Raw genomic sequence first — 57,671 nt, forward strand, 5'->3', positions numbered from 1 at the left:
TATTGCGATTATAAGAGCTTTAATGGTTCAGGCTCCGCATCGTTACAGGATTATTGTCTGCTCTGGTAAAACAATCGGTTTTATACAACGTTCTTTACTTGGATCAGCTGGCCTTGGGAATATTTACTTTCGGGAATGTGCCTCAGATCTTGGTTATATACTTAAACAAGGTTCTGTTGAGCCAGATCTGGAAATGTTTAAATTTAAATATGTGGACTATATAAAGACAATGCCGTTAGAAATTCAAAGAGAAGCTGATTTTATTTTAAAGGAGAAGGTAGATCTTATTGTCACAGACATTTCTCCGGTTCCTATTGGCGCAGCAAAGTTAGCTAAAATTCAATCGATAGCTATATCTAATTTTACTTGGTATACGGCCTACATGGGGTTTATAGAGCGCGGATATCTCCAACCTTTATTCGACGTATATTCTCATATTGATTATTTTATCCACTTATCTGGATCTGCAGAGCCCCATTGGGGAAGAGGAAGTCTGATGAAATCAGGTTTTTTTTGCCGGGCTCCTGTTAAGGAAGAAACAAATCGTTTAACAAACTTATTGAAACCACACAGTCACTCAAAAATTGTATATGTAGCTCTCGGTATGAGTATCCAAGCCGATCATCTAGATAAATTCAAGATGTGGGAGGAAGATTCATGCTTATTTGTCGTTTCTAGTAACTTGAAAATTGAAGGGAAGAATATACATCATATTCCCTCTAATTATACTGAGTCACAAAATTATGTTGCAGTAGCGGATATTATCATATCGAAGCCGGGGTGGGGGACGGTAGCAGAAGGGGTTATTCTTAATAAGCCCTTAATATTACTGAACAGAGGCTTGATGAACGAAGATCAGAATACGCTTAAGGAGATTAGCTTCAGACATTCATATATGCTAGCGATGTGGGAGGAGTTACAAGAACTAGATTTAGAAACGTTGTTTAAAGCTATGAATCCCAAACCGCAGCAAGAAATAGAAAATAATATCAATATACAAAAAATTATCAGGTATATTGAGAATATTTCGAATGTATGAATGGTCTGTTTTACGAGAGGAGATTATAGGATGAGATTAGCTGTTATTGGGACGGGTTATGTAGGTTTGGTATCCGGTGTATGCTTTTCTGACCTTGGCAATGATGTAGTATGCGTTGATAAACTTGAAGATAAAGTTGAAATGCTTCTGCAGGGTATTTCTCCAATATATGAACCAGGACTAGGAGAACTCATACATAAAAACAAAGAACGGGGACGCCTAAATTTCACAACAAATCTGGCTGAAGCGGTCCAAAAATCAGAAATCATTATTATTGCAGTGGGAACACCTTCTTTACCTAACGGTCAGGCAAATTTATCTTATATTGAGGATGCTGCAAAAGAAATAGGCGAATCATTAAACAATTTTAAAATTATTGTTACTAAAAGTACAGTTCCAGTCGGAACCAACGAGAAAATAAAACAAATCATTTCTAAGTACTCACAATTTCCATTCGAGATCGCCTCAGTACCGGAATTTTTAAGAGAAGGAACCGCTGTTCAAGACACGCTCCATCCGGACAGAATAATTATAGGGGCTACAAGCGATTATACTAAAGAGAAATTAATTAAACTACACTCTCCACTATCTGAAAATATATTGGTGACTGATATTCGGAGTGCTGAGATGATCAAGTATGCTTCCAATGCTTTTCTGGCAACGAAAATATCATTCATTAATGAAATAGCTAATATTTGTGAAAAAGTAGGTGCTGACATCACTCAGGTTGCATCGGGCATGGGCTACGATAAACGTATCGGATCGTCATTTTTAAAGGCAGGGATCGGTTATGGTGGTTCATGTTTTCCTAAAGACACACAGGCATTGATACAAATTGCTGGCCAGATGGACTATGATTTTAAGTTGTTAAAATCAGTTGTAGAGGTAAATCATGAACAACGATTTAACATTATTCGTAAGCTTGAAGCTTTATTAGGAGATTTGTCGGAAAAGACTATCGCTATTTGGGGCCTTTCTTTTAAACCTGAAACTGACGATGTGAGGGACGCACCTGCTTTTGAAATTATTAATGCCCTTTTGCAAAGGGGGGCTAAAGTCAGAGCTTATGACCCAATAGCAGTGGGAAACTTTATAAAATACTATAATTTAAAGGCCGTAGAGTATTGCAGAAATGCACAAGAAACGGCTGAAAACGCAGATGCACTTTGTATTCTCACTGAATGGGATGAATTTCGGAATATAACTCCTGATTTGATTCAGTCATGGTTAAGGTACCCAAATCTTATAGATGGTCGAAACATATACATGGAAGATGAAATTAAAGAAACCCAATTAATTTATTATTCTATAGGCAGACCAAATCTAAATAAAGGCGTTAAGGAAGCAAATCCGATTTTATTGTAAGGTGTTACGATTTTCGGGATATATCTGCCTAAAAAAATTAACAAAAAGGGGAATTATGGTTAATCAATACGTGTTGAATACAAGTTCAAGTTCCTTACCTGAAGAACTACGTTTGTTGCTATTACTGGTTGGAGAAACAAGGGATTCGTCTATATCAACATTCGATATCACAAATTTAAACTGGGACTTATTCCTTGATCTTGTGAACCACCATCGGCTATACCCTCTAGTTTACGTTCAATTGAATAAACTCATAGATAGTAATATTCCAATGGAAGTGGTTAATGCTCTTCAGGTGAAATATCAACAGAATACATTTCATATGCTTCATTTATGTGTAGAAATGGAACGTGTTATAAAAAAATTAGTGGATAATGGGCTTCGTGCACTGGTACTTAAAGGGCCTGTATTATCTGAAAGCCTTTATGGAGATTTATCTCTTCGTACATCTAAAGATATAGATATTCTTATCTCTATTGATGATCTTGAACATGTTAAAAATCAATTAATAAACCTTGGCTATGTTTTTAAAAGTGATTTACCGCCTATTTTAAACGAATGGAAATGGCGGTGGCATCATATTGCATGTATTCATCCCCAAAAAGCTACACAAATTGAAATTCATTGGAGATTGAGCCATGATTCTGGGAACGAGCCAAAATTTGAAGAATTATGGAACAGAAAAAGAGTCAGCTCATTAACAAAGACGCCGGTGTTTTTTCTTGGTACAGAGGATTTATTTTTATATTTGGTGACTCACGGAGCACGCCACGGATGGTTTCGATTAAGATGGCTAGTCGATATAGATAGAATGCTCTTAAAGGGAGTAAATGAAGACAAATTAGTTTCTCTTTTAAATAAATATAAAACTAAGCAACTTGCAGGGCAGGCGTTAATTCTATCATCTGAATTATTGCGAACTCCACTAACAAATAAATTAAATCAATTGACGAATAGTGAACATGCTCGTCAAATAGCAATATCTGCATTCGCGTTTATTAAAGACAAGGTTATTTTGGAATATTCAGAACCTTCTGTAAGATACCAACTTTCTTTAAAGACGAAATCCCAGAAAATTAAGTTTCTTATCAGCAGATTTCATCCAGATTCGTTAGATATGAATTTGTTGAGATTGCCGAAAACACTTCACTTTCTTTATTTTCCTTTAAGGCCAATGCTATGGCTTATCAGGAAAATGAAAAAACAACAAAAAGCGGTAGAGTAGTACCATTTGTTTCCTAGGTATAATAATAGGTTTTAAGACCTCTACTATAATTGTATCGGAGTGATAATGTGGGGTTTTACCTTAAAATTGGATTAATGTTGCTAACTTGTTTTCTAATTAGACCATCAGCATTTGGCCAACAGTTTACAGCGATTGGAATTGCCGTATCTCTATTCACCCTTCTTTTGCATCTTCATCAGCAAAAGGGTAAGGGACTTCCCGTAAAGATTAGTTCTCAAAATTTATCAGTAATCATAATGACAAGCTTATTGTTTACCCTTTTATCTCTACATGTAGTATTGGTTAATTCAAACAATAACCTGGATTTTGTCTTAAAAGCGTTAATTGCACATATTGCAATAGTTATATCTTTTGGAATTATACTTAGTAATGAGGAATCAAATATTACTTTTTTTCGCTGGTTTATAAAAATTTTACTTTTATTTGTTTTTTCTTATTATATAACATTACTATTGTCCATCTTTATACCTCTAAATTCATTGCAACTTTTCAAACTTAATATCAAGGGATATGAAGGTACTGGAAACACATATTTTCCATTTACAATATTGTACAGCTTTATGTCTGTTGGCGAAAATGGATTTAAATTACCAAGACTTTTAGGGCTCTTTAGAGAATCTGGAATCCTGCAAATGTTTATGATATGGTCTTTGTTTAATTTGAAGAGGGTTAACATGAATAAACCGTGGGTTAAAGTAACCTTGTTTTTGGGGATATTGGCATCTTTCTCTACGGCAGGAGTTGCCGTGTTATTTATAAACCTGGTAATTAGTTTTATTCTAAATAAAAAATTAATAAGGGCAGCTATTTTCGTGATTTTTGCGTATTTAGCGATTTTTTATACACCTTTCATTGGAGTAAACGCTAAAATGGATACTCATGGGGCTTCAATTTCTGATAGATATATCGCTGTTGAAAATAGTTTGAACTCGTTAAAAGAAAATCCTCTTGGTATAGGTCTTTATAATGCTACGGGTTTCAATAATTCTGGTATTAACTTAGTTGCTGCGTCTTCGATGATTGGAATCCAAGGATTCTTACTTGCCATACTAACGTATCTAATACCGATGATCTTTGTTCAAAACAAGCGAAGTTACTTCCTTTCTGTGTCTCCATTGTTAATTACCTCCTTAACATCACAACCAATATTAGATGCACCATTAGTATATGTTATGATGATGGCTCTTCATCCAATATATGCTAAACAAGATATACAGAATAATAAAAAGAAGTTAATAAATAATTCAAATTACAACAAACTAGTGCCAAAATTATCGCTTCCTAATCCAGAGATAAGGATAAAGGAAAATTCTTAGAAAATGGAATATTCAAGCAACTGATAGGCTGGATCAATTCCAACTTATTTTCAGAGATAATTACTATGAACTGAGGTGAACAGTGGTTGAAAAAGGGAAGTCCCACTATATTAATTACCGGAGGGGCTGGCTTCGTAGGGAGTAATTTTCTTCAGCTTATGCTTTCCAAATATCCTTCATATATGTTTGTAAACTTGGATAAGCTGACATATTCAGCTAATTTAAAGAATCTACAAAATTTTCTGAATTATAAAAACTATACTTTTATCCAGGGGGATATTTGCGATCGAACTTTGGTTCATTCTATTGTGGAAGACTACAATATCGATATCATTATCAATTTCGCAGCAGAATCTCATGTTGATCGCAGCATTATAGATCCATTAACTTTTGTTTCAACGAATATCAATGGTACACAATCTTTATTAGACGCGGCTGTCAGGAACGATATTAAATTGTTTTTGCAAATCTCAACCGATGAAGTATATGGTTCACTAGATGATACTGGGTATTTTACTGAAAAGTCAGAGATTGCTCCCAATAATCCATATTCCGCTAGTAAGGCGAGTGCAGATATGTTAATTCGTGCTTACAGCAATACATATGGTCTTCCTTTTAATATTGTAAGGTTCGGAAACACCTATGGTCCATCACAGCATCCGGAGAAACTTATACCATTGGTGATAATGAATGCATATCATAACAGAAGCATTCCTATACATGGGGAAGGCCGGAGTATTCGAGACTGGGTCTTCGTTAAAGATAACAATGCGGCTATTGACATGGTCCTACACTATGGCCATCGTGGAGAGGTATATAACATCGGTTCAAGGCAAGAAAAAAGAACAATTGATGTTGTGCGTTTGATATTGGAGATTCTAGGCAGGCCTGAACATCTCATTGAATTTGTTGCAGACAGACCGGGGCAAGATTACCGATATGCTAACAATCCAGCTAAAATTATGAATGAACTGGGGTGGAAACCTCAGTTTATTTTTTTGGAGGGATTGCAGCAAACAATCAACTGGTACTTAGAACATATAGACTGGTGGACTCCTTCTATGAATCAAGCCAAGATCCTTTGAACAACGGTTGAACGATGATAGACCTATCGTATCATTCTTTTCCCCTTAGAGACTTCAAAACTCCTCGAAATTCATTTTAGAACAAAAATGTATACAATTTGACACGATAATTTGATAATATTGATACAAAATGTAACTTAAATCGAGTTAAGGAGGGTCTTTCTATGAACACAGAGCTCATTGCAGCCAACATCATCTCCCAATCCCCCGGCTATCTCGTCAGTGACATGGATGGGGAGAAAGTCATGCTGAGTATCGAGACCGGAAAGTATTACAACCTGGGGCAGATCGGCGGGCGGATCTGGGAGCTGATTGCTGCACCGACCAGCCTGACGGATCTGGTGGGCCAATTGGTCGAAGAGTATGATATCGGGCCGGAAGCCTGCGAGCAGCAGGTGCATCCGTTTCTGAACAAGCTTGCGGCCGAAGGCCTGATCCAGGTGAGAAGCGGGCATGAGCTGGATTAGGCAGCTGCGCGCTTTTGTCCGTTTTCCATGGGCCCAGAAGATGATGTATGCCGAAGCCTACGTGCTCCTGGCATGGGGAAGAGTGCTGAAGGCACTCCCGTTCGCCAAAGTCGCGCCTTCCCTGGGGGGCTATATGAAGGAGACTCCGGAGGAGGAGCTTAGCCGACAGGAACTGATGACCATCCGCCAAGTCTCCAAAGCCGTTCACGGGATTAGCCGGTACACGTGGTGGGAGAGCCAATGTCTGGTCAAGGCGATCGCCGCCATGAAAATGCTGGAGCGCCGCGGCCTGTCGAGCACGCTGTATTTGGGAAGCGGCAGGGACGAGCAGGGGCGGCTGGCGGCTCACGCCTGGCTGCGCTGCGGGTCGTACATCGTGACGGGAAGGGAAGGACACGAGAAGTATACGGTTGTGGGCATTTTCGGAAACGGGGCGGCAGCGGACCGAGAGGCCGGGCTCATGACGCGGCAATCCGGATAAGGAGCTACGTACAATGAAGGATTTATTCTACTATATTCGCAAAATCCAGCGGGTCGCCGGAGGCAAACTGTACCTGAACATGTCCATGACCCTTCTCATCAGCCTATTGGACGGCATCGGCATGTATTTGATCGTCCCGCTGCTGGGCATGATCGGCCTGCTGCAAATGGATTCGGGGAGCTTGCCGTTTTTGGCCCCGCTTACCGGGCTGATCCATTCCTGGTCCCTGCAGCTAAGCCTGCCGCTGGTCCTGGCGGCCTATGTCCTCATCTTGGGTGGACAAGCGCTACTGCAGCGAAGCCAGACCCTCCTGAACGCAAGGATTATTCAATCCTTTATCCGGACGCTGCGGACCGAGACGTATGAAGGGCTGCTGCGGGCCAAGTGGGAGTTTTACCTGCGCAAACGCCGATCGGATTTCAACCACGTGATGTCCAACGAGCTGGGGCGGGTCAATTACGGCACGACATTATTTTTGCAGATGGTGACGTCGCTGATCTTTACCGTGCTTCAGATTGCCCTGGCCCTGTGGCTGTCGCCGGCATTGACTGTGATGGTGCTGGTCAGCGGGGGTGTGCTTGCTCTGTTCGCACGGAGGTTCGTGCGCAGGTCCAAGAGGATCGGCGAGGAGACCACCGAGCTGTCCAAGCATTATTTTGCAGGAATCAGCGACCATTTCGGCGGCATTAAGGATATCAAAAGCAACCGGCTGGAGGCGTCCCACATCCATTGGTTCCGTAAGCTGACCGATCAAATGGAGCATAACTTCCTCGAGTTCGGCCGGGTGAACTCCATGTCGCAGGTTATTTACCGCCTGTCCTCCGTCGTGCTGATCGCGGCATTTATGTACGTGGCGATATCGGTACTGCATACTCCCCCGGAGCAGCTGATTATGGTTGTGCTCATTTTTACCCGGCTGTGGCCGAGGTTTATCGGCATTCAGTCGAATATGGAGCAGCTCAGCTCGAATCTGCCGGCGTTTCATGACATGCGAAAGCTGCAGCAGGAATACGAAGCCGAGCAGGAGCTGATCAGCCCGGAAGAAGTAGGGGCTTCGAAGCTTGCCTTGGTAGACGGAATCAGCTGCACCCATGTCAGCTACCGGTACAACCCCAAGGAGCCGCAATACGCGCTGCGCGATATCAATGTCCATATTCCGGCTAACCGCATGACCGCTATCGTCGGGAAATCCGGCGCAGGGAAAAGCACCCTGGTCGACCTGCTGATGGGGCTGATCCATCCCGAAGAGGGAGAAGTGCGGGCGGACGGAGTTTCGCTCCAGCGTGAACGCCAGCTGCTGGCGCTGCGCGGCTCGATCGGATACGTAGCGCAGGATCCTTTCCTGTTCAACGAGAGCATCCGCTACAATTTGCAGCTGGTGGACCCCAATGCGCAGGATGACGATCTATGGCAGGCGCTGGAGTTCTCGGCCTCGGCCGAGTTCGTCCGCAAGCTGCCGCAAGGATTGGACACGGTCATCGGGGACCGGGGCGTTCGCTTGTCGGGCGGAGAGCGCCAGCGGCTGGTGCTGGCCCGCGCGATTTTGAAGCGGCCGAGCATCCTTGTCCTGGACGAAGCGACCAGCGCGCTCGACAGTGAAAATGAGCTTCTGATCCAGCAGGCGCTGGAACGCCTCAAAGGAAGCATGACGATGATCGTGATCGCCCACCGGCTGTCCACCATCCGGAACGCGGACCATGTGATCGTGATGGAGCAGGGCGAGGTGATTCAGCAGGGCGGTTATTTGCAGCTCTCTCAGGAGAGCAAAGGTTCCTTCAGCAAACTGCTGAGCTACCAGAGCGGGGCTCAAATGCAGGTATGATTCGGATGAAAAGCAGCCCCCGGGAGGCGTTCGCGCTTCTGCGGGGGCTGCTGTTTTATTTCATGTGAGATGGTTTCGAACGGAACCGCATGCATACTCCTTTTTCTCATGAACCGTATATGGGTACGATTTTATCGATATTATCCTTGTTTATGCTCGCTGCTTAACAGGTCATACAACAGATTCGATAAAGGTGCGGGGGCCCCGGCCCGCTGTGACGCTTGTTTAAAAATGCCCACGTCCTTTAACGGAATATGGCTTTGGGTAAAGAGATGATCCATGTTCTCGGCAGCCATCTGGCCGTAACGCTTATAAATCGGGGCGTTAAACAGCGTTTGGGTCAGCATATCCATCACGGGCTTGGGATCGCCACCGCTCTTTTCGACCATCGAGAGAGCTTCCCGAATGGTGTACACGGCGGAAGTAATCATGAAGTTTCCAACCAGTTTCACTTGATTCGCTGCCCCGGCTTTTTCACCAAAATCGAAAATATTCAGCCCTCCCATAGCCTCCAAAACCGGGCGGACGCGGTCTTTAGCCTGCTGAGGTCCAGCCATGGGGATGGAGAGCTGACGTGCTGCTGCAGCCTCCGGGACTCCAAAAATAGGGGCTTCGACCAGGGTGCTGCCATGCTCTGCGTGAACAGCTGCAAGCTTTTTGGATGTATCCGGCGATATCGTGCTCATCGAGATATGAATTCCCCCTTTACCAAGCTTCTCTAAAAAGCTATCGCTCATGACGATGCTCTCCACGGACGCATCATCCCACAAAATGGTGACGACGATTCCCCCAGCGGCAACGGCCTCGTCGGGTCTGGATGCCAGCCGGGCGCCTTGGGCAATCAAAGGTTCGGCTTTGCTGGCCGTCCTGTTATGCACCACCAAAGGATACCCTGCATCGAGGAGATTGTTAGCCAGCGGCAGACCTAGGCTGCCAAGTCCGATAAATCCGATCGTCTCGTTCATCATGTTTATCCTCCTTGAAATGCGAATGTTATAAACATTACGTTAACGTCATGTTTGTGGTAAAAAAAATTAATGCTGCTCTGCGTCCTTGAGCCATTGCTCAAAGCGGTCGATATGGGTCAGCAAATCGGTCCGGAACTGTTGTAACCCCTCGATCTTCTGATCCGTCTCTGCGAGGTGCTGCTTCAAAATGCCGAGCACTTTCTGTTTAGGTTGTACACCACTGGGGTCCATGAAATACAGATCGATCACGTCCCGTATTTCCTCCAAGCTGAGCCCAAGCTTCTTTAATTGGTCGATTTTGCGCAGCCGGGCAACGGTCTCATCTGTATAGTAATGCTGCCCATTGCCTTCACGCTCGCCTGGAGGGATCAGCCCCATTTTTTCGTAATATCGAACCGTTCGCTGAGTAACCCCCGCACGTTCCGATAAATCCCCTATGCGCATGCGATCCTTCATATCTTGCCCTCCAAACATGACGTTAACGTCGTGTTTATAAAATATCATCTTAATCCGGCTTTGTAAAGCGCGTACGCATATTTTGCCGGCTGCATTCTGTGCGGTGTTGAGCAAAATGATTGCAAAACAAACGCAAAATAGGTCACAGGTTGCCTTTAACCGGCCCATGAGGCATCAAAGCTTATTCGTTCAACCTTTTATTAAAAGGAACAGGTTCCGCTTTGGACAACACAGCCCCCGCATTATACAATGAAGAAAACATCTTTCGAAATAACCTGACAGAAGACAGACCGCGTTTGGCGGGTTGGTTTTCTTGGGAAGTCAGTATACAGGCGTCCATTTTGATGCTTACTGATTTCGTTAGGAGAAAAGATACAGGCGAGGGGAGAGTGCAGGATGAATTCCATGCAAACGGATCCGTTTATACGAAATAATCGGGAGGCCGAGATCGCGTCCAGGTCCGAGCGGCTTGCGGCGGTATTTGCGGAGAGGGCTGCGGAACATGATCGGGAAGGATCGTTCCCGTTTGAAAATTTTGCTGACCTGAAGGAGTCGGGTTATTTAAAGCTGACGGTGCCGGCGGAGTTTGGCGGTGAGGAAGCGTCGTTGTACGAAATGATCCTTGCCCAGGAACGGTTGGGAAAAGGGGACGGCTCGACGACGCTCGCGGTCGGCTGGCATGTGAGCCAGGTACTGCAGATGCGCATCGGCCAGTCGTGGCCGCGCGAGCTGTATGCCGACTTCTGCAGGCAAATCGTCCATGATGGGGCGATGATCAACCAGTTTGCCAGCGAACCGTCGACCGGCAGTCCGAGCCGGGGCGGCCGTCCGGGAACGAAAGCGGAGCGTACGGAAGGGGGCTGGCTGCTGACTGGTCGCAAAACGTTCAGCTCGCTCATTCCGGTGCTGGATCAGTTTACGGTCACTGCATTTGTGGAGGAAGAAGACAAGACCGGAACGTTTTTGGTGCGGAAGGGTCCAGGTGTCAGCATTGACGAAACGTGGAATACGATGGGCATGCGGGCGACCGGCAGCCACGACCTGGTGATGGAAGAGGTGTTCGTGCCGGACGGGGAACGGATCGATAGTGAGGATCCTTTAGGAGGACAGCCGGCAGGTAAGATGTCCGATCACGGAGGGGCGCTGCTGCATATCCCGGCATGTTATATCGGCATCGCCTGGGCTGCCCGGGATTTTGCGGTGCGTTACGCCGCCAATTACCGGCCAAACAGCCTGCCGGGGCCCATTGCCGACCTGCCGCATATTCAGCAGAAGATCGGGGAGATGGAGTCCGAGCTGATCACCGCCCGCACGCTCATGTACAGTGTGGCGGACCGCTGGGACCGCCACCCGGAGCTGCGGCCGGGCATGAGGCCCGATCTCGGGCTCGTGAAGACGACGGCGACCCATGCGGCCCTGCGCATCGTCGATCTGGCGATGCGGATTGTGGGCGGGGCCAGCCTGTCGCGCCAGCTTCCGCTGGAGCGGATGTACCGCGACGTGCGGGCGGGTCTGCACAACCCGCCGATGGACGATACGGTCACATCGATGCTCGCCCGCCGGGCGATCGCGGACGTATCCGGGGCCGGAGAAGGGAGTACCGGAACCAACCGGTAAGATCGACTCGTAGGCTCATGCTCGTAGAATCGGCTCGTAGGCTCGTGCTCGTAGAATCGCAGGACTTCGAAACAGCAGAAAAGGCAGTCGGAATGATTCCGGCTGCCTTTTTCTTTTTTTGCGAGATTGAACTTCTACCCTCTAATGAACGGCAACGGCAATGGGTGCTCTCCTCGATTTGAGGGGGCACCGGGTGATACGGAGCCGTTTCCGCAATATACGTCTATGTCTCAAGCAAGATCTCTCCGGTACGGGACAGATCATACCCTGCGATGCTCTGCAGCTCGCGGCGAAACTCCTCCGAACGCAAAATGCCCATCAGCGACTCGATCCAAGGCATATTTTCCGCCGATTTGAGCACAACCAGGTCGTAGCGTTCCTCGATCAGCGGGATAAAATCAACGCCGCCTACGATTGCTGCCGCCTTTTCGATGCCAACCCCGACATCAGCCTCCCCGGCGGCTACCGTGCCGGCGACCGCAATATGATTGGTCTGCTCCTCGCCGTAGCCCTGCAGCTGATCCCGCCGGATCCCGTGCAGCCGCAGCTGTTCATCCAGCAGAACGCGGGCACCCGACCCTTTTTCGCGGTTGACGAGCCTAAGCCCCGTGCGGGACAGATCGGCCCAGTCTTTTAGCCCAAGGGGATTCCCTTTTTGGACATAGAGTCCCGCCTTTCGGGATAGCAGGTTGACGACCAGATATGGAAAGCCGACCAAAATCCGCTTAATGTACGGCAAATTGTATTCGCCGGTATCGCCGTCGAGCAGATGGGTGCTCACGATGTCGGACTCTCCACGGTACATCGCAATCAGGCTGTCCAGACTCCCGACATATGCGCGGAGCGGACGGATGCCGGGCGTATGCTTTTCCATATGCTTAACGAGAATGTCAAGGCTGATATCCTGCCCCGTAATGACTACCGAACGGGTTCCGCCGGTACCGACAGCTGCGGGTTGAAAGGAAACCGGTTCCGCCGGAGCCGGGCGGTGTTCGGCCGCCTGCAGTCCTTTGGCCCTTTGCTTGTAGGCTTCCAAATCCGCGGCATCGACGCGCATTTGCTTGCCCACCCGATACGAAGGCAGCTCGCCTTTTTTGATCAGGTCGTAGACGGTGAGCTTGGATATTTTCAGGAGCTTGGCAATTTCCTCGGTCGTATACGAAATGTCGCTGGACATGAGCTTCCTCCTTGTACGTTGTATGTTTCGCTGAACGTTTCGTTATATGTTATCTTTTCTTGTAATGGCTTAGGTCTGAACCCTGTGAACACAGTGTCTTCTATTGTATCACACCCGGATGTGAAATTTGTGCAAACCGTATTTACAACCTCGCGGCCCACTGGATATAATCAATTATATCTAATTATAACTAAATATAACGATTACGGATTGGAGATTACGGATGATCAAAAGGGGTATGAAACCAGGTGTTTGGCTGATCCTCGCCGCATTCGTTCTGATGCTGGCAGGCTGCGGATCGAATTCCGGTTCGGCTGCAAACCCGAAATCGGCTGACTCAGGAGCCGCTGCGGAAACTTCTAATAGAGAGGCTGCGCAGCAGGTAGAACTGACGATCTCTGCTGCGGCCAGCATGACGGATGCGCTGCAGGAGATTCAACAAGCGTACGAGGCGGAGCATGCGAACGTCAAACTGAACTTTAACTTTGGCGCTTCGGGGGCGCTGCAGCAGCAGATCGAGCAGGGCGCACCGGCGGATCTGTTCCTCTCGGCTGCCGTGAAGAACATGAAGGCGCTGGAGGACAAGCAGCTCATCGATTCTTCGCATGAGAAAGACCTTCTCGCCAATGAGCTTGTGGCCGTGGTGAACGCCAAAGAACCGGCTCAAGTCTCGGGCATGGAGGACCTGAAAGGAACCGGCTTGAAAAAAATCGCCATCGGCATTCCGGAAAGCGTTCCGGCAGGGAACTACGCCAAGGAAGCATTGACGAACGCTAAGCTGTGGGACACGCTCCAGTCGAAGCTGGTGCAGGCCAAGGACGTGCGACAGGTGCTGCAGTACGTGGAAACTGGCAATGCGGATGCGGGTTTTGTGTATAAAACGGATGCATTGACTTCGGATCAGGTCAAAGTGGCGTTTACTGTCGACCCGTCTGCCTATACGCCGATCGTTTACCCGGTCGGAATCGTTAAGGCGACGAAGCACAGCCAGGAGGCGGTGGATTTTTACGAGTACCTCCAGACGGATACGGCATTGGAAACTTTTAAAAAATACGGATTTTCCGTGCCGCAGCAGGGTTAACAGATGATGGACTGGCAGGCGTTTTGGGATCCGGTCAGACTGTCCTTACAGGTTGCCCTGCTCTCGAGTCTGATCGTGATCATCCTGGGTACGGGAGCTGCCTGGTGGATGGCAAGGCATCATTTCCCGGGAAAAATCGTTCTGGAGACGCTGTTCATGCTGCCGCTGGTCCTGCCGCCGACCGTGGTGGGGTTTCTGCTGCTGATGCTGCTTGGCCGCCGCAGTTGGGTGGGGCAGCTGATCGAATGGCTGTGGGATGCGCCGATTATTTTTTCCTGGTGGGCCGCTGTTGTGGCGACCATCGTCGTCGCATTCCCGCTCGTCTATCAGACGATGAAGAACGGCCTTGCCGCCGTTGATCCGGATCTGGAAAAGGCAGCCCGCTCCGACGGGGCAGGCGAGTGGAGGGTGTTCCGTTCCATTACGCTGCCGCTCACTTACTCCTCGCTGCTGACCGCGCTCGTGCTCGGGTTTGCCAGGGCGCTCGGCGAGTTCGGAGCGACGCTTATGGTTGCCGGGAACATTCCCGGCAAGACGCAGACGGTCCCGACGGCCATTTACGTGGCGGTCGACGCCGGCAACATGCCGATGGCCTGGGCGTGGACGCTGGCGATCGTCGCGATGTCTTTTGTCATGCTGCTGCTGACCGGAAGGAAAGCACCGGGAGAAGAGCGGCCGCGAGGGGGCACAGAGGTATCGAGGGAAAGCCGGGGATAACGGAGGCGAAGATAGGGCTTATTCAGCTTGATCGATTTTGTCATACAAAAAAAGGGCTGTCCCACTCCAAAATGGCGGGGACAGCCCTTTGTGATATATACGGCGATCCAACCTAACGGTTAAATGTTATACCTGGCCAGTAACTTACACCTGCTCAATAATGAGCGGTACGACTTTGCCGGCGTTGACGTCGATCAGCCCATGATCGGTGATTTTGAGGTATGGGCTCACCGGCAGGGAATGCGTGGCGATCGACATGATCGGGTTGTAGTGCTTGTACCCGAGCTCTTCCATCGCCTCGCGCACCTGCTGGACGGACTCGGCGGCCAAATCGAGCGGATCCTCGGTAAGGATGCCGCCGACCGGCAGGTGCATGTTGGCTTTGATCTCACCGTCCAGGGTGACGCAGAAGCCGCCCTGCTGGCGGATGACGGTGTTTGCGGCGAGGACCATGTCCTCGACGTTGTGGCCGATCACCAGCAGGTTGTGGTTGTCGTGGGAGTAGGTCGTCGCCACGGCGCCGCGCTGGATCGTATCGCCTGCGATGAAGCCGAACGCTTTTTGGCGTCCTTTGCCGTACCGTTCAAATGTGGCGATCATGCCGCAGCCGCTGTCCTCCCACAGCAGCCGGCCATTCGCGGCCGGCACGTCCACCTGGCTCTCCTTGGTGAAGGTCGAGCCGTCCTGGATCGTCATCACCCGGCACCGGTAGATGCCGTCCTCTACGCCGGCCGCCGCTTCAAAATCGGCGGTGCTCAGCTCGTCCAGCTGGACGCTGTGGTAGAAGTGCTCCGGGAATCGGTAGCCGCTCGACTGCGGCTCAAAGGCTTTGGCCGCGGAGTACATTTCCGCGCCGTTTTTGTACACCGACTCCAGCTTCAGCTCGGACAAATCCGAGATCAGCTGGAAGTCGGCGATTTTGCCCGGTGCGATGGAGCCCCGATCGTACATCCGCATGCGGCGGGACGGGGAGAAGGTCGCGGCGTAGATCGCCCGCTCCGGAGACATCCCCATGCTGATGGCCTTGCGGACGATCTGGTTCAGATGGCCGCGGGCGCGGAACGAATCCGCCATGACGTCATCGGTCACGAAGCAGAAATGCTCGGAAACGTCGTGGCGGATCAGGTAGTCCATCACTTCCGGCGTCATCGACTTCTCCTGGATTTCAATGAACATGCCGGCCGCAATCCGCTCCTCTAGACCCTGCAGTGTCTGATGCGTATGGTCCGAGTTGACGCCCGCGTAAATGACGCGCTGCAGGTCCAGATCCAGCAGCTTCGGCACGTGGCCTTCGATGACGAGCTCTGGATAATGCGAGCGGATATGCTCCAGGATGCGGTTCGTTTTGCAGTCCGGGTCGGTAATGATGTCGACGTAGTTCATGATCTCGCCGAGGCAGATGACGTCCCCTGTGGACAGGAGGGCATCCATGTCCTCGATTTCGATCGATCCGCCCGTCGTTTCCATCGAGGTGGACGGGACCGAGCTCGGAATGGCATAGAACATGTCCACCGGACAGTTTCGGCTCGCCTTGATCATCTCGAGAACGCCGTCGAGGCCGAACACGTTAGCCATCTCATGCGGCTCGGGTACGATCGTGGTGACGCCGTTTCGCAGGAGACCCGCCGAGAAGGATTCAGGCGTCACCATGGTGCTTTCGATGTGCAGATGGATATCGATGAAGCCAGGGACCATATAGAGTCCCTCCGCGTTAATGACCTGCTTGGCCTGGAACGTATCTTCGCCCCTCAGGCCGATATAGAAAAACTTGCCGTCCTTGACGGCGACGTTGTTTATAGACCACTGCTTAAAGTAACTGTTGTACACCTTGGCTTGAAGAAATAGCAAATCTGCTTGCATACGTTGTTCCCCCTATGGTTATTCGACAAGAACGAGCTTATCCGATGGAAACAACAGACGGATTTCCTGCCCGTTCGCATAGGGCTGCTGCATTTCCTGGTTGACTGTAAATTCGCCCAGCGGCGTATCGACGACGTATTGGTAGCTGCGTCCAAGATACGTGCTGACTTTGACCTTGCCGGTCAGTACGTTGTCGCCGGGATTGATCTCCTGCAGCGTACCGGCAATGAGGTCGTCGGGACGGATGGCGCCCTTCATGGTGACAGGCATACCGTCGGCCTTGGCGGCATGGAAGTGGTAGTCTCCCTTGCGCAGGGTGAAGAAGGAGCCTTCGCTGTCCCGCTCGTCAAAATGGATGAAGTTGTTGAAGCCGATGAAGCGGGCGACGAATTCGGATTTCGGATACTGGAAAATGACCGACGGCTGATCCAGCTGCTCGATGATCCCTTTGTTCATGACGGCGACCCGGTCCGAAATGGAGAAGCACTCCTCCTGGTCGTGGGATACGTAGACGGTCGTGATGCCGAGCTCCTGCTGGATGCGGCGGATTTCCACGCGCATGTTCACCCTGAGGTTAGCGTCCAGATTGGAGAGCGGCTCATCGAACAGGAGCAAATCCGGCTCAATGACGAGGGCCCGTGCGATGGCGACGCGCTGCTTCTGGCCGCCGGAGAGCGCCTGCGGGAATCTTTTTTCAAATCCGCCGAGGTTGACGATCTCCAGCATGTTCATGACCCGCTTCTTGATCTCGTCCTCCTTGACTTTGCGCTGGCGCAGTCCGAAGGCGACGTTGTCAAACACAGACAGGTGCGGGAACAAGGCGTAGCTCTGGAAAACGAAGCCGAAATTCCGCTTGTTGATCGGCACGCGCGTATAGTCCTTGCCGCTGAATTTGAAGGCTCCGTCCGTCGCTTCGAGGAAGCCGGCGATGAGCCGAAGGGTGGTCGTTTTGCCGCATCCGCTGGGACCCAGCAGGGAGATCAGGTGGCCTTTCTCAATGGAAAGGTTGAAGTCTTTCAGAATATACTGCTGGTCATAGGCGACCGATACGTTTTCAAGTTGTAGTAGTGCCATCGTCTCACGCCTTTCGTTATTGTTTGGTGAAATAGGTTAGTCCGAGCAGCCTTTCGATGACGAACATGAACACGGCCGTGATCAGCATGAGCAGGACCGAGATGGCTGCGATGGTCGGGTCAAAATAGTTTTCGACGTAGGTCAGCATTTGGATCGGCAGCGTGCTGACGCCCGGACCGGTCATAAACAGCGAAATATCCACGTTGTTGAACGATTCGAGGAACGCGAGCAGCACCGAAGCGATGATGCCGGATTTAATGTTCGGCAGGACGACTTTGAAAAAGGTCGCAAGCCGGCTGGATCCAAGGCTGAGCGCCGCTTCCTCGACCGCGAAATCGAAGTTGGCGAGGCTGGAGCCGATGACCCGGATAATAAACGGCAGCATAATGATCGTATGGCCGATCAGGAGCGACGTATAAATCGGGAAGTGGAATGTGATGACGACGTACTTGAGCAGCGTAAAGCCCAGCACGATCCCCGGAATGAGCAGAGGGGACAGGAACACCGCATTCAGCGTGTCTTTGCCCCGGAACGTCACCCGGTTCAAGGCGTAAGCGGCCGGAACGCCGAGCAGAATCGCGATCACGTTGCCGAGCAGCGAGACGATGATCGACGTTTTGAAGGTCGACATGAACATCTCCACGTCAAAAATATTCTGGTACCATTTCAGCGAAAAACCGGTCGGCGGAAATTTCAGCACCGTTCCCGGCTCGAAGGACGTCACCGCGATGATCAGGAGCGGCCCGAGCAGGAACAAGTAAACGATAAAGGAAAAGAGGGCGAGCCCCGGATTTTTGGTCTTCATAGTTCTACCCCTTCGGATTGAATTTGGCCGCTGCTTTATTCATCAGCCCGATGACGATGAACGTAATGATCATCATGATGGTGGCAATGGCCGAAGCCGCCTGCCAGTCATTCAGCGTAATGGCGTTCTGGTACAGGAAGGTCGCGACGACGCGCTTTTTCCCGCCCAGCAGGGCAGGCGTGGTGTAAGCGGTCAGGCTGCCCACAAACACGAGAATGCTGCCGACGATCAATCCCGGTATACTGAGCGGGATGACGATTTTACGGAAAGCCGTCAGCTTGGACGCACCCAAGCTCTGCGCCGCCCGGACCAAATCGTGGTCGATGGACTCGAGCACCCCGACCAGCGTAATGAGAATCAAGGGAAGGAACAGATGGAGCAGACCGATAATCATTGCCGTCGGTGTATAGAGAATGCTGAGCGAATCGTGAATAATGCCCAGCTTGATCAGCACATTGTTGACCAGACCGTTTTTGCCGAGAATGATCATCCAGCTGAAGGAGCGGACGACCGAGCTCGTGAGCAGCGGGAAAATCGCCAGCGCCAGCAAAATGCCCTTTTTGCGCGGAGGCATCATGGACAAATAGTAGGCGACCGGGAATCCGATCAGGATGCACAGCAGGGTGGTCGCGACGCTGACGAGCAGCGTCGTTCCCAAAATATCAAGGAAATACGAGTCCTTGAAAAATTGCAAGTAGATGCCGAACGTGAAGCTCCCGTCCTTGAACAGCGTCGAGCCGACCGTGAGGATCAGCGGAACGATCATGAACAAGGTCAGAAACAGCAGCCCGGGTGCGAGCAGCAGGTACAAGTATCGCTTTTTCATGAATGTAATCTCCTGTTATTGGTAGGATCCACCGCGCAGCACGGCGATAAAGCGGTTCAAAAAGGCGTCTGAATCGGCATCAAGGCATACGTCCAGGTTCGGCTGGCGCTGCAAACGGTTTTGGAAATCGCACACCGTCTGCCCGTCGCACAGCTCGCTCCGGGTCTCCACATCGACGTATAGACGCTCCGTCCGAACCAGTTCGGGCCAAATGGCGGCGCCGACCGCCAAAGGGTCGTGCATGGCGCAGGCCCGGACCCCGTTGCGCTCATAGTAGCGCTCCATGTAATCCGATGTGCTCTGGCGCACGTAACCCGCGATCTCCGAGGAGCCGAGCGCGTCGATGTGCGCGCTGGTCAGCAGTGCCTTGCGCGTCACGTCGAGTCCGACCAGCGTCAGGGACGGGAATCCGGCCTGAAAGACCAGGCGCGCCGCTTCCGGATCGACATGGATGTTGTATTCCGCTGTCGGCGTAATGTTGCCGTGCGTACGGACCGCACCGCCCATGACGACCAGCTCCTTGATATCGTGGACCAGGCCCGGATGCTTGGCGAGTGCAAGAGCCACATTCGTGAGCGGCCCGGTAGCGATCAGCGTTATTTCGCCGGGATAGCGCTTGGCCTGCTCCACGATGAAATCGGGCCCGAACGTATCCGGGTCGGTCCGGTCGGCAGGCTGCATGTCCAAGAGGGCGCCGCCCAATCCGTCCTCGCCGTGCACGCGGTGCTCAAAGAGACGGTCCCGCAGGAGCGGCCGGGAAGCCCCGGGATAGACCGAGATGGACGCCGGCGCCTTGATGAAGTCCAATATTTTGCAAGTGTTCAGGGTTGCAGTCGTAAGTGACACGTTGCCGTTGACTGTCGAGATCCCGAGCACGTCCAGCTCGCCGCTGCGGACAGCCAGCATAATTCCGAGCGCGTCGTCAATGCCGGTATCGACATCCAGGATGGCTTTCTTCACATGTATTCCCCTTTCAAAATGAAGGATGTGCCGCCTTGTATCCAGGCAGCGGTGAATAAAAAGCAGGGGCGGGCAGCCCCTGCTGAATCATAACCCCGTAAGGCTGCTTATATTTACAAAAAAGGCTTGGCGTTACTTCGTCACTTCACGGTTGAACCGGTCCGTCCAGCTCTTCAGGTTTTTGTTGACGAACGCCATGTCCAGCTTTTGCAGCTTCTCAACGACGCTGGAGCCGTACGTTACGGCAGCGGCTTCCTCTGCGCTGAGGCTGACATTGCGGTTGGCAGGAGAGTCGACCTTGGCTTTAGCCGCTTTTTCCTGAACTTCCTGGCTAAGCTGCCAGTTGATGAAGTCTTCGGCAAGTTCTTTGTTTTTGCTTCCTTTGACGACGTTCAGCGTATTGACGATGGCGTACGCACCTTCCGACGGCGTTACGAATTCGACGTTCGGGTCGGCCTTCTTCAGGTCGCCGAGATACATTTGCATGATCGGTCCTGCAGCAGCTTCGCCCTGCGTGAACATATTGATGAACTCGGACGTCTGGCTGTAGTATTTCACGACGCTCGGATTGAGCTCGGCCAGTTTGCCAAATGCCTTGTCTTCATTGAATTCCGTGCTTCCAGCTACCTTGGAAGCGGCGTCGACCATCATCGGACCGCTGGTGGACGTAATGCTCGGCATCGTCACTTTGCCTTTCAGCTCCGGCTTCCACAAGTCAGCCCAGGAGGATATCGTCGTTCCGGCTGCCTTCTGGTCATAAGCGATACCCAATTGGCCAATCGTGTAGGCCGGACCGTAATCTTCGCCGTTTGGCGCTTTGGCGATATCATAGAGCGAGTCAAGATTGCTCAGCCGGCTGCGGTCGATCTTTTCGAAGGCTCCCGCTTCAATGCCCTGCTGTGCGTAGTAATCCGACAGATAGACGACATCGACGTCGGAGCTGCCCTGCAAAATTTTGCTCAGGCGGTCGGCGTTGTTGCCGGTCTCCAGGACGATTTTCACATTGTGCTCTTTTTCGAATGGGGCATACACTTCTTTATTGTAGAAGTCCTCGGCAAATCCCCAGGTCGAAACGACCAGCTTTTTCTGGCCGCCGGACGATCCGCCGGAGCTGCTGTCTTCGCTGCCTCCGTTTCCGCATCCCGCAAGTACCAGCGCTGCCAGCGTACAAGTCATGAGTCCCTTAATCCATGGTTTCTTCACAATCGATTCACTCCTGTAATGGTTTATTTTTTATTTGTTTTTCTGCTGCAGGCCGTATGCCGGGCTTCCGCCGCCGGGAAATTTTTTTCTCTGCTGTATATGATTGTTTTTCCCTGCAGGACGGTTGTTGTATCCCCCTTTTGAATAGACATTTTGGCATGTCACAAGAAAAATCAAACAAATTCTATAACTAAATCTATAAACTAAAAAAGAAAAGCACTCTAGGTAGAAGAAAATCTCTAACTAGAGCGCTTTTCAATGTAAACAAAGAATAGCGGCATCCGTTCTTGTTACGGTTCGGCCAGTCCTTAAGATAAATCAAAAGAAAAGGGCCGTGTCATTCAGGTTGTGACAATATGATGTTCGTGACTGCCCACTGCGTGGCGGGATCATAATCCCGAAGAAGAACCTCGATGTTTAGTCCCAGTTCCTCTTCCAGCCGAGATTTCAGCTTCTTCTTGTAAATCATTGACATGTAAAAATCGACCTCGTATTTCAAAGCCGGAACCTCGCCCTCGAGCACAGTGGAGCGGGGAGACCGACGGTGTCTGGCATACAAGGTAATCGCATCGGACTGAATGCTTGTCTTCAATAAAGAAGTACCAAAGCCGAACAGCTCCTTGGAAACTTCATTATATACCTGACTCAGCTTCTGCTTGAATTCGTTGGAATCTAAATGAACCATTGGTCACCTACAAACGGTTGATTATTTTGGTGATGAGGAGTTCAGATAGGTCTATATTACATAAAAAAAGAGTTTTTTGCAAGACTATCGTTCGGGTTTTGTCGATTTTTGATGATAAATTAATGTCATAAATGATTTGAATTGAATCCATTCACGAACTTTTCAACCCATGTCAGGTTTGAATGACTGCTCTGAAACGAAAAATACGGTTAGAAAAGCATCAATTATAATACGGCCAGCCGCTGGAATCCCAATACAGATCGCTGATCAGCAGCTTGGGAGCGCCGTTCTCGGCTGTGCTGTAAGCGTGGCGTGCGATGATGCTGATGCCTTCGATGTCCTGTCCGCCAGGACCGGCCCAAGCGCTGTTTCCGCTGTCGATGACCGACGCGCCCACCGTTTTTCATGTCGGTTCCGTTTTTGTCGATGTAAGGCCCGCGAATGCTCTTCGAGCGATGAAATCGGGCTGTATGCCGTGCTTGCTCAGCAAATTTTGAATCGATGGAAAAGAATGTTATTCTACCTGTACGCCAAAATTTCCATGTTTTGAAGGAGGTCATCCGATGAAAGTCATCAACAGCTCTGTGTCCGCCATTCTGCTCTGTGCTGCTGTTTCCGGCTGCTCCGCTGCGTCGGATGAACAACAAGGGGAAGGAAGCTCTGCTCATAACGGTGCAGTAACGGAAGGCTCTGCTGCTGACGTTCAAGCCCTGTTCACGAGCGAAGGCGAACGTCCGGAGAAAGCGATCGTACAGCTCATCAAGGAGGCCAAATCCTCGCTGGATATTGCCGTATACAGCATCAGCTACGAGCCGGTTGTGACGGCCATCATCGATGCGGCGGACCGCGGGGTTCGGGTACGGCTGATTACGGACCGGGCGCATGCGGAAGAAAAAGGGAAACAGAAGAAAGCGCTGAAGCGGATCCGGGAAGCCGGCGTTCCGGTCAAGGTGAATGCGCATGAAGGGAAGATGCATCTGAAAATGCTGATTGCGGATCAAAGCCGGGTGGAGGTCGGATCGATGAATTATTTGGAGTCCTCTGCCCGGGAAAATGACGACGTCGTGCTGATTATCAAGGATGCGGCCGTTGCCGCCAAGTTTGAGCAGGCGTTCAGACATCTGTGGGACGATGCCGATCGTTTCACGGACTGGAGCGGGTGATTTGTCAGAGGTCAGAACATTTTTTAAATTGTAACTTACTTTTTCACAGTTAGTATGATATGATAACTTCATAGTAAGTTGGAAATTTATACATACGGAGGCGAACAGCATGACGTCCTTTACAGACCTTGTCAAAGCAAGAAGATCCGCCAATAAATTCGACCCGAGCGTAACCATCAGCCCGCAGGAGCTGGACGACATGTTCAACCTCGTCAAATTTGCACCCTCGGCCTTCAACCTGCAGCACGCTCACTACGTTCCCGTCATCGATCAAACGAAGAAGGAACAGGTACATGAAGCAGCATTCAAGCAGTACAAAGTGTTAACGAGCTCGGCCGTCATCGCCGTATTGGGTGATCTTGAAGCCTACCATAATGTGGGACCGATCAACGAAGGGCTGCTCAGCCTGGGCGTTATCGACCAGCGCGAATTTGAGGAAACGGTCAGCAGCGTGACAGACATGTATGAAAGCAGAGGGGACGCGTTCAAGCGGGATGAGGCCATCCGGAACGCCAGCTTGTCCGCGATGCTGTTTATGCTGATCGCCAAGGACCGGGGCTGGGATACCTGCCCGATGATCGGATTTGATCCGGAAGCGCTGCGGAAGGTGCTGAACATTCCGGACCGGTATGTGCCGGCCATGCTGATTACGATCGGCAAGGAGGATACGGGCAGACAGAGACCGCGCGGCTACCGGAAGCCGGTGGCGGAGTTTGTGACATACGACGGGTTTAACTGATTAAAAAAAGAAGCGGCGGCCGTTCCAACGTTTTCTACGGTAAGTCCATGCAATTATTCATAAAGTAGTGTCAAGCCAAAGCCCTCTCCGATATGCGGGAGGGCTTTTTCGTTTGCAATCCTTTGCTTATACGTTGTCATTCCCTTGATGCAGGCGGGGAGATCATATCGATAAAATGCCGCGCCGCCTGGGACAGGTGGTGCTCCTTCAGCCAGATCAAAGCATACGGCGATGACAAGTCGGGGTCCGCGATTCTCGCAACCTGGACATCATGGCTGGCATGAAGCTTTACGATCGTCTCAGGGACGACCGCCGCCCCGAAGCCGCTCGACACCAAAGATAGCAGCAGGGGAATGTCTGAGCATTCGGCGATGATCCTGGGCTCAAAACGGTGCTTCGCGCAGGCCATCAGGACGGTGTAGTGGACGCCGAGTCCTTCCGTGCTCGGAAGGATCAGGGGGTAGTTTCGAATCTGCTCAAGCGGGATCTCCGGAGCAAGAGGCCCAGGGATAAGCTGCCTGGATGCCATCAGATAAAAGGGCTCTGTATTCAAATGAAGCACCGAGAACTCGTCCAGCGCAAGCGGAAGGCGGATGATCGCAAGCTCAAGCACCCTGCTCTTGACCATGCTGCACAGCTGGGCGGATTCGTTCTGCTGGATTTTGTAGGTGACCTGCGGATAGTTCTCCTTGAACCGCTTCAGCGTATCGGGGAGGTCCACCGACGACAGTGTGTTGATTCCGATGCGGAGTACCCCTTTAAAGCCGCTGCCGATCTCCTGAACCTCGGTTTTGGCTTCGTCCATCAGCTGCAGCAGCTTCAGGGCGTAGCTGTACAGTGCCTTGCCCGCTTCGGTAAGCTCCAGATGCTTGCCGCTCCGCTCCACAAGAGCCGATCCAAGCTCGTCCTCCAGTGCTTTTAACTGCTGGCTCAGCGGAGGCTGCGACATGTGCAGCCTTCGGGCTGCGGCAGAAATCTGCTTTTCCTCTACGATGATCGTAAAATACCTCAGCTGTCTGACATCCATGGGTCATCCCTCCAGTCAATTCTGCTCAATGTATATATAAAACCTTAGTATTTCAAATATTATAAATATTTTTCATATATCAAATCCCATGTTAGCATACGGGATATGAGGCAGGGAAGTCTGCGCTTCTATCGCAGGACCACCAAAGGAGGAAGGGCTTGATGGAACATTCATCATTATGGCTGACCCATGTCCGGCTGGAGACCGGCTGGCGTTACGAAGGAGAGGCCGTCAGCGGTACGGAAACCGCATTGTACCATATCCGCATTTCGGAGGGGAGCACCGCGGAAATCCGGCCGGCGGATGCGCTGCCGGAGGACGGCTTCCCCCACACGGACATGGGCGGGGCGCTGATGCTTCCGGCGATGCGGGACATGCATATTCATTTGGACAAAACGTATTACAGCGGCCCATGGAAAGCACCGGGACCTGCGCCCAAAGGCATCTTTTCTCGGATCGAGGAGGAGGAGAAGCTGCTGCCCAAGCTGCTGCCGACGGCGCAGCATCGGGCGGAGCAGCTTATCGAGCTGCTGCTTGCGTCGGGGACGACGCATTTTCGCACCCACTGCAACATCGATCCGGTTGTGGGGCTGAACAATCTGGAAGCGACGCTGCGGGCGGCCGAGACCTATAAGGACCGCGCCACCTTCGAGATCGTGGCGTTTCCGCAGCACGGGCTGCTGCGCAGCCAAGCGGCCGGCCTGGTGCGGGAGGCGCTGCGCAGCGGGGCTTCCCTGGCAGGCGGCGTCGATCCGGCCACGGTGGACGGCGACATCGAGAAGTCGCTGAACACGATGATGGAGCTTGCAGTGGAGGCCGACGCCGGGGTCGACCTGCACCTGCACGATCCGGGCCACCTGGGCGTGTTTACGATCCAGCGCCTCGCGGATCTGACCGAGCAGGCCGGATGGCAGGGCAGAGTCACGGTCAGCCACGCCCTGGCGCTGGCGGACATTCCGCCGGAGGAGGCGGCTGCGGTAGCCGCCCGGATGGCGGACCTTGGCATCTCGGTCACGTCGTCCGTACCCCTCGGGCGGACGATTCCGATCCCGATGCTGGCGAAGCAGGGGGTTCGGGTGGAGCTGGGGCATGACAGCATCACCGATCATTGGTCCCCGTTCGGCAAAGGGGACAGCCTGGAGAAGGCCGGAACGCTTGCCGAGCGTTTCGGCTGGGGCAGTGAGGCGGCGCTTGGCGCCAGCCTCGGCTTTGTGACCGGCGGACGGACCCCGCTGGACGGGGAAGGCCGCCGGGTGTGGCCGATGCCGGGGGACGAGGCCAGCGCCGTCTTTGTGGACGCCAGCTGCTCGGCGGAAGCCGTGGCGAGGCGGGCAGCGCGGAAAGCTCTGCTGCATCAGGGCAAGCCCGTTTTCGGAATGAAATAGACATGAGGGTGTAACTTCTTTTGAATTTCTTTTACCCCATAGAATGAACTAAATACAATGTGAAACTTTTAGTTCAATCTATAGAATAGAAAGGATGTTGATATCGATGCAATCAACTCTTTGGCTTACCAACGTCCGCCTGGAGAGCGGACTTCAAACCGACAACGGCGTGGTGACCGGCACGGAAACAGAGCTGTGCCATCTCCTGATCCGGGACGGCAGGATCGCGGATAAAATTCCGGCGAACCAGGCGATTACAGACGATCTGCCGCGGCTGGACGCCAAGTCGTATCTGGCGCTTCCTTCTTTTATCGAGAAGCACTGCCACCTGGACAAGACGCTGCTTGGTTCCAAGTGGCGGCCGGTTACGCCGGCAAAGCATATTTTTGACCGGCTGGATGAGGAAAAGCGCCTGCATGCGGAGCATGTCATTTCCATCGCCGAGCGGGCTTCCCTGTATCTGGAGACGGCGCTGCGATCCGGAGTCACTCACGTCCGGACCCATGTGGACATTTACCCGGAGGCTGGCCTCAAGCAGATGGAAGAGGTCCAGAAGGCGCTTCAGGCGTTCGATGGCAAGCTGACGTATGAAATCGTCGCTTTTCCGCAGCAGGGGCTCCTGCGCTCGCAGTCTCCCGAGCTGGTGCGGGAAGCGCTGCGCAGCGGGGCGTCGCTCGTCGGCGGGGTCGATCCGGCCACGGTAGACGGAGATGTGGAACAATCCCTGCGGACGATGGTGGAGCTTGCGGCCTCCAAAGGCGCGGGGATCGACCTGCATCTGCACGACCCGGATCATCTCGGGTTGTTTACGCTGAAGCGTCTGGCCAGCCTCACCCGGGAAGCCGGTCTGGCAGGCAAGGTCGCTGTCAGCCATGCGTTCTGCCTCGGCGACATTTCCGCCGGGCAGGCCGAAGCGGCTGCAGACATGCTGGCGGAAGCCGGGATTGGCATCATCACGAGCGTGCCGATGAACCGCAAGTTTCCGCCCGTTCGCCTGCTGCAAGGCAGGGGCGTATCCGTGTCGGTCGGCTGCGACAACGTCTTTGACGTATGGTCGCCGTTTGGCACCGGCGACATTCTCGAGCGCGCCGGCCGTCTGGCCGAAATCTCCGGCTGGGTGAACGAGCAGTCGCTCGCCCAGGGCCTGCAGTACATCACGGGCGGAGTAACGCCGCTTGATGCCGAAGGCCGCCAGGCTTGGCCGCGGATCGGCGACGAGGCGAGCCTGGTGCTGGTCAACGCGTCATGCTCGGCCGAAGCGGTCGCCCGCAAATCACCCCGGGTGGCTACATTGTTCCGGGGGAGCGTCGTAGCCGGAGCGCTGGACTGAAGCAGTAGGTCGGACCGGTCCTTGCCGTGTCGCTGGACTAACTGAAGCCAACTAGACAGCCGGGCTCTCCGGGCCGGGGGACAAACAAGAAAGCCGTCAGCCTCTGCGATGCAGGGTTGACGGCTTTTTTATGCTTGTGGTTGGCGCTTGAAGGGATCTGCCAACAGGTGAGATGACTTCGCTTATCTAAATTAGGTCTTGCAACAAAACGCAGGGTTTTCTATAATCAAGACAGCATTAAATGGAACTGTGTTTCATTGTATGAAACATATCATCGAGAAGGTTCAACAGGATGCAGGTTCGTGGTTCGATGCGAGGCATGATCTAACGATGCTAAAGGAGCGTGAAGCATGATGAGCAGTGACAGCAAGGCAAGATTTTCAAACCGGGTGGAGAACTACGTCAAATACCGCCCAAGCTACCCTGCGGAGGCGCTGGATTACCTCTATTCCGTAGTCGGCATGACGGCCGATTCGGTGATTGCCGATATCGGTGCGGGTACCGGCATTTTCTCCAAGCTACTTCTCGAGCGGGGCAGCAACGTTATTGCCGTGGAGCCCAACGCAGCCATGCGGGAAGCGGCGGAGCAAGAGCTCGGCGGGTCGCCGAATTACCGCTCGCACGCCAGCGCTGCGGAAGATACCGGGTTGCCTGCGCACTCGGTCGATTTCATCGTTTGCGCCCAATCGTTTCATTGGTTTGACCGTCCGGCCGCGCAGGCGGAGTTTCACCGGATCCTGAAGCCCGGCGGCAAAGCCGTCCTGATCTGGAACTCCCGGCTCACGAGCGGTACGCCTTTTCTGGAGGGATACGAGCAGCTGCTGAAGCAGTACAGTAAGGATTACGGACAGATGACCCACAAAAACATATCCGGAGCTCAGCTGCAGCCATTTTTCCGGGATGGGAATATGCATACCGCCGTATTTGCCAACCGCCAGCTGTTTAATGTGGAGGAACTGATCGGCAGGGCCATGTCGTCTTCCTATGTGCCGGGCGAGGGCGAGCCGAACCACGTGCAGATGAAGCAGGGACTGCAGGAGCTGTTTGAGCGGACCCAGGTGGACGGGAAGGCCAGCTTCGATTACGAAACGGAATTGTTCTGGGGTGAAGTGTAACACACGATCGAACCGGTCCGGAAATGCGAAATGCCGCGGGTACCTGGCTAACTGGCGCAGGGCTCCGCGGCTTTTTGCGATATTTGAGGTTGTTCAAGATCATGAGAAATTAATAAATATCTTAGTCAGGCTGAACCATTTCTGCTTGCAGGTAAGTCTCCCGCTGAACGCGAACGCGGGCCCGCCTCATGTAAACCCAGCTCGATGGCATATGGCTCCAAGTTTCAAGGATGCTTGCGGATAATCGAATCATCCTCTTCCATAAAGGGCCACGCCGGATATTCAATCGGCAGCCGGCTTACCTCATCCAGACGGGCCAGTTCGTCATCTGTCAGCACGATGCCGCTGGCTTCGAGATTGTCCTGCAGCTGATCCGGCCGCTTGGCGCCGACGATTACGCTGGTTACCGCCGGTTGGTTCAGCACCCAGGCGAGGGCGATGCGGGCCACGGTAGACTCGCGGGTTTTCGCGATGTCCTCCAGCACGTCGATGATGGAATACGCTTTGTCTAAATCTACCGGCGGAAAAGCAAACTTGGTGTGCCGGTCCTCGCTGTTTCCGGTACGCGTGCGGGTGTATTTACCGGACAAGAAGCCGCCGGCAAGCGGGCTCCATACGAGCAGGCCCATGTTCTGATCCTTCAGGACGGGAATGATCTCCCTTTCGATGTCGCGTCCGGCCAGCGAATAGTAGGACTGGCTGCTTTTGAAAGCGTGCAGGCCGAGTTCCCTGGAAATGCTCCGGGCTTTCATCAGCTCCCAGCCGGTCATATTGGAAGAGCCAATGTAGCGGACCTTGCCGCTGCGGACCAGGTCGTCCAGCGCCCGCAGCGTTTCTTCCCAATCGGTCAGCTGGTCCGGGTTATGGATTGGATACAGGTCGATGTAGTCCGTGCCAAGCCGTTTCAGGCTTTCCTCGACCTGGCGCATAATATGCAGTCTGGACAAGCCGAGGTCGTTCGGGCCGCTGCCCGTACGCCCCCTCACCTTGGTGGCGATAATGACGTCCTGCCGCTTCGCCCCAAGCGCTTTGCCGAGAATTTCCTCTGAGCGTCCGCCGGCGTAAATGTTGGAGGTATCAAAAAAGTTGACCCCCGCGTCGAGCGCCTGCCACACAAGCTGTGCAGCGTCCTGCTCTCCCAGCCCGCCGAAAACGCCCCATTGTCCGCCGCCGCCAAACGTCATGGCCCCCAGCCCGATCTCCGATACCAGCACGCCTGTATTTCCCAACAGATTGTATTTCATTTTTATCCCTCCAGTTTTTGTTTTAAGAGATCAGAATGTAAGCTTTTCAGTGGTCAAACATCCTGATCTCGCAAGAAAAATTTCCGCTATACGCGGTCTGTCTTCTGAGAATGTACGTCGATGAATGTTTTTGTTAAGAGATCAGAAATGATAAACCTCTGAGGCCAAACATCCTGATCTCGCAAGAAAAATTTCCGCTATACGCGGTCTGTCTTCTGAGAATGTACGTCTTTAGATGTTTTTGTTATATTGATGGAGACGGGGAAACCCAATCAAAGACGCAAAAGTGCGGGAATTTTTTTGAAAAATTTATATTCAACGCAGGATAAATATAAAAAAGCCGTGTACTACGGGGAAGGAGATGTCATAATGCAGGATAGACCAGCACAGGAAAAGGGATATGAACCGAAGCAGGTACACACAGCCGTGAACCATTCCGTGATGACGGAAGGTGGAGCCGAATACACGGATGCTGCAGGATGGAAGGCCAATGGCTGCCGGCCGGCGATCACGCCGGAAATGCTGTGGGATCAATATCACGAGCCGATTTCCGCTTTCGTCGCGCGCCGGACGAATCGCCACCCCGATACCGAAGATATCGTGCAGACGGTCTTTATGAAGGCTTATCTGCACCTGCCGGAACTGCAGGACCCGGATCGGCTTCGGGCCTGGCTGTATCAGATTGCCCGGAATGCGGTGACAGATCACTTCCGCAAGGTGAGACGGTTGGATGAGCTGCCGGAGCAGTTGCCAAGCTTGGTAGAAGAGGAAGACGAAGATTTCTCGCAGGAGGCGATCTGCGGGATGAAAGGCGTTATTCCTTACCTACCGGATAAGTACCGGGTGGCCGTCGAGCTCTCCGAATTAAAGGGCATGTCGCAAAAGGAACTGAGCGAGAAGCTTGGCATTTCCTATTCGGGCGCCAAATCCAGGGTCCAGCGGGGCCGGGAAATGGTGCGGGAGCTGATGAACAGCTGCTGCACGATCCGGACCGACAAGTACGGCAGCATCATCGATTACCGTGTGAATTTGCCCAAACCGGTCGTCTACGGAAGGGTTGCCAAGAAGCCGGCACGGCGAAAAGCATCGACCCGGGCGGAGCGTTAACGTATTTGAGTGGGTCAGCGAATGTTGTTATTCCCTTCGTTGTAAGGAACACGTCACAATAATGAGTGGCGTGTTTTTTTGATTTGAAGGGATATTTTACCATGGTGTCGAATCATACAAGGATTTGCCTAAATATGACATGACAAAGAGGGGTTATGAACTTGAACGTAACATGGAAAAGAAGGCTGTCCACGATTGCGTTGGGCGCCTTGATGATGGGTGCCGTCCCGACTTTCGGCCATCAGGCGGCTTTTGCCGACGGGGCTCAGCAGTTGCAGATTAAAGACATCGCCGGCAAAAATACGTATCTGATGAGTGACGGCTCGATGTGGTCCATGGTCGACGGAAACCGGACCATCTATACGAAAGGCTCGGTCGAAGAGATTTCGGGGAACGTGTACGAAGGCTTGGGCCTTACGCGTGACGGCCGGTTGGTTGAATGGGATATCGGCATGAAGCCGCATGTGGTTGAGGGGAAAAGCGGAATCAAGCAGGTGTCCGGGCCGTACCGGCTTCAGGCCGATGGTACCGTCTGGGCCGGTGACAGCAAGCTGAAGAATCTTAGCGGCATAACGCTGATTGGCTACGGGGAGAAGGATTTTGCCGCGTTGACCCAGAGCGGAGAGCTGTTGTTCAAGGATCCGTACAAGACCGATCAATACAAAAAAGTCGGAACCGTAAACAATGCCGCATCGGTCAAGTCGATGGCCGTGCATGATGACCGCGTCGCTCTGCTGTACACAGGTGGAGAAGTCGTGGTCTATCAAATGTCGAACTTTGACGACAATGGCCGGGTTATTCCGGTAACCATTGCTACTGATGCGATACATATTTCTTATGTTTCCGCAGAACCAACCGACGTGCTGATCGTGACTCGCAAGGATGGAACCGTATGGCAGACGGGAGAATACTCCAACCGCTGGAAGCTGACCACGCAGGTTCAGGGGCTGAGCAACGTGATCAAGACGGCGGTAGATGCGTATAAGGATGACTTGGCCGAAGGCATTTACGCGCAGCATGCCGACGGGACATGGGTCATCAGCAAGGACGGCGAGGTCCAGCCGGTGGAGGTGCCTGCCGTTAAGGCGGTGTCCGTGTCCGTCTCCGATAAGAAGCCGTATGTTGGCGATACGGTACAGGTCGATATTCAAGAGACGTATACCAACGGGGCCAAGCTGAAGGTGCCTCTGAAGGAAGCGCAGCTCGACATGGACAAGCCTTACCTGCTGAAAGTGCAGCCTGACGGCAAGCTGAAAGCGGCCGGCGTAGGCGAGACGAAGCTGACGGTGACTTCTGGCAGCGTCTCCTCAAGCGTGACGGTGACGGTCAGCCTCCGCGATCCGTTGAAATATGCCAAACAGGTCAAGGGAACCGTATATCTTCCAGCCAAGACGGTATTCAAGGCGCTGGGAGGTACGGCTGAGGTATCGGGCGGAAATTGGAACGCTGCTCTCGGGGATGCGAAGCTGTCATTTAAGGCCGGCAGCCAGGCAGCCCAATTTAACGGCAGTAATCTGACATTAAAAGCATCGCCAATCATCGATAAAGGCGAAACGTACATCCCTGCCTCCCTGCTTGCCGATACGCTGGGGGCCAAGGTAACCTGGGATGCCAAATGGCGGCAGGCCGAAGTTGCAATCGGTCAGGGCAAGATGACGATCGTCTCTCAAGACACTGCAGGCTTGATCAAGAAAGCAATGCAGGGCAGTCTGGTCAAATTCATCGGGAAAACGTATTGGGTAAACGACTTTGATGGCTGGGAACGCTTCTCCAAAGTCACGGTGACGGATGTTCTTCCAACGGACACCGGAAGCTTTGTCGTCGTTTTCAAATCGGCTGCTGGAAAAACGCTGAAGAGTTACGCCATGAATACGTCGGAAGCGACGCAGTTGTTTGCCGACTCGACGTACTTTTTGAAATATGATCCCTATACAAAGTATAAATGGTCATCTTCGGTCTGGAGCCAGATTAAGGCGGGCAATGTAACGCTCGGCATGACCAAGGAGCAGGTGCTGCTGTCCTGGGGAAATCCCGCCGCTAAAGATATCCAGTCCGTGAACGGAACGAAGATCGAGACCTGGGGCTGGTCCAATTACGATGTTGTCTCTTTCATTGATGGCAAGGTTTCATTAATAATCATGTAACGGCTGGAACAGCAAACATTTGAGCCGCCAGTCCATTTACGCAAACCGGCACCGGGTATACCCCGGTGACCGGTTTTTTTAGATCGTGTCACAGGAAAAATAATCTGCGGCTTGCCATGAAAAAAATGCCGTGCTACAATACTGACTGAACGTTCGGTATATATATGTATTGGAGTGAGCGTCATGAACCAGAAGCAGCTGCAAAGCGAACAGACCAAGAGGAAGATTGCAGATGCCGCCCGCGCGCTGTTTATTCAAAAGGGTTATAAGGCGACTTCGATCGAAGATATCGTGGCCGCGACCGGGAGCAGCAAAGGCAACATCTACTATCACTTCAAGAGCAAAGAAGGATTATTCCTTCACCTGCTCGAAGAATGGGACCGCGAATGGGAACTGAACTGGGAGCAAAACGAGCACTTGTATAAGACCACTACCGATAAGCTGTATGCCGTGGCGGAACAGTTGGCGGCTGACGACTTGAACCATCCGCTCACGAAGGCAGCCGATGAATTTTTTCATAACGAAGAGAAGACATCCGAAGTGGAATCCCGTATGGCCGAGATGAAGGTCAAGCATTTGGCGTTTAATCAGAACCTGCTGCAGGAAGGAATCGACCGCGGCGAATTCATGCCGGGCGATGCCGAGCGGCTCGCAGCCGTGCTGGAGGCGATCTTTTTCGGCGCCAATCAGCTGTCGCGCAGATTAAACCCTGAGAAGACGACCCTGCTGTACCGGGATGCCGTCACTGTTTTTTTGAACGGAGTGGCGACGGATAAGCAAGCAAAAGAACGATAGCGGAGAATGGTCTTCGTTATCTCACGCCATAATACATAACGAACGTTCAGTATACATGCTGAATTTGCTTACGGAGGCTTTTTTATGTCGCTGCTAGTTAGAAACCGGGGAGCCATTCTGCTCCTCATGCTCAACAACTTCATTATTTTTACGGGCATTGGACTTATCATTCCAATTATGCCGAGTTATATGAATCTGCTGCACATTAACGGAAGCGTGCTGGGCCTGCTGGTTGCGGCCTTTTCCATTACGCAGCTCGTCTTTTCGCCGATCGCCGGCAGGCTGTCGGACTCCATCGGCCGCAAAAAGGTCATCCTGGCCGGACTGTTGCTGTTCGCCGTGTCGGAATGGCTGTTCGGCGCTTCCAGCACGCTGCCATTTCTGTTCCTGGCGAGAATGCTGGGCGGGGTGAGTGCGGCTCTGGTTATGCCAGCCGTCATGGCCTATACCGCTGACGTCACAAGCGAGGAAGAGCGCGGGAAAGGGATGGGCTTCATCAACGCTGCCATTACGACAGGTTTTATCATCGGACCCGGCATCGGCGGCTATCTTGCCGAATATGGCATTCGGGTTCCTTTCTACGCTGCCGCGGTCGGCGGGCTGCTGGCCATGGCGGTTACCGCCTTCTTCCTGCGGGAGGTGCCGAAGGCGGCACAGACCAGCGACGGATCAGATACCAAGATGGCACCGGCCGGATTGCTGCGCCAGCTGGCAGGTGCCTACCGGGCCCCTTATTTTATCAGTCTGATCGTCGTGTTTGTCGCTTCGTTCGGACTCGCCAATTTCGAGACGGTGTTTGGGCTGTTTGTCGATCATAAATTCGGCTTTACGCCTAAGGATATCGCCTTTATCATTACGTTTGGCTCGGTCTGCGGGGCGGTGGTGCAGATAACCATCTTCGGCTGGATCCTGAACCGCTTCGGAGAGAAAAGAGTCATCACGCTCAGCATTTTCGTATCGATCCTCTTTATTATTTTCACGCTGCTTGTGCATACGTTTTGGCTTATGGTCGCCGTGACCTTCGTTTTGTTTCTGGCGATGGATATTTTGCGCCCGGCCATCGGGACGCAGATGTCCAAGTTTGCCAATGAGGAGCAGGGTTATGTGGCGGGGCTGAACTCCGCGTTTACGAGCCTTGGCAACATTATCGGCCCGATCATTGCGGGGGCGCTGTTTGACATGAATGTGAATTATCCGTACATTCTCGCGAGCATCGTCTTGGTGTTTGGATTCCTGCTGTCCTTCAAGTCACGGGAAACGCAGTATGAGATGGAGTCCAGATCGGTGCGTTAATTCAGAAACAGGTTAGAATGATGTATAAATTAACACCGGAATATTATGATGAAAAATCCTCCGAGCCCTATGGGCCCGGAGGATTTTTTTTGCGTCTATTAGCGGAATAAAGCCGCAAGTCATTGCCAGGGTCCTTGTAAATCCGCGCCGGCTCTAAGCTTGCGGGCAGACAACGGCCATCCATGAGCAGGCAGCTACTCGCTGCATCAGCTTGTTGGGGCAAGGTTGCGCAGCAGCGGGTGCAGGCCGGGCAGCGCTTCGCACTGCTGGATCGCTTCCGCCGCGAGCCCGGCGATTTCCCGGGCACCCTGGTCCGAGAAGTGCGTGTCGTCGGCAATCCCGTCGGGATAATTGGGATGGGATCCGGCGGGGAGATGCATAAACAGATGCTTAGACTCCTCCTGGCCCATCCGGAGATACAGCTGCTGCGAAGCTGCGAACAGGTCGAGCAGCGGCGCGCCGGCCTCCCGCGCGGTTTCGCGCATCGCCTCGGGGTAGGGGCCGACAGCGTCGGGATCCGGCAGTCCCTCCGCCGTAAAACGGCGGCGGCTGACGGAAGTCAGCAGCACGGGGATGCCGCCGCGCGAGCGGGTCGATTCGATAAACCGCTTCAGGTTGGCGCGGTATTCCCCGCCGGGAGCAGGATCCGCGAAGCGCGAAGGATCTTCCTGCTTTTGATCGTTGTGGCCGAACTGGATGAACACGTAGTCGCCGGGCTGAAGCTCGTTCTCCACGGCGGCCCAGCGGCCCTCGGCGATAAAAGAGCGGGTGCTGCGCCCGTTGATCGCCCGGTTGTCTACCCGGATCTCCGGATCCAGGTGCTGCTGGAGGTATTCACCCCAGCCGGTCATGGGCTTCTCGATGGCGCCCTTCAGGGCGGCCGTGGAATCGCCGACGATATACAGCGTCATGGTCATAGAACGGAATCCTCCCTTTTCTTTTACCGGAGACCAAAAAGTGGTCTGGCGGCATGGCTTGGGGTGGTTATCGTTCAGCATTGCCTCACGCTCGTGCTTAGGAACGAAGCGCTTCGGGAATGCCGAGCTCCTTGAAGCCGAAATACCGCTCCGCGTTGCCGTAGGCGATATCTTCCACGATTTGTCCGAGCAGTGCCTCATCGTCAGGCGCTTCCCCGCGCTCGGCCCACTCGCCGATCAGCTCGCACAACACGCGGCGGAAGTATTCGTGCCGGGTATAGGAAAGGAAGCTGCGGGAGTCGGTCAGCATGCCGACGAAGTTGGCCAGCAGGCTGTTGTCGGCAAGCAGGGTGAGCTGATGACGCATGCCGCTGCGCGTGTCGTTGTACCACCATCCGGAACCGAGCTGGAATTTGCCGGCCGTATCCTTTTGATAACAGCCCATCAGGGTCAGCAGGACGGGATAGTCGTTCGGGTTGAGCGAATACAGAATCGTCTTCGGCAGTCCCTGACCGCATTCGGCACGGTCGAGCAGCCGGGACAGCGGGCCGGCCAGCGGCAGGTCGTTCAGGGCGTCATACCCGGTGTCAGGCCCCAGACGCTTGAACATCGGCGTATTGTTGTTGCGGAAGGCATGGATATGCAGCTGCATCGTCCAGTTTTTGCTGTGATACAGTCCGATCAGCGCGCTCAGCAGCTCCGTGCGGTAAACGGTGATTTCCTCCAGGGAGAGCGTCTCGCCGGCCACCCTTTTCGCAAAAATGCGCTCCAGCTCTTCCGCGCTGCCCTCCTGATAGCGCAGCACGTCGATCGCATGGTCCGAGAGGCGGCAGTCCTGCTCATGGAAAAAGTCGATCCGCTGCTTCAGAGCGTCCAGCAGTTCGGCATACGTCGTGACCTGCCGGCCTGCGGCTTGCGCAAGGCGCTCCAGCCAATCGGTAAAACCGGGAGCGTCGATGTTCAGCGCCTTATCGGGGCGGAAGGCCGGGAACACGCGGAAGCCGGTGTCTTCTTTTTTCAGCAGCTGGTGGTATTCCAGCGAATCGGCCGGATCATCGGTCGTGCAGACGACCTTGACACCCGAATTCTTGATGATGTTCCGCCGCCGGAAATCGTCCGTCGCCAGTTTGGCGTTCACCTGTTCCCAAATCCGCGGGGCGGATTCTTCGTTCAGCAGCTCGGTAATGCCGAAGAAGCGGCGCAGCTCCAGATGCGTCCAGCTGTACAGCGGATTGCCAACCGTTTTCGGAACGGTCCGGGCCCATGCCAGGAACTTGTCGTAATCGGAAGCGTCGCCGGTAATATGGGATTCCGGGATGCCGTTCGCCCGCATTAACCGCCATTTGTAATGGTCCCCGGCGAGCCAGGCTTCGGTCAGGTTGCGGAAGTTCTGGTTGTCATAGATCTCCTTGGGGTCGAGGTGGCAGTGATAGTCGATGATCGGCATGTCTTTGGCATGCTGATGAAACAGCTTGCGGGCGGTATCGGTCGTCAGCAGAAAATCGTCGTTCAAGAACATGGTCCACAGCTCCTTTGGATAAAATCGAAATGGATTTAAGAGTCCAGTGACATCACAGGGTAACCCCGGTTTTGAAAATAGCCAGCTCCCGTACGTCGTTTTGCTCGTTCCGCGTTTGTTGGCCGCTCGCCACCTGGATCAGGTAGGCGATGAATTCCTCCAGCACTTCCTGCATCGGGCGGTCCAGCAGCGAGCCGGCGTTAAAATCCATCCAGTGCTTTTTCTTGTTGTAAAGGTCGTGGTTGGTGGCGATTTTGACGGTCGGGACGAAGCTGCCAAACGGTGTGCCCCGTCCGGTCGTGAACAGCACGAGCTGACAGTCCGCGGCGGCGAGTGCGGAAGACGCGACCAGATCGTTGCCCGGCGCCTGCAGCAGGCTGAGGCCCTTCTTGCGCAGCTTCTCGCCGTACTGCAGCACGTCGACGACCGGGGCGGTACCGGCCTTCTGCGTACAGCCGAGCGATTTGTCCTCCAGCGTGCTGATGCCGCCAGCCTTGTTGCCTGGGGACGGATTCTCGTACACCGGCTCTCCATAGGACATGAAATACTGTTTGAAGTCGTTGATCAGCGAGGTGATGCTCTCGAAGACCTCGCGGCTCTCGGCACGGGCCATCAGCATGCGTTCGGCGCCGAACATTTCCGGGACCTCGGTCAGGATCGTGGATCCGCCCTGCGAGATAAGAAAATCGGAGAAGGCGCCGAGCAGCGGGTTGGCCGTAATGCCGGAGAAGCCGTCGGAGCCGCCGCATTTGAGGCCGACGTTCAGCTCGCTGAGCGGGATCGGCTCGCGCTTGTCGAGGCTTGCGGCTTCATACAGCTCTTCGAGCAGGGCCATGCCGGCTTCGACCTCATCGCCAACCTCCTGCGCCACGAGGAATTTGACGCGGGACTCGTCATAGTCTCCGAGCAGTTCACGGAACTCGGTGACGATGTTGTTCTCGCACCCGAGACCGAATACGAGCACGCCGCCGGCATTGGGATGATGGACCGCGTCCAGCAGGATGCTGCGGGTCTGGCGATGGTCGTCGCCCAGCTGCGAGCAGCCGTACGGGTGCTTCAGGATCGTGACGTTGTCAAAGGGACCGAGGTCCGGGTGGACGGCCTTGAATTCCTGCAGGATCAGCTCGGCCACGCCGTTCACGCAGCCGACGGTCGGGACGATGTACAGGTCGTTACGGATCCCTGCCTTGCCATTGGCCCGCCGGTATCCTTCAAAAGTAAGGCCCCGGTTCGGGTAGGAAATCGGGTGAAGGTCAGGCTGGTATTCGTATTCTTCCTCACCGTCCAGGTTGGTCCGGAGATTATGCGTATGCACCCAATCGCCAGGAGCGATCGCGGACACCGCATGGCCGATCGGATACCCGTATTTGATCACCATATCGCCCGGGGGAATCGCCGTCAGGGCGATTTTATGGCCCTGCGGAATTTCCTGGGCGGACTCGAGCTTCACGCCGTCCACTTCCAGCGGTTCCCCGGCTTGAATCGGCCGGAGGGCAACGGCGACGCTGTCCCGCGGGTTCAGTTTCATCAATGATTTCATGTCAATCCTCCTCAGGTCAGTTGATGGAGCGAGGCCCGGACGCCTTCGCGTTCCAGCAGGCCGATATGCTCCTCGAGCAGTGCTTCAAGACCCGGAACTGCCGTTAAATCCATGCCCCACAGCCGTTCTTCCTTCAGAATCCCGGTAACGAACGATTCAGGGTCCATCCAGTTCCGATCAAATGCCTCCAGCACTTCCGGCACATCGCGGCGGGCGACATGGTCGCCGCGGTAGGTCAGGAGGAGCGCAGCGAAGGAGAGGACGAGCAGGCGGGGAAGCTTCCCCTGGGCCTGCTGGTAACGGATCAGCACTGGCAGCAGGCGCGCCGTGAATTTCGAAATGCTGTTCAGCGAAATCGATGCCAGCTCATGCCGGATCAGCGGGTTGTTGAACCGCTCGCGGATAGCCGCCGCATATTCGAGCAGCTCGGCCCGCGGCAGCTTCAGCACCGGAAGGATTTCTTCTTCCATCAGCTCCTGGACGAAGCGGCCCAAATCGCTATCCTTCATCACGTCCTCGACCGTTTCAAGTCCGGCAAGGAGGCCCAGGGGCACCATGGCCGTATGCGGGCCGTTGAGAAGGTGAACCTTGCGCTCGCGGTAAGGCGACAGGTCATCCGTGACGATGACGTTCAGCCCGGCTTCGGCAAGGGGAAGCTTCTCCCGCAGCCACGCCGGCCCTTCGATCACCCACAGATGATAAGGTTCGGCACTGACCATGAAGGGGTCTTCATAGCCGAGCTTCTGCTCCAGGTCGTCAGCTTGATCCCGCGGGTACCCCGGAACGATGCGGTCTACCAGGCAGGAGCAGAACGTGTTGGCTTCCGTGACCCAGGCGGCAAACGCACCGCCAAGCTGCCAGTCGGAGGCATGCTGCAGCACGAAGCGGCACAGCTTCTCGCCGCTGTCCTCGATCAGCTCGCAGGGGAGGATGATAAAGCCGGCTTTGCCGAGCTGGAACCGCCTGTAGAGCAGCTCCGTCAATTTGGCGGGAAAGCTGGAATGCGGAGCGTCCTCCCGGCGCAGGCCGGCCTCATACACAATGCCGGCTTCGGTCGTGTTGGAGGTGATGAACTCGAGTTCGTCCTGTTCGGCCAGTTTCAAGAAGGCCTCATAATCCGTATAGGGATTGATGACCCGGCTGACGGTGGCGATAACTTCGCTTGAGTTAACCAGCTGTCCTTGAAGCCGCCCTTTGAGCAGTACGGTGTACAAGCCGTCCTGCTCCATGAGCGAAGTGCTCTTGCCGTGTGCGGTCGGCTGCACGACGACGGTGCTTCCGTTAAATAATCCCTTCAGACTCATCTGCTGCATCTGCCAGTTCACGAAAGCCCGCATAAAGTTGCCGCCGCCAAACTGGATCATGCGCTCGGGCAGGGCGGGGAGATCGGGAAACAGGCTGCGGGAAAGACGTGGTGTCATACGTATTTCAAGCCTCCTTTAGAGATGATGGACATTATGCACACGTTAACATTATGATGTAAAAAAATCATGTTTGAAATACCGGCCTCGAAAAAATCAAGGGCATTACAGCTGCCCCTCCTATGTGACAGCCGTAACGCTTTGCCGCACGATCAGCTCCGTCTGGACAAACAGCTGTTCCGGCGCCGAGTCCGGCTGCTCGAGCCGCTCGATCAGCTTGGTGGTGCCGAGCTTGCTGATATCGGCAATCGGCTTGCGGATCGTTGTCAGCGGCGGGTACGTATACTGCGAGAACAAAATATCGTCGAACCCGATCAGCGACAGCTGTCCGGGAAGTGCGACGCCCCGCGCGTAGCAGGCGTTCAGCGCGCCGATGGCCATATCGTCGTTCGAGCAGAAGACCAGGGTCGGCGGATCGGACAGCGAGAGCAGCGACATCATGGCGTTATAGCCGCTTTCGACCCCGTAGTCCCCGGCGGTGAAATAGTCCGGAACCAGCGGGAGGCGGTGGGCGATCAGACTGTCCATGAATCCCTGCTTCCGCTCCGTTGTCGACTTGAAGCCGGCCTTGCCTTCAATGATGGCGATCTTCCGGTGACCGAGGCCGATGCCGTAATTCAGCGCCTTCCGGACGCCTTCGCGGTCATTGGCGACCACGTTCAGAATGCCGGGGTCATCCAGCTGGCGGTTCAGGACGACGAAGGGGATGCCGGTCTGCTTCAGGTGATAAATGAAAGCATTGTCCGCTTCGCTCTGGCTCATGACGAGCACGCCGTCGAAACGCCTTGGCGTTATAGCATCATAGTGCCGGATGCTGTCGATCCCGTGGACGGTAAGGCTGTAGTTCTCGTCGAGCACCTGATGAATGCCCTTGATGGCGTCCACGAGAAAGCTGGCCGAAGTTCCCTGGTCGATGCTGGAGAAGAACAGGCCGATCGTGTAAGACTTCTTCATGACCAGGCTCTTGGCGCTGTAATTGGGAATGTAGTTGAGTTCGGCAGCGATGCGTTCAATGCGGTCGCGGGTTTCCTTCTTGATGAGCGGGTTGCCGTTCAGCGCCCTGGAAACGGTCGTATGCGATACCCCCGCAACTCGCGCGATGTCTTTAATCGTAATCATATGACCTCGTGACATGAAATATTTGTTAACGGTTTCAGTTTAAGTTCAGACAGGGTTCAAGTCAATATGATTCCTGAAAAATGCACACGTGAATCATATCGTCAACCCAATCATGAAAACGCTATAATTGGAAACAAGAACGGGCTAAAGGAGCATCACAATGAAAAAAGGCCGCATGTTTTATAAAACGTTTATTCCCATTCTGGTCCTTGGGATCGGACTCGTCGTCAGTTTTGGCAGCTACATTTATATCAATACGACCCACTCGGTGATCGACCGGGTGGCGGGCAGCAAGCAGAGCTTTATTACCCAGACCAAAAATTCGCTTGAGCAGAAAATCCAGACGATCGAATACGCCTTTAATACATACAGCACGACGAGCTCGTTTGATGCCGTCGTAAAAAGGCCGATCACGGAACAGGATTTCGAAGAATACCGGAACGTCAATACACAGCTGAACTATATCGCCACGATGGGCCTGGAAGGGACCGAGTATTCGCTCATCAGCCTCGTGCAGAATTGGCAGATTACGAGCGGAAAGCTGTCCTATTTGACGGAGGCCGACCGGCGCAAGCTGTACGAGGCCTACATCGATAACAAAGACAAAGGGCTGTTCTGGATCAAAACGGATGACGGCATCCGTTTCGTGAACACGCTGCCGGTCTTTTCCAAGCAAAAGCAGGCGATCGCCCTTTCGGATATTTCCCGGTCCACGCTCGACCGGATCTTGAAGACCGAGGACAATGCGCCGGTCATCATTTTAAATAAACAGGGCGAGCTGATGTACGAGACCGATCCCGACAAGCAGCTGCTGTCCGCTGACCAGCTTGGACGCATCGTCCAGTCGGCCGGGGAAGATCACCGGGCCGGCAGGCTAAAGGTGACGGCATCCGGACGCCAGTCGGCCGAAGCGATCTATGCCAAATCCAGCTACAACAATTGGATCTATGTGACGCTGCTGGATCAGAAGGAAATTTCCGGCGCGCTCAAGACGACCAAATACGGAATCATGCTGATGGTGGCCGTCATTACGCTGCTGATCATCGTGGTGGCTTACGGCATCTCCGTTTATTTCACAAAGCCGATCCGCCAAATCCAGCGCAGCCTGCCGCGCAGCTCCCATTTGCCGTATAAGAACGAAATCGAAGGCATCCTTCATTCCATCGACACGATCGTCACCGAGAAGGAGAACCTGGAGAGCATGATGGAGGCCGAGCTGCCCCAGCTGGAAACGCAGCTGATCCTGAACCTGTTCCGGAACCGGGTGTCCCCGGAGGAACTGGAGCGGATGCTGCCGCGGTTCGGGTATCCGGAACTGACGCAGCCGTCGTTCGTTGCGATGCTAATCCAGATGGACAGTTACGGCGGCCGGGAAGCGTCGGACCGGGATATGCTCCTGCTCGCCATCAACAAAATGGTCGAGGAAGTCGTGCCGAAGGAAGGGCGCATGCTGCCGATTATTTTAAACGACAACACGCAGGCGACCATCCTGACGTTTACGGACCAGGAGGAGCAGGAGATTCGCAGGCAGGTGCTCTCCTATTCGAAAACGATTATGATAACGGCGCGCGACTATTTGAACTGCTCCGTCAGCTTTGGCATCAGCAAGACGTACCGGCATCTGTGGGAGAGCAAGGAGGCTTGCGAAATGAGCAAGCAGGCGCTCCGGCACCGGCTCAATCTGGGCAAAGAATCGATCATCTTCTATGAAGATATCGAGACGGTCGTCTCGGGACCGGTGCTTCTCCATTATCCGACGGAGCTGGAAACCCAGCTGTTCGATGCGATCCGGCTGGGCGACGAAGAGCAGGTTCCCCGGGCGCTGTATCCGCTGCTGGCCGAGATGATGAAGAAGAACAAAAACTCGATGAATTTTGAAGTGGCCTTGGTGCGTTTTGTCAACAACCTGATCCAGCTGGAGCAGCTGCTCGGCGTGGAGGTGCTGCTGACGCAGGACAATCACGCGCTGTACCACCGCCTGCTCGATATCCGCAACCCGGAAGAGATCGAGCGGATCCTCGTGGAGGAGGTCATCTCGCCGATGGTGCGCAGCATGAAGGAGAAGACCAACCGCCAGTTCCGTTCCCTCGCCGAGAAGATCGCCACGATCGTCCGCACGGAGTACGACCAGGAATTGTCCCTGGAATGGATCAGCGACCGGCTTCATTATAATCCGAACTATTTAAGCAGCATTTTTAAAAAGGAGTTTGGCATGACGTTCAGCGAATACCTGATGAATTACCGGCTGGAGATGGCCAAGAAATGGCTGATTGAGACGGACATGACAATCAAGGAAATCGCCGAGCGGCTCCAGTACCACAATCCGCAAAACTTCATCCGGTCCTTCCGCAAAAAGGAACTCGTGACGCCGGGAAATTACCGCAAAGTCAAACAGGCTCAGTAAAAAAACAAAGTCTTGTAATTCCGTCCGGGCTGCTTTCTTGAGCGGAATGCAAGACTTTGCTGTTCGTTACCCTTTGACCGAGCCGAGCAGCGCCCCTTTGACAAAATGCTTCTGCACGAATGGATACGCGATCAGCATCGGTACGGTCGCGATGACGATGACCGCCATTTTGATGGTCTGCGCCGGCGGAACGACATCCACAGACGTCCCTTCGGCCTGCATGCCGCTGGAGACGATGACGATCTGGCGGAGCAGCACCTGGATCGGCCACTTGGTCGAATCCGTCATGTACAGGATCGCATTCATATAGGTGTTCCAGTAAGCTACCGCATAGAACAGCGAAATGGTAGCAATGGATGGCAGAGCGAGCGGAAGCATAATTTTGAAGAAAACGCCAAAATCGTTGCACCCGTCAATTTTAGCCGATTCCTCGAGCGCGTCCGGAAGCGCCTGGAAAAAGTTTCTCATTATAATCAGGTTAAACGCGTTAATGGCGACCGGAAGGATGAGCGACCAGTAGGAGTCGATCAGTCCGAGGCTTTTGACGACGAGGAACGTCGGGATCATGCCGCCGCTGAACAGCATGGAGAAGACGACGATGAAGTTGACGAAGCCCCGGCCGTAGAGATATCTCCTGGACAGGCCATAGGCCATGAGCGCCGTCAGGATCATGCTGACGATCGTGCCTACTACGGTGATCCCGATCGATACCCCCAGCCCTTTAAAAATCGTAGGCGTCGATAAAATGTACTTATAAGCATCGAGAGAGAACGTCGTCGGAAACAGAATGAATTTTTTGGCCACGACTTCCTGGGTGGAAGCGAAGGAGCTCGCAATCACGTTTACAAAAGGCAGCAGGCAAATGAGGGAAATCAGAATGAGCAGGAGGCTGTTTACGACGGTAAACAGGCGGCTGCCGAAAGACTCTTTTCTACGCAAAGCTGTGGATGGTGTCATACGCGGGTATCCTCCTTGTAATCGTTTACAGTTAGACTGTACCAAGCACACCAGGTTACGTATATAATCAGCTCCTGAGGTGTTGTCCGGTAGGGGGGAGAGCGGGGAATCGGCGGCTGTCACCCGGATAATCATCAGCTTCAATCCGTAATCATTAGCTGAGATGAAGAAGGCGAAAATGGCGCCGTTATGCGGTTTTATGGCCGGTGTCAATGAAATGATTATGTACGGAATTCCCAAAACGGCCTAAGCTGGAGTCGTAACAGGAAACGCTTACAAGGAGGTCGACCTGGTGAAGGACTCGAACACGGCCGTCATGAACATGAATGTCAAACCGGCCAGGAAGGTACGGACGGACACCGCTCTGGACCGTATCAAACGTCACAAGCTGCTGTACCTGATGATTTTGCCCGGCGTGTTGTATTTCATCATCTTTAAGTATCTGCCGATGGGCGGTCTCGTCATTGCCTTTCAGGATTACCAGCCTTTCAAGGGGATCACGGGCAGCCCTTGGGTCGGAATGAAGCACTTTGTCCGTTTGTTTACAGAACCGACATTCTTCATGCTTCTGCGCAACACGCTGATTCTGTTTGCACTCAACATCGTGATCTTTTTTCCGCTTCCCATTATATTGGCGCTGATGCTGAATGAGGTCAGGCACCGGCTGTTCAAAAACTGGGTACAGACCATCATCTACATCCCGCACTTCATGTCCTGGGTCATCATCGTCTCCATTACTTACGTATTCCTCACCGTGGACGGAGGCGTGCTGAACGAGCTGATCGCCAAGCTGGGCGGGCACAAAATCAGCTTCCTGACCGAACCCGAATGGCTGCGTACCGTGTACATCGGGCAGATCATCTGGAAGGAGCTCGGCTGGTCCACCATTATTTATCTGTCGGCGATCACGGTGGTGGACACTCAGCTGTACGAAGCAGCCGAAATGGACGGAGCCGGACGGTTCCGCAAAACGTGGCATGTGACGCTGCCGGCGATCCGGCCGGTCATCATTACCCTGCTCATTCTCAAGATCGGCAGCACGCTTGATCTGGGATTCGAGCATATGTACCTGCTGCTCAATTCGCTGAACCGCGAGGTGGCCGAAATTTTCGACACCTACATCTATACGGCGGGTCTGAAGAACGGGCAGCTGAGCTTCAGTACAACGGTAGGCTTGTTCAAAGGCTTGGTGGGACTTGTGCTGGTCATGGCTTCCAACCGGCTGGCGAAGAAGTTCGGCGAGGACGGCGTGTACTAATCAAGGCACGGCGGGTGTGGGATCCATCCACGGATGTGGGATCAATCCAAAGGATAATAGAAAAGGGGAAATGGCACATGAAACCAATGGTAAGCAAGATGGCTGCGTTTACGCTGGTCTGCGGGCTGCTGCTCTCGGCCTGCGGCGGGGGAGGCGGCAAGGGGGAAACGGCCCAGGGCTCGGGAGGCAGCGCTGTGGCAGGTGACGAAAAGACGACGATTACGTGGCTGAACATTTTGCACACGGCGTCGCCGCCGACCGATACGGTGCTGAACAAGATTGAGGAGAAGACCGGGGCGGATATCAAATTCTCGTGGATTCCGGATGCTTCCAAGGAAGAACGCATCAATACGTCGCTGGCGTCCGATTCCCTGGCGGATATCGTTACGCTCACCATTCTCGACAATTCCTCCGTGCGCAACGCCCTGAAGTCCGGCATGTTCTGGGAGGTTGAACCGTTCCTGGACGAGTTCCCGAACCTGGCGAAAATTTCGCAGGATACGCGGAGATCGGCTTCAATCGACGGCAAGCTGTACGGCGTGCCTTTCCAGAAGGATCTCGCCCGCAACGGCGTCGTCATCCGCAAGGACTGGCTGGATAAGCTTGGACTGTCCGTGCCGAAGACGACCGATGAGCTGATGAACGTCGCCAAAGCGTTCACCGAGCAGGACCCGGACGGCAACGGACAGAAGGATACGACGGGCTTCATGGACCGGAGCGATCTGATCTACGGTGCCTTCAAGACGCTGGGGTCATACTTCGGCACGCCGAATAACTGGCAGGTGACGGATGACGGGAAAATGATCCCCGAATTCGAAACCGAGGGGTACGTCAAAACGATGGATTACATGAAGACACTGTACGAAAAAGGATATATCAATCAAGACTTTGCGGTGACCGCCAAGACCGATCAGCAGCAAAAATTCGCCCAGGGCAAAGCTGGAATTTACGTTGGCGCCCTGTTTGACGGGAAGAACCTCTTGAATATGGCCAAGGGCGTTCAGGATAACATGCAGCTCGCCTTGGTCAACAACATTACATCGACAGGCAACGAAAGCGACCGCGCGATTTGGGCGGCGAACAACGGAATCGGCGGACTGCTGGCTTTCCCGAAATCCGAAGTGAAGGATGAAGCCGAGCTGAAGCGCGTTCTGAAATTCGTCAACGACCTGATGGACGACGATGTGTACGCCCTCATGACATACGGAATCGAAGGCGTCCATTATACCGTGGATGCGAATGACGCTGTTACGATTACCAATACCGATTTGTGGCAGCAGGAAGTGCAGCCGTTTGCCTCTTCCCGTCCGAGCGAAACGGGCTACAAAATCCATGACGCCGATCCGCTGAAGGCCGAGGCCGACAAGCTGATCAAGGAAAACGCAAAATACGGGGTGCTGAACCCGGCATATTCCCTGGAATCCGAAACATACACAACGCAGGGCTCTGAGCTGCAAAAGATCATTACCGATGCGACTTACAAATACATTCTCGGCAAAATCAACCTGGACGAATTCAAAGCTGCGGTGGAGAACTGGAAGAAATCCGGCGGCAGCAAAATTATCGAGGAATACGAGGCGGCTTACAAAGCCACTCAGCAAAAATAACTTCTGAGCCATACGCTAGGAGACGGCAACAGGTCCTATCCCGCCTGCATGGGGGTTAGGACTGTGTTTTTTCCAAGACGGCAGGGTGTAAAAAAGCAATCCCCGGCGAAGATGGAAATTTTATCAGAGAAAGCCGGAAATTTTATCCGAGGAGGATCAGCATGCAGACATTCAACGCGGCGCAGCGCATGGCCGAGTCCATCATGGCACGGACGCCGAAGCTGTACGAGGGTAAGGGATATGAAGGCAAGTGGTCGTATGATTACGGCGTGGTGCTCAAGGGCTTCGAGCTGCTCTGGAAGCAGACCGGAGACCGCCGGTATTGGGAGTATATCCAAGGCAACATGGACCATTTTATTCAGGAAGACGGGAGCATCCGCGGGTACCGCCCCGAAGAATACAACATCGACCATATCAACAACGGCAAGCTGCTGTTCACCCTGTACCGGGAGACAGGGGAGGAAAAATACAAGCAAGCCGCCGGGCTGCTGCGATCCCAGCTGGCATCCCATCCCCGGACGTCGGAAGGGGCGTTCTGGCATAAGGAAATTTATCCTTACCAGATTTGGCTGGACGGCCTGTATATGGGCTCGCCTTTCTACTTGGAATATTTGCTGACGTTTGAAGACGGGGCGGGACTGGACGACGTGACGAAGCAGTTCAAGCTGTGCGAGCTGCATACGAAGGATGAGACCACCGGGCTCTTGTATCACGCCTGGGACGAGAAAAAAGCCCAGCCGTGGTGCGACCCGGCCACCGGCTTATCTCCAAATTTCTGGGGAAGATCCCTTGGCTGGTTTGTCATGGCGCTGGCGGACAGCCTGGAGCTGCTGCCGGGAAGCCATCCCGATTATCCTGAGCTGAAGCGCATCCTGAACGATACGCTGCGTGCGCTGAGATCCTATCAGGATCCGGGCAGCGGCGTCTGGTACCAGGTGGTCAATGAGGGCGGCCGCAAGGGGAATTACTTGGAGGCCTCTGCTTCCAGCATGATCACCTATGCCATCGCGAAAGGGCTTCGCCTAGGCGTGCTTGCGCCGCAGGAATGGCAGGACAGCTTGGACAGAGCGTATCGGGGGCTGCTGGAGGAGTTTGTGCTGGAGACGAAGGAAGGCTGGCTGAACCTGAACAAAAACTGCCAGGTGGCCGGGCTGGGCGGAGCCGACCGGCGCGACGGCACCTATGCCTATTACATCAGCGAGCCGATCATCACCAACGACCAGAAGGGGCTGGGGGCGTTTCTGCAGGCCTGCGGCGAATACGAGGCCAGGGTACCAGCCGCTGCGGCGAAAGGAGAATAGCCATGAGCGTGTACAGCATCACCGAGTTCGGGGCAGTGCCCGGCGGCGTCGAGCCGGCGACCCGAGCCATCGCTGCGGCGATCGAGGCGGCGGATGCCGCGGGGGGAGGGACCGTGTTCGTCCCTGCGGGCACGTTCCTGACCGGGGCCATCCTCCTGCGCAGCAATATCGAGCTGAGGCTGGACCCGGGAGCGGTCCTGTCCTTCAGCACCGATCCGGCGGATTATCCGGTCGTGACCTCCCGCTGGGAAGGGGTGCTGCGTGAGGTGCACGCCTCCTGTGTGTACGGGCACGGGCTGAAGAACGTGTCCATTACCGGCAGCGGAACGCTGGATGGCAACGGGCAGCCCTGGTGGGACAAGATGCGCAGCCGCCCGGAGGAGCTGATCCACCCCCGGCCGAAGCTGATCAGCCTCGACCGCTGCACCCGGGTGACGATCCGCGACGTCACGCTGATTAACTCCCCGAGCTGGACGGTCAATCCGATTCTCTGCGACAACGTGACGATCGACAACGTCTCGATATACAATCCCGCAGATTCACCGAATACCGACGGCATCGACCCGGAGTCGTGCCAGAACGTGCGGATCAGCGGCTGCCACATCGACGTCGGCGATGACTGCATCGCCATTAAGGCCGGCACGGAGGACACGGCGCAGCGGGTTCCGTGCGAGAACATCACGATCACGAACTGCACGATGATCCACGGCCACGGCGGCGTCGTGCTCGGCAGCGAAATGAGCGGGGACATCCGGAACGTCGTGATCAGCAACTGCATCTTTAAGCACACCGATCGCGGCATCCGGCTGAAATCGCGGCGGGGGCGCGGAGGAACGGTGGAGGATATCCGGGTCAGCGGCATCGTCATGGAGGAAGTCATCTGCCCGTTCATTTTGAACCTGTATTATTTTTGCGGACCGCGGGGCAAGGACAAGTACGTCTGGGATAAGCGGCCTTATCCGGTCAACCTGGAAACACCGACATTCCGGCGAATTCACTTTTCGAATATTACCGCAAGGAACGTACATGCGGCGGCAGGGTTTGTTTATGGTCTTGCGGAAAGGTATATTTCGGAATTAACGTTTGCCGACATCGATATTTCCATGGCGGAGAACCCCGTTCCGGGGCGTCCGGCCATGATGTCCGGCATCCAGGATATGAAAGCGCGCGGCTTTTATTTAGGCAATGTGAGGGACATTCGGTTTGACCGGGTCACGGTTGGCGGCCACGAAGGGCCGGCTTTCTATGTCGAGAACGGCGAAGACGTGGAATGGCAGCAGTGCCGGTCAAAGGATACGAAGGTGCCGGAGCAGCTTGTAAAACAGGTAAGCGTAGTTCCGCAGGAGGAGGATCTCAGCGAAGAGGAGGTTTAACCAATGATGAGGGAACGGTTGAAGAAGCTGCTGGGCGATGTGCCGGAGGACCGGCCCATCCAGGTGGAGCTGCTCAAGCGGGAAGAGACGGACGGGTACCGGCTGGAGACGCTGCTGCTGGATTTAAACGGCCTGGAGCAGGTGCCAGCTTATGTCGCACTGCCTGTCGACGGAGAGGGTCCCTATCCGCTCGTCGTTTTCAATCACTCGCATGGCGGTAATTACACGAACGGACGCAGGGAGCTGATCAGCGGCAGCTCGTATTTGCAGCAGCCGTCTTTTGCCAGCACACTGACCGGCATGGGTTATGCCGTCTGCTGTATCGACATGTGGGGCTTCCATGAGCGGTCGGGTAAGACGGAGAGCGAAATCGTCAAGGAAATGTTATGGCAGGGGCGCGTCATGTGGGGCATGATGCTGTATGACAACCGGCGGATGCTGGATTACATGTGCTCCAGGGAAGATATCGACGCCTCGCGGGTCGCGACCCTCGGCATGTCCATGGGCGGGATGATGGCCTGGTGGCTGGCGGCACTGGACGAGCGGATCAAGGTGACCGTGGACATCTGCGGACAGGTGGATGCGCATACCTTGATGAAGAAGCGCGGGCTGGATCACCACGGCTTCTACTACTACGTTCCGGGCTTGCTGAAGCACTTCACGACGCTGGAAATCCAAGCCATGATCGCCCCGCGGCCAAGGATGAGCCTGACCGGGCGCAGCGACCGGCTGACCCCGGAGGAAGGCGTCGTGCTGCTGGCCGAAGGCCTGCGGGAGGTATACCGGGCCGCCGGACAGGAGGAGCATTGGCAGACGGTCATGACCGGCGGCGGCCATATGGAGACGGCTGAAATGCGGGCCCGCTGGCAGGAATTTTTGGCGGAACACTTGTAAGCGATGGCCGCAGCCCGAAACGAAAGGGGGAAGGTCATGATTGTAGGAAAGCTGGACCACTGCGATTATCCGACGATTCAGGAAGCGGTGGATGCGTTGGAGAAGCAAGATCCGCAGCGGCCCGAAACCCTGTACATCCTGTCGGGTGTCTATGAGGAAGCGGTACGGATATACCGGTCCGATCTGGCCGTGATCGGCATCGGATATGTGGAAATCACGAAGGGCCGGTATGCCAAGGAACTGGACGAGAACGGGAATGAGATTGGCACGTTTGCAACGCCGACGCTGTTCCTTGGCGGCCGGCGGCTGCTGATCGAGAATTTGGTCGTGACCAATTCGGCCGGGCAGGGCGAGGACATCGGCCAGGCCGTGGCGGTCTACGCGCACTGCGACGAAACGGTTTTTCGCTACTGCACCTTTAAAGGGCACCAAGACACGTTGTTTACCGGACCGCTTCCGCCTGCGCCCAAGCATGGCGGCGTGTTTGGAGGAATCCCGCTCCGGGAGCATCACCGAGAGTACCGCCAGGTGTACGAATACTGCCGTATCGAAGGGACGGTGGATTTTATATTCGGCGGCGCGGCTGCCTTCTTTGACCGCTGCGAGATCCGCAGCCTGCGTCATTCGAGCGGGCATGCCGGTTATATCGCCGCGGCTTCTACTCCCGCGGGGCAGCAATACGGGTACGTCTTTTACCTCTGTTCTTTGACGGCAGAGCCAGGCGTATCGGGCGTGTATCTGGGAAGGCCGTGGCGCGAATATGCACGCACTGACTACGTCGACTGCCGGATGGGCGGACATATCGAACCGCTGGGCTGGGACGATTGGAACGATCCGGGGCGGCGGCTGACGGTCAAATACCGTGAATTCGGCACCCGCTTTGATCCGGCAGCGCCGGCTCCGGGTGGACAGCGGGCGAGGTGGGCGGTCTATCAGGAGACGCTGGAAGGGGCTCCGCGGAAGGAGCAAGTTTTTGCCGGAACGGACTTTTGGAAGCGAAAAGGAGAGGGAAGAGCATGACCATATCCACCCAAACGGGAACCATTCGAAACCCGGTGCTGCCGGGCTTTAATCCGGATCCCTGCATCGTGCGTGCAAAGGACACTTATTATATCGCGGTGTCTTCCTTCGAATGGCTCCCTGGCGTAAGGGTATATGCCTCCAAGGATTTGGCGGTATGGGAGCACTGCACCGACGTGCTGACCGATCAGGTCGACCTGCGGGGAAACCCGAAGAACTGCAGCATCTGGGCGCCTCAGCTCAGCTACCATGACGGGTTGTTTTACCTCATTTATACCGATGTGAAAAGCACCAAGCGCCCATTTAAAGACGTTCACAATTATTTGATTACGGCGCCTTCGATTCACGGGCCTTGGTCCGAGCCGGTCTATCTAAACAGCAGCGGCTTCGATCCGAGCCTGTATCATGACGAAGACGGGCGGAAATGGCTGCTGAACGAAATCTGGGATTACCGCATTCCGGAAGGGAATAAATCTAGCGGCATCGTTATTCAGCAGTATGATCCGCAGCAGCAGAAGCTTGTTGGTAAACCGTTCAAGCTGTTTGACGGGACGGATCTGAAGAAGACGGAAGCGCCGCATATCTATAAGCATCAAGGTTATTATTACCTGATTACGGCCGAAGGCGGCACCGGGAGCGGCCATGCCGTGACGGTAGCCCGTTCCCGCAGCTTGATGGGCCCTTACGAAGTGGACCCCCGCAATCCGATGCTGACCTCCCGGGACAACCCGGGGCTCCCGCTGCAGTGTGCCGGCCACGGCAGCCTGATCCAGACGCCGCAAGGGGAATGGTACATGGCCCATTTGTGCACGCGTCCGGTTGAAGGCCAGTACGCGCTCCTTGGCCGGGAAACGGCACTGCAGCAGGTGTATTGGGACGAGGAAGGATGGCTTCGCCTGACTGCCGGGGGGAATTCTCCGCAGATGGAGGTCCCGCGTCCGAAAGGGATCACGCCGGCAGAGGCCAAGACGGCCGCTGAACGGAGCTTGTTTGAGGATACCTTTGACGGACCGGAGCTCGCCAAAGCCTGGAATACGCTCCGCATACCTGCGGATCCATCCTGGTGCTCGCTGTCAGAGCGTCCGGGCCACCTCCGCCTCCATTCCGGGGAATCGCCGCAAAGCCTGTTTCATCACCACATTGTGGCCGTCCGGCAGGCGGATATCCATTTCCGGGCGGAGACGTCGCTGGAGTTCGAGCCAGCAAGCTATTTGCAGATGGCCGGGCTGATGCTTTATTTGAACGATGAAAATTATTTGTATGCTTATGTGACGCAGGACGAAGAGCAGGGCAAGGTGATCCGGCTCATGCGCTGCGCGGACGATGCGTTCACCGTTATTCCGGACATGATTCCGGTGAATGCCGGGGAAGCCGTTCAATTGGCCGTGGAAGTCCATGGCATCCGCGGACGGATCTATGGCCGGTTCAGCCCGGGACAGGATTGGGTGCCGCTGTTTGAAGAACAGGACATCCGCTTCCTCTGCGGCGGCTTCACCGGCAATTTTGTCGGTATCGCTGTCCATGATATGCAGACCTTTGGGGGGAGCTATGCGGACTTTTCCCATTTTCGCTATATGGGAATTGAAGCATAGAAGAGAAGGGATGATCGGTAATGATGAAACAGGGGTTGCTTCTAATGTGAAGCAGCCCCTTTTAGTTTCCTACTTTTCCTTGGACGGATTAATGAACGGCCTGCGTCTCAGCTGAAGGCCCGTGTTTTTCAGCTCGGAATCCAGCTTGAACTCCAGGGTCGCTGTGGAGTACAGCTTGGGCCACCGTTCGTATTGGCTGGGTGGAACTTTTCCTCTAAAGCGGTTGCCAAGTCCAAAAATGTCGGATTCCTGCGCCTGCGTCATCCGGAATACAGCGGCTGCCCGCTGCTCAATCAGGCGGTTAATGGAAGCTTCCAGATGCTTTGCCTTGATGTCGATCCCGCGCGCGGAATCCATGAGCGTCATCGAAAGCTTGGCATGAATGCGGATGACGGGCTTGCCGCTTCTCATATCCGTGTCGATATCGGCACTGGAATTCAGAATTTTAAGGTTCATTTTATCCGCGGTTTCGATTTCGAAGGGAGACATCTTGCCCGTAACGATTTCGTAAATCAGGGTTTCCTCCGGAGAGATCATGCCGACCATGGCGTCATTTTTAAAGAATGCATTGCCCGCGACCCGGAATATCGTTTCGGAATCCGTCACCAATACAGGCACGAGGCATTCCTCGAGCGGATCATAGTACCCCCTGAAAATTTCCCATAGCGACACGACGTTTTTTTGCGAGGTTCCGCCGCCGTAGCGTTCAAAGAACAGCTTCGTGTAGATACCCGAGAGCTCGCCCGTCGGGTTGGGACGTTCAAATATCGACTTCATGCCGCCTGTCGTAATCGCAATTAACGAATCCAGAGGAACGGTCCGGTCCCTGATCGTGAATTCCAAATAGGGCATGAATCCTTTTTTCGCCAGCGCCTGATCCAGAAAGATCGACTGGTTCTGCGACATATCCAGGCTTTTGGGCAGCCTTAACCGGAGCTGATCTATGGCTTCAATCACGGTGCTGCCTTCCTGCTTGATGACGAAAAAATCCTTATGGGCCCCGTCCTGCGACTGAGGGAGTGGGAACCTCATCCAGACCCGCACCCGGTCACCGCCGGCCGGCTCGATACCGATCGCGGTCTCGAGGAGCCGGTTGTCGACATCTTTGACATCCCAGCAGCCGGGGAGGAAGAGGAGCAGGCATAAGATGGCCAGGTATCGGGCTGCGCGTCTGCTCATTGGCGGGCCCTCATTTTGTTGGAAATGAAGGACTTGACCAGCACAGCCATAGGAAAGCCATACATTAAGTAAAGGCGAAGAACCGTATCCCACTCCACGGCTCTTTCGATCCATTCCCATGAAGGAATAAGCCGGATGGCGGCGTATGCCGTGACTCCTGCCAGCACATACAGCAGCTTTTCGTTCCAGCTGGGAAATACCGCCCTGATTGCCGTTACGATGCAGTTCAGGATCAGGGCAAGCAATAAAAACAAATAGAGGATGGAGCTGACGATAAATACGGCGGTCAAATTTTCGATCACCAGCCAGTAATAGCTTACCGAGTCCATTTTGCTGATATAAGGAAGCGTCAAAATTCTTGACATCTCCGGACTAAACGTCAGCGCCGGCTGATAGACAGAGGCGGCCAGTAAAGGCAGAAAACAGAGCGCAGCCACGGTATAAGGCCGCCACAGCTTCTTCGGCTGTTTGGCGTATCTGCCGCAAGCCGCATAGTAAAGATAACCGGCCCAGATGAAGGATGTCGTGTAAAATTTCGGACTGGTCAGAAAATCCCCATTAGTATAGAGCCACGGTTTGCCCAGATTAAAATCGAGATCACCGAAGCCCAGCAATACGAGCCCGACGGACAGCGGAAAGCTGACAAGCAGAAACAGGACGGAAGCGCGGATAATCGAACCGATTCCTCCGAAAGCCAGGAAGACGCCAATAAAGATCATCCCGTCCAAAAGCCACTGCGGCGTGGTGTGAAGGATCGTCATCGAGATGATCTCGCTGTGAGCCCGGACGATGATCACCATGGCGCTCCACATAAACCAGAGCAGCGGAACGATAAAAAGAATGACCCCCGGCCACCCAAGCACGCGCTTTGTAATCGTATAGGCGTCTTTTCCTTTATGCAGCGCGAGGACCCGGCTGAACAGCCAGGCTCCCAGCAGTCCGAGCAGCATCCAGATCAGGATTGGGATCCAGTAGCTCTGGGTGGTGGACTGCAGGACGAGCCAAGGGTACACATGAAAGGAGATTGCCCCGAATACCATCATCTGCAGGACGAAGTATTGGGGCATGGAGATCTTCAGTTCCTCGTTCGATGGATTCATTGTCTCGACCCTCTTCCGAAGGTAATCCAGTAGCTGAGTGAAAATTTGCGGGAACCGCCGATCAGCCCAAGACTCATGGACCGGATCCGGGCACCGGGACCGATCGGAGTCAAATAGGAGACGCCGAACGATTGGATACGGGAGAGGCAGATGACGAGAATGGCAAAGCAGATGAATATGCCGAGAATTCCGATGACGCTGGCCCCGGCGAGCGTAAAATATTTCAAAATCCGCTGAACCAGGCCCATCTGATAATCCACGACGATAAAATTGGTCAGCGCCGTCGTTGCGACGATGATGACCAGCAAATTGCTCACAATATTCGCTTGAATGATCGCCTGTCCCAGCACCACCCCGCCAACCATCGTAACGGTGGAGCTGATCGACCTTGGCAGGCGTATGCCGGCCTCAACGATGCAGTCCAGAAGAAACAGCATGATGAGGGACTCGATCCACACGGGATAAGGGACCCCTTCCCTGCTGCCGGCAGCGGCCAGACTGATCTCCAGGCGGTTGAGGTCAATGTTCACCGAAGTAATCGCCACGTAGAGGGCGGGCAGAAACAGGTTGATCATGAGTGCGATGAACCGCAGCCACCTCAAAAATAATGCGATGAGCGGCGTCAGATATTGATCTTCGGGAGATTCCCAGAAATCGAAGAAGGACCCCGGGGCGATGATTGAAAACGGCGTTCCGTCCATTAAAACGACAATCTTCCCGTTTAACAGGGAGGCCGTTACCCGGTCCGGGCGTTCCGTCGTGACGGCGGCAGGGAAGAGGCGGGAGGATCCGGGGTTCATGAACCGCAGCAGTTCGCCGGATTCCTGGATCCCGTCCGCTTGGATGGCGCTGATTTGACCGCAGGTGTATTGGACGAG

50 protein-coding genes (2 of these 50 running past the window's edge) are annotated in these 57,671 nt (G+C 53.9%); 28 read left to right on the forward strand and 22 right to left on the reverse strand.

The window, feature by feature from the left end; translation table 11 throughout:
- The 8 genes from IAE55_RS09665 to IAE55_RS09700 form a co-directional block, all read left to right on the forward strand.
- A protein-coding gene (locus IAE55_RS09665; protein WP_200631876.1) for a glycosyltransferase crosses the window boundary here: on the forward strand, positions 1–1,039 show its 3' portion. It extends 56 nt beyond the left edge of the window; the window shows 1,039 of its 1,095 coding nt (coding positions 57–1,095); the start codon falls outside the window, past its left edge; its stop codon occupies positions 1,037–1,039.
- Positions 1,040–1,069: 30 nt separating this feature from the next.
- Positions 1,070–2,404 carry a UDP-glucose dehydrogenase family protein gene (locus tag IAE55_RS09670; protein WP_200631878.1) on the forward strand — a complete coding sequence of 445 codons (1,335 nt, stop codon included), beginning with the start codon at positions 1,070–1,072 and terminating at the stop codon, positions 2,402–2,404.
- Positions 2,405–2,459: 55 nt separating this feature from the next.
- The gene (locus tag IAE55_RS09675; RefSeq protein ID WP_200631880.1) at positions 2,460–3,629 is read left to right on the forward strand and encodes a nucleotidyltransferase domain-containing protein; all 1,170 of its coding nucleotides are present in this window, start codon (positions 2,460–2,462) and stop codon (positions 3,627–3,629) included.
- A gap of 68 nt (positions 3,630–3,697) precedes the next feature.
- The gene (locus IAE55_RS09680; RefSeq protein ID WP_145947073.1) at positions 3,698–4,966 is read left to right on the forward strand and encodes a hypothetical protein; all 1,269 of its coding nucleotides are present in this window, start codon (positions 3,698–3,700) and stop codon (positions 4,964–4,966) included.
- An 86-nt stretch (positions 4,967–5,052) separates the two neighbouring features.
- On the forward strand, positions 5,053–6,051 hold the full coding sequence (gene rfbB / locus IAE55_RS09685; RefSeq protein ID WP_234489418.1) for a dTDP-glucose 4,6-dehydratase: 999 nt from the start codon (positions 5,053–5,055) through the stop codon (positions 6,049–6,051).
- A 164-nt stretch (positions 6,052–6,215) separates the two neighbouring features.
- Positions 6,216–6,518, forward strand: coding sequence for a lasso peptide biosynthesis PqqD family chaperone (locus IAE55_RS09690; RefSeq protein WP_200631882.1), 303 nt, complete (start codon positions 6,216–6,218; stop codon positions 6,516–6,518).
- The gene (locus IAE55_RS09695; protein ID WP_200631884.1) at positions 6,505–6,999 is read left to right on the forward strand and encodes a lasso peptide biosynthesis B2 protein; all 495 of its coding nucleotides are present in this window, start codon (positions 6,505–6,507) and stop codon (positions 6,997–6,999) included. The genes IAE55_RS09690 and IAE55_RS09695 overlap by 14 nt, the downstream gene beginning before the upstream one ends.
- A gap of 13 nt (positions 7,000–7,012) precedes the next feature.
- Positions 7,013–8,821 (forward strand): ABC transporter ATP-binding protein, encoded by a 1,809-nt coding sequence (locus tag IAE55_RS09700; protein ID WP_200631886.1) that lies wholly within the window; start codon positions 7,013–7,015, stop codon positions 8,819–8,821.
- 140 nt (positions 8,822–8,961) lie between these two features.
- Here IAE55_RS09700 and IAE55_RS09705 read toward each other — a convergent pair whose 3' ends face one another.
- Entirely contained in the window at positions 8,962–9,789 is an 828-nt protein-coding gene (locus IAE55_RS09705) for an NAD(P)-dependent oxidoreductase (protein ID WP_234489419.1), read from the reverse strand.
- Positions 9,790–9,855: 66 nt separating this feature from the next.
- Positions 9,856–10,245 carry a MerR family transcriptional regulator gene (locus IAE55_RS09710; RefSeq protein ID WP_076170364.1) on the reverse strand — a complete coding sequence of 130 codons (390 nt, stop codon included), beginning with the start codon at positions 10,243–10,245 and terminating at the stop codon, positions 9,856–9,858.
- Between the two features lie 396 nt (positions 10,246–10,641).
- On the opposite strand from IAE55_RS09710, the gene IAE55_RS09715 reads away from it, so the two are divergent.
- Positions 10,642–11,862: an acyl-CoA dehydrogenase family protein gene (locus IAE55_RS09715; protein WP_105441678.1), complete on the forward strand. Its 1,221-nt coding sequence runs from the start codon at positions 10,642–10,644 to the stop codon at positions 11,860–11,862.
- Positions 11,863–12,085: 223 nt separating this feature from the next.
- Here IAE55_RS09715 and IAE55_RS09720 read toward each other — a convergent pair whose 3' ends face one another.
- Positions 12,086–13,039 carry a helix-turn-helix transcriptional regulator gene (locus IAE55_RS09720; protein WP_200631888.1) on the reverse strand — a complete coding sequence of 318 codons (954 nt, stop codon included), beginning with the start codon at positions 13,037–13,039 and terminating at the stop codon, positions 12,086–12,088.
- A 223-nt stretch (positions 13,040–13,262) separates the two neighbouring features.
- Here IAE55_RS09720 and modA point away from each other — a divergent pair, with 223 nt between their 5' ends.
- Complete coding sequence (modA, locus tag IAE55_RS09725; RefSeq protein ID WP_200631890.1) at positions 13,263–14,120, forward strand: molybdate ABC transporter substrate-binding protein; 858 nt, start codon at positions 13,263–13,265, stop codon at positions 14,118–14,120.
- 3 nt (positions 14,121–14,123) lie between these two features.
- Positions 14,124–14,837, forward strand: a complete 714-nt coding sequence (modB, locus tag IAE55_RS09730; RefSeq protein WP_200631894.1) for a molybdate ABC transporter permease subunit — start codon at positions 14,124–14,126, stop codon at positions 14,835–14,837.
- 144 nt (positions 14,838–14,981) lie between these two features.
- On the opposite strand, the gene IAE55_RS09735 is transcribed toward modB, so the two are convergent.
- The 8 genes from IAE55_RS09735 to IAE55_RS09770 all read right to left on the reverse strand — a co-directional run bounded on the left by IAE55_RS09735 (position 14,982) and on the right by IAE55_RS09770 (position 22,647).
- Positions 14,982–16,697: an adenine deaminase C-terminal domain-containing protein gene (locus tag IAE55_RS09735; protein ID WP_200631896.1), complete on the reverse strand. Its 1,716-nt coding sequence runs from the start codon at positions 16,695–16,697 to the stop codon at positions 14,982–14,984.
- An 18-nt stretch (positions 16,698–16,715) separates the two neighbouring features.
- Positions 16,716–17,771, reverse strand: coding sequence for an ABC transporter ATP-binding protein (locus tag IAE55_RS09740; RefSeq protein ID WP_105441669.1), 1,056 nt, complete (start codon positions 17,769–17,771; stop codon positions 16,716–16,718).
- A 16-nt stretch (positions 17,772–17,787) separates the two neighbouring features.
- Entirely contained in the window at positions 17,788–18,576 is a 789-nt protein-coding gene (locus IAE55_RS09745) for an ABC transporter permease (protein ID WP_116232370.1), read from the reverse strand.
- Between the two features lie 4 nt (positions 18,577–18,580).
- Entirely contained in the window at positions 18,581–19,402 is an 822-nt protein-coding gene (locus IAE55_RS09750; RefSeq protein ID WP_200631899.1) for an ABC transporter permease, read from the reverse strand.
- 15 nt (positions 19,403–19,417) lie between these two features.
- Positions 19,418–20,362, reverse strand: coding sequence for a nucleoside hydrolase (locus tag IAE55_RS09755; RefSeq protein WP_200631900.1), 945 nt, complete (start codon positions 20,360–20,362; stop codon positions 19,418–19,420).
- Positions 20,363–20,494: 132 nt separating this feature from the next.
- Positions 20,495–21,538 carry an ABC transporter substrate-binding protein gene (locus IAE55_RS09760; protein WP_145137863.1) on the reverse strand — a complete coding sequence of 348 codons (1,044 nt, stop codon included), beginning with the start codon at positions 21,536–21,538 and terminating at the stop codon, positions 20,495–20,497.
- Positions 21,539–21,902: 364 nt separating this feature from the next.
- Complete coding sequence (locus tag IAE55_RS09765) at positions 21,903–22,250, reverse strand: Na-translocating system protein MpsC family protein (protein ID WP_145025089.1); 348 nt, start codon at positions 22,248–22,250, stop codon at positions 21,903–21,905.
- A gap of 220 nt (positions 22,251–22,470) precedes the next feature.
- The gene (locus IAE55_RS09770) at positions 22,471–22,647 is read right to left on the reverse strand and encodes a hypothetical protein (protein WP_200631903.1); all 177 of its coding nucleotides are present in this window, start codon (positions 22,645–22,647) and stop codon (positions 22,471–22,473) included.
- A gap of 166 nt (positions 22,648–22,813) precedes the next feature.
- Here IAE55_RS09770 and IAE55_RS09775 point away from each other — a divergent pair, with 166 nt between their 5' ends.
- Both IAE55_RS09775 and IAE55_RS09780 read left to right on the forward strand, forming a co-directional pair.
- Positions 22,814–23,413 (forward strand): phospholipase D-like domain-containing protein, encoded by a 600-nt coding sequence (locus IAE55_RS09775; RefSeq protein WP_200631905.1) that lies wholly within the window; start codon positions 22,814–22,816, stop codon positions 23,411–23,413.
- A gap of 109 nt (positions 23,414–23,522) precedes the next feature.
- Complete coding sequence (locus IAE55_RS09780; RefSeq protein ID WP_200631908.1) at positions 23,523–24,152, forward strand: nitroreductase family protein; 630 nt, start codon at positions 23,523–23,525, stop codon at positions 24,150–24,152.
- Positions 24,153–24,288: 136 nt separating this feature from the next.
- Here IAE55_RS09780 and IAE55_RS09785 read toward each other — a convergent pair whose 3' ends face one another.
- Positions 24,289–25,179 carry a LysR family transcriptional regulator gene (locus IAE55_RS09785; protein ID WP_200631909.1) on the reverse strand — a complete coding sequence of 297 codons (891 nt, stop codon included), beginning with the start codon at positions 25,177–25,179 and terminating at the stop codon, positions 24,289–24,291.
- Positions 25,180–25,340: 161 nt separating this feature from the next.
- Here IAE55_RS09785 and IAE55_RS09790 point away from each other — a divergent pair, with 161 nt between their 5' ends.
- The 3 genes from IAE55_RS09790 (at position 25,341) to IAE55_RS09800 (ending at position 29,009) form a co-directional block, all read left to right on the forward strand.
- Complete coding sequence (locus IAE55_RS09790; protein WP_200631911.1) at positions 25,341–26,564, forward strand: amidohydrolase; 1,224 nt, start codon at positions 25,341–25,343, stop codon at positions 26,562–26,564.
- A 106-nt stretch (positions 26,565–26,670) separates the two neighbouring features.
- Positions 26,671–27,894: an amidohydrolase gene (locus tag IAE55_RS09795; protein WP_200631913.1), complete on the forward strand. Its 1,224-nt coding sequence runs from the start codon at positions 26,671–26,673 to the stop codon at positions 27,892–27,894.
- A 350-nt stretch (positions 27,895–28,244) separates the two neighbouring features.
- Complete coding sequence (locus IAE55_RS09800) at positions 28,245–29,009, forward strand: class I SAM-dependent methyltransferase (RefSeq protein ID WP_200631914.1); 765 nt, start codon at positions 28,245–28,247, stop codon at positions 29,007–29,009.
- Positions 29,010–29,233: 224 nt separating this feature from the next.
- Here IAE55_RS09800 and IAE55_RS09805 read toward each other — a convergent pair whose 3' ends face one another.
- Positions 29,234–30,253, reverse strand: coding sequence for an aldo/keto reductase (locus tag IAE55_RS09805; RefSeq protein WP_200631915.1), 1,020 nt, complete (start codon positions 30,251–30,253; stop codon positions 29,234–29,236).
- A 369-nt stretch (positions 30,254–30,622) separates the two neighbouring features.
- On the opposite strand from IAE55_RS09805, the gene sigZ reads away from it, so the two are divergent.
- The 4 genes from sigZ (at position 30,623) to IAE55_RS09825 (ending at position 35,592) form a co-directional block, all read left to right on the forward strand.
- A complete protein-coding gene (gene sigZ / locus IAE55_RS09810; protein WP_200631917.1) occupies positions 30,623–31,360 on the forward strand; it encodes an RNA polymerase sigma factor SigZ in 738 nt (245 codons plus the stop codon).
- A 161-nt stretch (positions 31,361–31,521) separates the two neighbouring features.
- Entirely contained in the window at positions 31,522–33,504 is a 1,983-nt protein-coding gene (locus tag IAE55_RS09815) for a copper amine oxidase N-terminal domain-containing protein (protein ID WP_234489420.1), read from the forward strand.
- A gap of 183 nt (positions 33,505–33,687) precedes the next feature.
- Positions 33,688–34,299: a TetR/AcrR family transcriptional regulator gene (locus IAE55_RS09820; protein WP_116232381.1), complete on the forward strand. Its 612-nt coding sequence runs from the start codon at positions 33,688–33,690 to the stop codon at positions 34,297–34,299.
- A gap of 84 nt (positions 34,300–34,383) precedes the next feature.
- Positions 34,384–35,592 carry an MFS transporter gene (locus IAE55_RS09825; RefSeq protein ID WP_145159950.1) on the forward strand — a complete coding sequence of 403 codons (1,209 nt, stop codon included), beginning with the start codon at positions 34,384–34,386 and terminating at the stop codon, positions 35,590–35,592.
- Between the two features lie 206 nt (positions 35,593–35,798).
- On the opposite strand, the gene IAE55_RS09830 is transcribed toward IAE55_RS09825, so the two are convergent.
- The 5 genes from IAE55_RS09830 to IAE55_RS09850 all read right to left on the reverse strand — a co-directional run bounded on the left by IAE55_RS09830 (position 35,799) and on the right by IAE55_RS09850 (position 42,108).
- A complete protein-coding gene (locus tag IAE55_RS09830; protein WP_234489421.1) occupies positions 35,799–36,710 on the reverse strand; it encodes a rhamnogalacturonan acetylesterase in 912 nt (303 codons plus the stop codon).
- Positions 36,607–38,028, reverse strand: a complete 1,422-nt coding sequence (uxaC, locus tag IAE55_RS09835) for a glucuronate isomerase (RefSeq protein ID WP_200631922.1) — start codon at positions 38,026–38,028, stop codon at positions 36,607–36,609. The genes IAE55_RS09830 and uxaC overlap by 104 nt, the downstream gene beginning before the upstream one ends.
- Positions 38,029–38,080: 52 nt before the next feature.
- Entirely contained in the window at positions 38,081–39,568 is a 1,488-nt protein-coding gene (locus tag IAE55_RS09840; protein WP_145025062.1) for a UxaA family hydrolase, read from the reverse strand.
- Positions 39,569–39,579: 11 nt separating this feature from the next.
- Complete coding sequence (locus IAE55_RS09845; RefSeq protein ID WP_145159946.1) at positions 39,580–40,989, reverse strand: tagaturonate reductase; 1,410 nt, start codon at positions 40,987–40,989, stop codon at positions 39,580–39,582.
- A gap of 120 nt (positions 40,990–41,109) precedes the next feature.
- Complete coding sequence (locus IAE55_RS09850; protein WP_145159944.1) at positions 41,110–42,108, reverse strand: LacI family DNA-binding transcriptional regulator; 999 nt, start codon at positions 42,106–42,108, stop codon at positions 41,110–41,112.
- A gap of 160 nt (positions 42,109–42,268) precedes the next feature.
- Between IAE55_RS09850 and IAE55_RS09855 the strand changes: the two genes are divergently transcribed.
- Complete coding sequence (locus IAE55_RS09855; protein ID WP_200631924.1) at positions 42,269–44,512, forward strand: helix-turn-helix domain-containing protein; 2,244 nt, start codon at positions 42,269–42,271, stop codon at positions 44,510–44,512.
- A gap of 66 nt (positions 44,513–44,578) precedes the next feature.
- Here IAE55_RS09855 and IAE55_RS09860 read toward each other — a convergent pair whose 3' ends face one another.
- Entirely contained in the window at positions 44,579–45,469 is an 891-nt protein-coding gene (locus IAE55_RS09860) for a carbohydrate ABC transporter permease (RefSeq protein ID WP_105441654.1), read from the reverse strand.
- A 292-nt stretch (positions 45,470–45,761) separates the two neighbouring features.
- On the opposite strand from IAE55_RS09860, the gene IAE55_RS09865 reads away from it, so the two are divergent.
- The 7 genes from IAE55_RS09865 to IAE55_RS09895 all read left to right on the forward strand — a co-directional run bounded on the left by IAE55_RS09865 (position 45,762) and on the right by IAE55_RS09895 (position 54,514).
- Positions 45,762–46,727, forward strand: a complete 966-nt coding sequence (locus IAE55_RS09865; RefSeq protein ID WP_411829708.1) for an ABC transporter permease — start codon at positions 45,762–45,764, stop codon at positions 46,725–46,727.
- 77 nt (positions 46,728–46,804) lie between these two features.
- Entirely contained in the window at positions 46,805–48,334 is a 1,530-nt protein-coding gene (locus IAE55_RS09870) for an extracellular solute-binding protein (RefSeq protein WP_105441653.1), read from the forward strand.
- Positions 48,335–48,495: 161 nt separating this feature from the next.
- Positions 48,496–49,635 (forward strand): glycoside hydrolase family 88/105 protein, encoded by a 1,140-nt coding sequence (locus IAE55_RS09875; protein ID WP_200631925.1) that lies wholly within the window; start codon positions 48,496–48,498, stop codon positions 49,633–49,635.
- 2 nt (positions 49,636–49,637) lie between these two features.
- Entirely contained in the window at positions 49,638–51,008 is a 1,371-nt protein-coding gene (locus IAE55_RS09880; protein ID WP_200631926.1) for a glycoside hydrolase family 28 protein, read from the forward strand.
- A gap of 3 nt (positions 51,009–51,011) precedes the next feature.
- Complete coding sequence (locus tag IAE55_RS09885; RefSeq protein WP_200631927.1) at positions 51,012–51,902, forward strand: dienelactone hydrolase family protein; 891 nt, start codon at positions 51,012–51,014, stop codon at positions 51,900–51,902.
- A gap of 36 nt (positions 51,903–51,938) precedes the next feature.
- The gene (locus IAE55_RS09890) at positions 51,939–52,922 is read left to right on the forward strand and encodes a pectinesterase family protein (RefSeq protein ID WP_145159934.1); all 984 of its coding nucleotides are present in this window, start codon (positions 51,939–51,941) and stop codon (positions 52,920–52,922) included.
- The gene (locus IAE55_RS09895) at positions 52,919–54,514 is read left to right on the forward strand and encodes a glycoside hydrolase family 43 protein (RefSeq protein WP_200631928.1); all 1,596 of its coding nucleotides are present in this window, start codon (positions 52,919–52,921) and stop codon (positions 54,512–54,514) included. Before IAE55_RS09890 ends, IAE55_RS09895 begins: the two co-directional genes overlap by 4 nt.
- A 69-nt stretch (positions 54,515–54,583) precedes the next feature.
- Here the strand turns inward: IAE55_RS09895 and IAE55_RS09900 are convergent, their stop codons facing one another.
- The 3 genes in view from IAE55_RS09900 to IAE55_RS09910 are tightly spaced (each overlapping or abutting the next) and all read right to left on the reverse strand, a layout consistent with a single transcriptional unit that may run on beyond the window.
- Positions 54,584–55,693, reverse strand: coding sequence for a Ger(x)C family spore germination protein (locus IAE55_RS09900; protein WP_200631929.1), 1,110 nt, complete (start codon positions 55,691–55,693; stop codon positions 54,584–54,586).
- Positions 55,690–56,793, reverse strand: a complete 1,104-nt coding sequence (locus IAE55_RS09905; protein ID WP_200631931.1) for a GerAB/ArcD/ProY family transporter — start codon at positions 56,791–56,793, stop codon at positions 55,690–55,692. Before IAE55_RS09905 ends, IAE55_RS09900 begins: the two co-directional genes overlap by 4 nt.
- Positions 56,790–57,671 carry the 3' portion of a spore germination protein gene (locus IAE55_RS09910; protein WP_145025039.1) on the reverse strand. 567 nt of this gene lie beyond the right edge of the window, so only the last 882 of its 1,449 coding nucleotides appear in the window; the start codon falls outside the window, past its right edge — the gene reads right to left on this strand; it ends in the stop codon at positions 56,790–56,792. Before IAE55_RS09910 ends, IAE55_RS09905 begins: the two co-directional genes overlap by 4 nt.

Source organism: Paenibacillus sp. S28, assembly GCF_016624415.1.
Lineage (GTDB): Bacteria > Bacillota > Bacilli > Paenibacillales > Paenibacillaceae > Paenibacillus_AQ > Paenibacillus_AQ favisporus.

Excerpts from the sequence above, each read along its gene's own strand:
- IAE55_RS09675 (WP_200631880.1), top strand. The coding sequence starts at position 2,460 with ATGGTTAATCAATACGTGTTGAATACAAGTTCAAGTTCCTTACCTGAA.
- modA (WP_200631890.1), top strand. The coding sequence starts at position 13,263 with ATGATCAAAAGGGGTATGAAACCAGGTGTTTGGCTGATCCTCGCCGCA.
- IAE55_RS09855 (WP_200631924.1), top strand. The coding sequence starts at position 42,269 with ATGAAAAAAGGCCGCATGTTTTATAAAACGTTTATTCCCATTCTGGTC.
- IAE55_RS09750 (WP_200631899.1), bottom strand. The coding sequence starts at position 19,402 with ATGAAAAAGCGATACTTGTACCTGCTGCTCGCACCCGGGCTGCTGTTT.
- modB (WP_200631894.1), top strand. The coding sequence starts at position 14,124 with ATGATGGACTGGCAGGCGTTTTGGGATCCGGTCAGACTGTCCTTACAG.
- IAE55_RS09745 (WP_116232370.1), bottom strand. The coding sequence starts at position 18,576 with ATGAAGACCAAAAATCCGGGGCTCGCCCTCTTTTCCTTTATCGTTTAC.
- IAE55_RS09670 (WP_200631878.1), top strand. The coding sequence starts at position 1,070 with ATGAGATTAGCTGTTATTGGGACGGGTTATGTAGGTTTGGTATCCGGT.
- IAE55_RS09710 (WP_076170364.1), bottom strand. The coding sequence starts at position 10,245 with ATGAAGGATCGCATGCGCATAGGGGATTTATCGGAACGTGCGGGGGTT.
- IAE55_RS09805 (WP_200631915.1), bottom strand. The coding sequence starts at position 30,253 with ATGAAATACAATCTGTTGGGAAATACAGGCGTGCTGGTATCGGAGATC.
- IAE55_RS09790 (WP_200631911.1), top strand. The coding sequence starts at position 25,341 with ATGGAACATTCATCATTATGGCTGACCCATGTCCGGCTGGAGACCGGC.
- IAE55_RS09825 (WP_145159950.1), top strand. The coding sequence starts at position 34,384 with ATGTCGCTGCTAGTTAGAAACCGGGGAGCCATTCTGCTCCTCATGCTC.
- IAE55_RS09705 (WP_234489419.1), bottom strand. The coding sequence starts at position 9,789 with ATGATGAACGAGACGATCGGATTTATCGGACTTGGCAGCCTAGGTCTG.
- IAE55_RS09870 (WP_105441653.1), top strand. The coding sequence starts at position 46,805 with ATGAAACCAATGGTAAGCAAGATGGCTGCGTTTACGCTGGTCTGCGGG.
- sigZ (WP_200631917.1), top strand. The coding sequence starts at position 30,623 with ATGCAGGATAGACCAGCACAGGAAAAGGGATATGAACCGAAGCAGGTA.
- IAE55_RS09900 (WP_200631929.1), bottom strand. The coding sequence starts at position 55,693 with ATGAGCAGACGCGCAGCCCGATACCTGGCCATCTTATGCCTGCTCCTC.
- IAE55_RS09760 (WP_145137863.1), bottom strand. The coding sequence starts at position 21,538 with ATGACTTGTACGCTGGCAGCGCTGGTACTTGCGGGATGCGGAAACGGA.
- IAE55_RS09720 (WP_200631888.1), bottom strand. The coding sequence starts at position 13,039 with ATGTCCAGCGACATTTCGTATACGACCGAGGAAATTGCCAAGCTCCTG.
- IAE55_RS09895 (WP_200631928.1), top strand. The coding sequence starts at position 52,919 with ATGACCATATCCACCCAAACGGGAACCATTCGAAACCCGGTGCTGCCG.
- uxaC (WP_200631922.1), bottom strand. The coding sequence starts at position 38,028 with ATGTTCTTGAACGACGATTTTCTGCTGACGACCGATACCGCCCGCAAG.
- IAE55_RS09800 (WP_200631914.1), top strand. The coding sequence starts at position 28,245 with ATGATGAGCAGTGACAGCAAGGCAAGATTTTCAAACCGGGTGGAGAAC.
- IAE55_RS09700 (WP_200631886.1), top strand. The coding sequence starts at position 7,013 with ATGAAGGATTTATTCTACTATATTCGCAAAATCCAGCGGGTCGCCGGA.
- IAE55_RS09795 (WP_200631913.1), top strand. The coding sequence starts at position 26,671 with ATGCAATCAACTCTTTGGCTTACCAACGTCCGCCTGGAGAGCGGACTT.
- IAE55_RS09765 (WP_145025089.1), bottom strand. The coding sequence starts at position 22,250 with ATGGTTCATTTAGATTCCAACGAATTCAAGCAGAAGCTGAGTCAGGTA.
- IAE55_RS09850 (WP_145159944.1), bottom strand. The coding sequence starts at position 42,108 with ATGATTACGATTAAAGACATCGCGCGAGTTGCGGGGGTATCGCATACG.
- IAE55_RS09775 (WP_200631905.1), top strand. The coding sequence starts at position 22,814 with ATGAAAGTCATCAACAGCTCTGTGTCCGCCATTCTGCTCTGTGCTGCT.
- IAE55_RS09875 (WP_200631925.1), top strand. The coding sequence starts at position 48,496 with ATGCAGACATTCAACGCGGCGCAGCGCATGGCCGAGTCCATCATGGCA.
- IAE55_RS09780 (WP_200631908.1), top strand. The coding sequence starts at position 23,523 with ATGACGTCCTTTACAGACCTTGTCAAAGCAAGAAGATCCGCCAATAAA.
- IAE55_RS09820 (WP_116232381.1), top strand. The coding sequence starts at position 33,688 with ATGAACCAGAAGCAGCTGCAAAGCGAACAGACCAAGAGGAAGATTGCA.
- IAE55_RS09690 (WP_200631882.1), top strand. The coding sequence starts at position 6,216 with ATGAACACAGAGCTCATTGCAGCCAACATCATCTCCCAATCCCCCGGC.
- IAE55_RS09830 (WP_234489421.1), bottom strand. The coding sequence starts at position 36,710 with ATGAGGCACTGCTCGGACAAATCGTGGAAGATATCGCCTACGGCAACG.
- IAE55_RS09885 (WP_200631927.1), top strand. The coding sequence starts at position 51,012 with ATGATGAGGGAACGGTTGAAGAAGCTGCTGGGCGATGTGCCGGAGGAC.
- IAE55_RS09890 (WP_145159934.1), top strand. The coding sequence starts at position 51,939 with ATGATTGTAGGAAAGCTGGACCACTGCGATTATCCGACGATTCAGGAA.
- IAE55_RS09905 (WP_200631931.1), bottom strand. The coding sequence starts at position 56,793 with ATGAATCCATCGAACGAGGAACTGAAGATCTCCATGCCCCAATACTTC.
- IAE55_RS09860 (WP_105441654.1), bottom strand. The coding sequence starts at position 45,469 with ATGACACCATCCACAGCTTTGCGTAGAAAAGAGTCTTTCGGCAGCCGC.
- IAE55_RS09845 (WP_145159946.1), bottom strand. The coding sequence starts at position 40,989 with ATGACACCACGTCTTTCCCGCAGCCTGTTTCCCGATCTCCCCGCCCTG.
- IAE55_RS09785 (WP_200631909.1), bottom strand. The coding sequence starts at position 25,179 with ATGGATGTCAGACAGCTGAGGTATTTTACGATCATCGTAGAGGAAAAG.
- IAE55_RS09715 (WP_105441678.1), top strand. The coding sequence starts at position 10,642 with ATGAATTCCATGCAAACGGATCCGTTTATACGAAATAATCGGGAGGCC.
- IAE55_RS09740 (WP_105441669.1), bottom strand. The coding sequence starts at position 17,771 with ATGGCACTACTACAACTTGAAAACGTATCGGTCGCCTATGACCAGCAG.
- IAE55_RS09695 (WP_200631884.1), top strand. The coding sequence starts at position 6,505 with ATGAGCTGGATTAGGCAGCTGCGCGCTTTTGTCCGTTTTCCATGGGCC.
- IAE55_RS09735 (WP_200631896.1), bottom strand. The coding sequence starts at position 16,697 with ATGCAAGCAGATTTGCTATTTCTTCAAGCCAAGGTGTACAACAGTTAC.
- IAE55_RS09840 (WP_145025062.1), bottom strand. The coding sequence starts at position 39,568 with ATGAAATCATTGATGAAACTGAACCCGCGGGACAGCGTCGCCGTTGCC.
- IAE55_RS09880 (WP_200631926.1), top strand. The coding sequence starts at position 49,638 with ATGAGCGTGTACAGCATCACCGAGTTCGGGGCAGTGCCCGGCGGCGTC.